This is a genomic window from Parafrankia sp. Ea1.12 (genome assembly GCF_900465275.1).
GTDB classification, from domain to species: domain Bacteria; phylum Actinomycetota; class Actinomycetes; order Frankiales; family Frankiaceae; genus Parafrankia; species Parafrankia soli.
On the sequence record NZ_UBIZ01000206.1, the window covers coordinates 1 to 57671 of the forward strand.

Sequence of the window (57671 nt, forward strand, 5' to 3'; positions counted from 1 at the left end):
TCGTCCTCGATGCCGCGGGAGAGGACCGAGTACTCGATCTGCAGGTCGCAGATCGGGTGCACGGCCGCCGCCCGCCGGATCGTCTCCGGGCCGACCTCCGACAGGCCGATGTGCCGGACCAGACCGGTCAGCCGGATCAGCCGCGCAGCTCCCAGCCGTTGCCGGCGGGATCGCGGCAGATCACGATCCGCCGGCCGTCGAAGTCACCCGCGGTGAACGGGATGCCGGCCGCGGTCAGGCGGGCCTCGATCGCGGCGCAGTCGGCACCGACCTCGATCGCCGTGTGCGCCTTGGCCGCGGGAACATGGTCGGGGTCGAGGCTCAGGTGGACCTGGGTGCCGTCGTCGGCCTCGAACCACCGCGCACCGCGGCCGAGGGCCACCGACGACGGCTCGAGCCGCCGGTAGCCGAGCACCCCCACCAGGAACTCCGCCTCGGCGTCGGCGGCATCCGGCGGGACCCCGAGGTTGGCATGGTGAAATCTCGGCACACGCCGGAGTGTGACACAGAAGCCACCTCCGGCGGAACGTCCTCGCCCCCGGTCAGCCGGCCTCAGCCTCCAAGCGGGCGGCCGACGAGCCCGGCCCGCTCGGCGACGAACTCCTCGACGCTGCGCGCCGGACGTCCCGCCCGCAGTCGGGAAATGTTTGGATTCTGTCGCCTTCGTACGTGACAGGCGCCGGTGCCCGACGGGTGCCGACGATCATCCCCGGAGGGGCAGATGGCCAGCGAGACGACCTGTCCGGCACCGCCGTTCGACCGGGAGCTCACCCCGCTGCTGGCATCGGGCCAGCTGCCGTCCACCGTGGACGCCGCGCGCATGGTCGCGCTGCGCACGCCGACACCGCTGGCGGTGGTCGACGAGGCGCTGGCCGCGCAGGACCTCGTCCGTGAGGACCGGCTCGTTCCCGGACTGGACGGGGACCCGGACGTCACCGTCGCCGTCATCAGGAAGCGCGCGGGCGCGCCGGGCGGGCCGGGCGTCTACTTCGCCCACGGCGGCGGGATGGTCATGGGTGACCGGTTCAGCGGCATGGACCGGTACCTGGACTGGATCACCCTTTTCGACGCCGTCGTGGTGTCCGTGGACTACCGGCTTGCGCCGGAGCATCCCGACCCGGCGCCGCTGCGCGACTGCTACGCCGGTCTGGTCTGGACGGCGGAGCACGCCGCGGAGCTCGGGTTCGACCCGGGCCGGCTGATCGCTGTGGGCCTGAGCGCCGGCGGCGGGCTCGTCGCGGGGGCGACGCTGATGGCCCGGGACCGCGGCGGGCCCGCGCTCGCCGGGCAGATCCTGCTCTGCCCGATGCTCGACGACCGCGACGCCACGGTCTCCACGCAACAGATCGACGGCATCGGCGTGTGGGACAGGTCCAGCAACATCGCCGGCTGGGGCGCCCGGCTCGGCGACCGGCGCGGCACGGACGACGTCTCGGAGTACTCGGCCCCGGCCCGGGCCACCGACCTCTCCCGACTGCCGCCGACCTACCTCGACTGCGGATCGGCGGAGGTCTTCCGGGACGAGGTGGTCGCCTATGCCTCGGGAATCTGGGCGGCCGGCGGGTCCGCGGAACTGCACGTGTGGTCCGGCGGCTTCCACGGTTTCGACGGAGTGGCGCCGGACGCCGCGATCTCCGTTGCCGCGCGGAAGACCCGGGACGATTTCATCCGGCGCCTTCCCGGGTCCCGCACACAGTGAGGAGCGATGAATAATCGCTCACTCCGAGCCTGCCGACCCGCACCCACCCGCATCCAGGCACACACGAAGGTCGACCCTCCGCACAGGGAGACATACGAACGCGTAACGGTGACTCCCGCCGCGGCACGCACGCACCCCCTAGATCACATTCCACATCGTGGAATAGTAAGCGCTCACTTGTCCAAGTCGGTTCGGGCGGTTAGCCTTTCCTCGGCGCCAGGAAACCGGCCCGGGGAGAGCGGCGGCGGACCGTCCAGAGCGCCGCACGGCGAGGGCGGCGGCACGTTCGGTCATCGATTCGCGTGATCGCCGCTTCGTGCGTCCCCTCGTATCGGCGGAAGTGAGAGCACTCGACATGGATCGCGAGTCGGAGTCCCCACGTGCGGAATTACTCGCGGCTACCGATGAACAGATCGAAGACGCGGCTGACCACGCCGATCCGATGGCACTGCGGGGATTGCTGTATCAGCTGACCGGCGACGAGAGCGTCGCCGCCACGAAGGTCGGGCCCGTACCGGGCTACGTGGGCGGGAACCTCTCGGTCGGCCTCACCGATCCGGCCGACATCGCCCTGCTGCGAGCGAAGGCCGCGGATTTCCTGAAGGCCTGTCGCGACTCCGGCGCGGGGCAGATCGATCCCGGGCCGCGCGAACGACTGCCGCGCAGCCTCGCGCTCGCCGGCGGCCTGGACGAGCTCCCCGCGGAGGACGTCGACCTCTGGGTGGAGGAGCTCGGCCTCGACCCCTGGGTCCGCGGGCTGACCTGGAAGGAGCCCACCCCGCCGGAGCGGCTCGCGGACTTCTCCGTCATCGTCATCGGTACCGGCATGGGCGGCCTGAACGCGGCCGTCCAGCTCCAGCACGCCGGCATCAGATTCACGGTGATCGAGAAGAACTCCGGCGTCGGTGGGACGTGGCACGAGAACCGCTACCCGGGCGCGCGGGTCGACTCGCCGAGCCGCGCCTACATGCACATGATCGGCGTCGAGTTCGACTGCCCGTCACCGTGGTGCTCACAGTCCGAGAACCAGCGCTACTTCGACTGGGTCGCCGACACCTTCAACCTCCGCGAGCACATCGTGTTCGACACCGAGGTGACGACGGTGGTCTGGCAGGAGGGCACCTCCACCTGGGAGGTCACGGCGAAGGGGCCGGAGGGCGAGCGGGTCTTCCGGGCGAACGCGGTCATCAGCGCCGTCGGGCTGCTCTCGCGGCCCAGCGTCCCGACCATCGCGGGCGCGCAGGACTTCCAGGGCCCGTCGTTCCACACCGCGCGCTGGCCGGACGGCCTCGAGCTGGGCGACAAGCGGGTCGGCGTGATCGGCACCGGCTGCTCGGGCGTCCAGATGGTTCCGGAGCTGGCGAAGCTCGCCTCCCACGTCACGGTGTTCCAGCGGACGCCGCAGTGGCTGTTCGAGCACGCCGGCTACCTGTCACCGTTCCCGGACCAGGTGACCTGGCTGGACCGCAACTTCCCGTACCACCCGCACTTCATGCGGTTCCGGACCAACTGGCTGCTCGGCCCGTACCAGTCGGGGCCGTTGCGTGAGATCGACCCGGAGTTCGACGACCCGTTCGCGCGCAGCGCCGTCAACAAGGAGATCCGCGACGAGCGGGTCGCCTTCATCCGGCAGAAGCTCGCCAGCCGGCCCGACCTCGTCGAGAAGATGATCCCGCCGCATCCGCCGTTCTCGGCGCGGCCGGTGCAGGTCGACGCGAACTACAACATGTACGACGCGATCATGCGGGACAACGTCGCCCTGGTCACCGAGGGGATCGACCGGATCACCCCGACCGGCATCCGCACGGCGGACGGCACCGAGCACGAGCTGGACGTCATCGTCTACGCGACCGGGTTCAAGGCGAACGAGTGCCTGTGGCCGATGGAGGTGCTGGGGCGCAATGGGCGCTCCGTGCACGAGCTGTGGGCGAAGGACGGCCCGCGCGCCTACCTCGGCGCGATGCTGCCGGGCTTCCCGAACCTGTTCCTCATCTACGGGCCGAACATGAACCCGTACGGCGGCCTGGGCGTCGTCAACCACCAGGAGATGGTCACCCGCTGGCTCCTCGAGTGCATCGAAAAGGTCATCGTCGAGGAGAAGGCCTCCATCGACGTCACCGAGAAAGCCTACTGGCGCTACAACGACCAGCTCGACGAGCGCGAGAAGTACAAGATCTACAAGGATGCGCGGGCGAACAGCTACTACCGCAACGAGCACGGCCGCTCGGTCACGAACTGCCCGTTCCCCGGGAACGAGATGTGGCACCGGCTACGCCACCCGGGCTTCGACGACCTGATCCTGCGTTGATCCCGCCGGCCCGCCTGCCCGTGGTCGGGGCGCCGGCGGGCCCGGTCAGGGCACGGGCGCCCTCGCGTTGGCGGGAGCCCCCGGTCAGGCCGGGTGCGGGGGCCATTCCAGGCCGGACAGCGAAGCCAGCGCGTGCACCAGTGCCTGGGCGCCGTCACGGCCACGGTCCTGCGCCTGCAGGGCCACGTAGAGCTGGTTGGCGAGCGCCAGCCCCGGCAGGGCGAGCCTGGCCCGCCGTGCCTCGGCGAGCGCGATGCCGAGATCCTTGACCATGTGGTCGACGAAGAACCCGGGCGCGAAGTCGCCGCCCACCACCCGCGGCGCGAGGTTCGACAGCGACCAGCTGCCGGCGGCGCCGCTGGCCACCGACTCCAGCACGCCGGCGACGTCCAGTCCGACGCGGCTGGCGTACAGCAGTCCCTCCGACATCGCGACCATGGTGCTGGCGATGAGGATCTGGTTCACCATCTTCGTGTGCTGACCGGCGCCGTGATCACCCTGCCGGACGATCGTGGCGCCCATCGCCTCGAAACCGGGGCGGACCGCCTCGAACACGCCGGGCGGGCCGCCGACCATGATCGAGAGTGTGGCGTTGCGGGCGCCGACGTCGCCGCCCGACACCGGCGCGTCCAGCGCGTGCATCCCGATCTCCCCGGCGGCCCGGCCGATCTCGACCGCGAGCGCGGGCTCGCTCGTCGTCATGTCGACGAGAACCGTCCCGGGCTCAGCACCGGCGAGCGCGCCGGCGGGGCCGAGCAGCACCTCGCGGACGTCCGCGGGCAGGCCCACCATCGAGAACACGACGTCGCTGCCGGCCGCCACCTCGGCGGGCGAGTCGGCCCAGGTCGCCCCCGCGGCGAGCAGGCCGTCCGCGCTGTCCCGGCTGCGGGTCGTGACCGTCACCCGGTAGCCGCGGCGCAGCAGGTGCCCGCACATGGACGCCCCCATCACCCCGGTGCCGATCCACCCGACCCGGGTCGACTCGGGCGACATCGACTCGGGCGACACCGGCGAGGAACCTGCGACGGACAAGACGACCCGCTTCCTGTGCGACCACGCACGACTGCGTCCCACTGCCACCTCGTACGACCCCGTACGACCCAGGAGTTCGTACCACCCGGCCCCACCGCCGGTGGCGGCCGGCTCAGTTCACCGCGGCGCGGCGCAGCGCGCGGTACAACAGCTGGGGATCGCCCATCCGGCGGCGCAGTGCCCGTTCCAGGCCGGCGATCGGGTAGAGGTTCTGGGGGGCGCGGGCGTCCTTGAACTCGGCGGAGGCGAAACGGCGCAGCGTCACCTGGCTCTGGTCGGCCAGCGCGATCGCCTCGGCGGCGGACATGTCCGCGCCGCACTCGACCCGCACCACCCCGGCCCACGGCGCGCCCGGCCCGCCCGGCAGCCGCAGGTACCAGCTGTGCCGGTCCCAGCTGGAACCCATCAGGAAGACCGGGGTCCGCTGGCCCGGACCGAGGGTGCCGACCATCGCGTGCTGGCGCGGCGGAAGGTAGGCCGACTGGTGGGTCTTGACGAAGCCCAGGGTCCGCGGCAGGTGCTGGCGCCCGCGCAGCGGGCCGTCGACGACCAGCAGGTCGGTGCCGGCGTGGTGGCCGGTGCCGGTCGTGTGGTCGCCGAGCCGGGCGCGGGCCGCGGCGGCCGACTCCACCTCGAGCTCACCGAGGGCCCGCTGCAACGCCAGGCTCAGCCCGACCGGGTCGGTCGCGCGCGTCCGGCGGACGGGATAGTCGCCGGCGGTCGTCCGGACGTCCGCGGCGTGCGCGGCGGCGGTGAACGTCCCCCGGCTCACCGTCGCGACGGCCAGGTGGGCCCCGGCCTCACAGCAGCAGACGACGCCACTGGCATAGGAGGCGCACAGGGCCGGCAGCGCCGACGTCGCCTGCTCGCCGGCGGGCACGCTGTCGTGGATCCAGGCGCGTGCCTCGACGCGGCGCACCCCGTCGACGAACAGCACCGCGCCCGGCGGGGCCGTGCCGGGAGCGGGGTCACGCGGCGCCCACGCCGACTCGGGCACCTCGACGTCCAGCACGACCGGGGCGCTGGACTCGACGAGCTCCTCCTCGCCGAGGCTCGTCCCGTAGCCGGGATCCCAGGCGTCGACGCTGAACCGCATCCCGCCCGCCGGCGCCGCAGGTGCCGCGGATCCGGGAGGTGCGGGAGGTGCGGGAGGTGCGGGGGATCCGTCGGGTCCGGCCGGCGCGGCCGGCCGCGGGATTGGTGGTGCCTCGGTCACGTGCGCTCCCTGACGACGGTCGACGTCCGCTGGTCCCGGTTCACCGCGAAGCGTACGGGGACCCGCTCGGCCAGCGCCTGGACGTGGGTGACCAGGCCGACCATCCGGCCGCCGCCGCTCGCGAGGCTCTCCAGGGTGCTCGCGACGACGTCCAGGGTGGCCTCGTCGAGGGTGCCGAAGCCCTCGTCGAGGAACAGCGAGTCGAGCGTGGCCGCCCCGCCGGCCGCCATCGCCCGCAGCTGGGAGGACAACGCGAGAGCCAACGCCAGGCTGGCCTGGAACGTCTCACCGCCGGAGAGGGTCCGCACCGGCCGGCGCGAGTCGGCGTCGGCATGGTCGACGACCACGAACTCGCCGTCCTCGTGGGTCAGCTCGAACTGGCCGCCGGACAGCTCCGACAGCGTCACCGACGCCTCCTCGACGAGGATGTCGAGGGCGGCGGCCACCATCCAGCGCGGGAACCGGTCGGAGCGCAGCAGCTGGCCGAGCTGGCGGGCGACCTGGTCCGCCTCACGCGCCGTCGCGACCTCGGCGGTGAGCCGGGCGGCCTCGGCACGGCGCTCGACGACCCGGGCAAGCTCCGCGCGGGCCCGTGCCAGCCCTTCCGCCACGGCGGCGGACGCACCGGCCGAGGCCGGCCCCCCGGCGGGGTCAGGCTCGGGGCCGTCGGGGCGAAGGTCGTGGGCGGCGAGCAGCTCGCCCAGCGCGGTGTCGGCGTCGTCACGGCGCCGGCGGGTGGCCTCGGCCTCGGCGGTGGCCGCGGTGAGCAGGTGGTCGCGGGCCGTCGCCTGCGCGCGGGACCAGTCGGTCAGCTCCGTCCAACCAGCCAAAACGTCCTCGCCGTCGACCGCGGGGGCGCCGAGCGGGACGAGGCCGTCGCGGGCCGCGGCCAGCGCGGCGCCGGCCGCGCCGAGCGCGTCCCGGGCCTGCTCGAACGCCCGCTCGGCGGCGTCGACTTCCGCCCGGGCGCCGCGTAGCCGCTGGTCGGCCTGGCCGGCCGCGGCGGTGAGCCGGTCGAGCTCGGCGAGCGCGGCCGCGACCTCGACGGCGCTCGGCGCGCCGGCGAGCGCGGCACGCAGCGCCTCGGTCTGGTCGTCGAGGGTCGCGACGCGGGTGGCGGCCCGCTGCTGGGCCCGGGCCGCGGCGATCCGCTCCTCGTCCGCCCGGGCCTGCCCGGCGGTGGCGAGCGCCAGTGCCTGCCGCGCGGCGGCGAGGGACGCCGCGGCGGCGGCCGACCGCTCGGCGGCGGCGTCACGCTGACCGGCCCGGTCACGGGCGAGGCCGGCGGCCCAGGTGACGAGCGCGGCCCAGTCGGCCTCCAGGTCGGTGCCCGCCAGGCCGGGAGCGCCGAGGGAGACCAGCGGGTCCCGGGCGGTGTCGAGCGCCCGCCGTGCCCCGGCCGCCTCGTCCCGGCAACGGGTGACGACCGTCTCGGCGGCCGCCGCGGCGTCGCGGGCCTGGCGCAGGGCCAGGTCGGCGCCGGTGACGGCGCCGTCGAGCCGCTCGACGTCCGCGAGGAGGTCGGCGGCGCGGCGGGCGTCCGGCGCGTCGGCGAGCGCGCGGCGCAGCTCCTCGACCCGTTTGGTCAGCTCCGCGAGCCGGGCCTCGGATTCCAGTGCCGCCCGGGTGGCGGCGGTCGCCTCGGCGGTACGGGCGGCGACCTCACCCTCGGCGGCGGTGACCGCCTCGTCGGCCGCACCGATGCCGAGGGCCGGCAGCGGCGGCGGCAGGGTCGCGACGGGCCGCGCGCAGACCGGGCAGTCCTCCCCCACGGCCAGGTGCGGCCGCAACGCGGCGGCCAGATCGGCGCGGGCGGCGGTGTCCCGGGCGGCGGCCGCGCGGTGCCGGGCGTGGCGGGCCGTGTCCAGGGCGGTCTCGGCCCGGCCGAGCGCGTCCCGGGCTGCGGCGTGCGCGGCTGCCGCGCCAGCCTGGCCGGTCAGCAGCTCGGCGAGCAGCTCGTGATCGCGCAGGGCCCGTTCCAGCGGACCGCGCGGCGGTGCGGCGGCCCGCTCCTCGCGGACGGCGGTGTCGGCCCGCTCGGCCGCCTCCCGGCGCTCGACGGCCTCGGCCCGCGCCGCCTCTGCGCCGCGCAGCCGATCGGTCAGCGCCGCCAGCCCGACCGGCGGGCGCACACCGGCGAGCAGCCCCAGCTCGGCTTCGAGCCGGCTCATCTCGGCGGCGGCGGCCTCGGCGGTCTGCTCGGCCGCGCGTTCGGTGGTGGTCGCCGACGCCAGCCCGCCGCGCGCCTGCGCGAGCGCGGCGTCCGCGGCGGCGAGGGCCGCCCCGGCCGCGGTCTGCTCGGTGACGGCTTCCGGTCGGGCCGCGAGCAGGCCGGCGAGTGCCTCGTGGTCGTGGGCGTACCGGTCGAGCGGGCCGCGGGACGGCGCCGCGGCGAGCCGTTCCCGGGCGGTGCTGTCCGCCCGCTCGGCCTCCTCGCGGTGCCGGCGGGCGTCCGCCGCGGCGGCCCGGGCGGCGTGCAGCCGGCCGGTGAGATCCGCCAGCCCGTCCGGCGGTCGGACGGCGGCGAGCCGGTCACGCTCAGCGGCCAGCCGGGTGACCTGGGCGGCGGCGTCGGCGGCGGCGGTGTCCAGCCAGGCCAGCTCCGCCAGCGCGGCGGCCACCTCGGCGGCGAGCCGGGTGAGCGCGCCGACCTGGTCGGCCGCGGTGGCCTCGGCGGCGGCGGTCGCGTCCGAGTACCCGGCGAGCTGCTCGGCGAGGACGTCCGCGCGCTGGCGCTGGTCGCTCGCGCGGGCGTTCGCCGCCGCGCGGATCGTGTCGTAGACGCCCAGCCCGAGCAGCCGGGTGAGGATCGCCTGCCGCTCGCTCGGCTTCGCCCGCAGGAACTCCGCGAACTCGCCCTGCGGGAGCACCACGCAGGTGCAGAAGTGCTCGAAGGTGAGCCCGAGCAGCTCCTCGACCGCCGCCGTGACGGCGGGCGCGCCCGCGGCGAGGACCTCCGTCGGCTCCCCCGGCCCGCCGACGCCGGCCGGGTCGACCAGCCGCTCGAACCGGGCGTTGCGCACGGTCACGTTCCCGCGGGCGGAGCGGCGCAGCTCCCGCGCCACCACGTAGCGGGCGCCGGCCGCGTCGAAGACGAGACGCACCGTGCCGCGGGCCGCGGTCGGCGCGAGCGCCAGGTGCACCGTCGCGCGGTTGTTCCAGCGCGGCACCGAACCGAACAGCGCGAACGTCAGCGCGTCGATCAGCGTCGACTTGCCGGCGCCGGTCGGGCCCACCAGCGCGAAGTAGTCGGCGTCGGTGAGGTCCAGCACCGCCGGTTCCCGGAACGACCCGAAACCGGCGAGGTCCAGCTGTACCGGGCGCATTCAGTCCCCTCCCAGATCCCTCGGCCGGCGCCGGCTCGGACGTCCCATCAGTCGCTTGGTCACTCGGTCACTCGGCCACTTATTCGCCGCTGGAGACGTCGTCGTGCAGCCGGGCGAACAGCGCCTCGACCCGGGGGTCGTCGAACTGCTCGGCGGCGCAGTACTCCCGGAACAGGTCCACGGGGCTGCGCCGCGCCAGCGCCGCGGTGCTCGGGCGCGACCCGCCGAGGGCCACCCGGAACTCCGGGTCGATGCCGACCTCGAGCGCGTTCGGCAGCAGCTCCTGGACGTCGTCGCGCAGCCCCGCGCGGGCCGGTTCGCGCACGACCACCCGCAGCAGGTCCTCTGCGAGCTCCGGGGCCTGCGCGGCGAGCTCCGCGACGGTGCCCCGGACCGTCCGCAGCCGGCGGCCGGCCGTCAGCGCGACGTCGGTGACCCGGGCGGGAACGCCGGGGCTCGCCTCGACGAGGCACACCACGTTCGTGTTCTCCTGCTCCCCGAAGTCGACCGCGAGCGGCGCGCCGGAGTACACCACCGGGCACGGCGCGGCGAGGGTCTGCCGCCGGTGCAGGTGCCCCAGCGCCACGTAGTGGGCGTCCGCGGGGAACGCCGCCGCGGACACGTGATACTCGAAAATCGACTGGGCCAGCCGCTCCCCGCCGCCGAACAGGCCGTTGGTCACCGTCAGGTGAGCCAGGACGAGGTTCACCGCGTCGTCGTCGAAGCCGGAGCGCAACTGCTCCACCAGGGCGCGCACCACCTGGTCGTAGCGGGCCGCGGTCTGGTCGGGCGTCTGGGTGACCAGGTCGGCGGCGCGGACGGCGTACCGCTGGGAGACGAACGGCAGCGCCGCCACGGTCACCGGTTCACCGGTGCCGGGGGCGCGGAAGGTCACCACCCCGCCGTCGGCGGCGGTGCGCGGCGTCCCGACCAGGGTGATCCCGGCGGCGGACATCAGCGGCCGGTAGGCGTCGAAGGTCGGCTGGTGGTCGTGGTTGCCGGCGATCACGACCACCTCGGCCCCCGTGCCGCGCAACGCGACGAGCGCCTGCACGGCGAGTTGCTGGGCCGCCGCCGGCGGGGCCGCGCTGTCATAGACGTCCCCGGCGACGAGCACCGCGTCGACCTCGTGCTCCCGGGCGATCCCGATGATCTCCCCGAGCACCGCGCGCTGCTCGTCGAGCCGGTTACGTCCCTTGAGCGTCTTGCCGAGATGCCAGTCCGAGGTGTGCAGGAACTTCATGGCGGTCCCTAAAGGCCGGAGGTCAGAACGGCGGAACCTCGTCGGAGGGGTTGGGTAGGAGGTCGAACGGATTGCGGGGAATCGTGCCGGGCGCCGGTTTCCCGGGCTGGCCGGGAACCGAGCCGGACGGCGGGCCGGTGGTTTCGGGGGGCGGGCCCGCGGTCTCGGAGTGCCGGGTCGCCCAGGCGGGGAACGGGAACTCGACGGCGAGCGGCACCGGGATCTCCGGCTGGGAGATGAACATCGTGCCCGGTTTGGCCAGTGTGGCCCGGGCGCGCTGCCCCGGCGGCAGGAACCCGTACTCCGGCCGGCCCGCCTCGGCCGAGTCGAGGCGGCCGACCACCTTGATCGAGCTGTTGGCGATGATCCGCCGCTCGACCTCACTCGCCGTCTGCTGCGCGCCGATCAGGATGATGCCCAGCGAGCGGCCGCGCTCGGCGATGTCGAGCAGCACCTCCTTGATGGGGCTCGCGCCCTCCCGCGGGGCGTACTTGTTCAACTCGTCGATCATCGTGAACAGCAGCCCGCCGGCGCCGGCCTCCTCCTTGCGCCGCGTCTCCGCGGCGAGCACCACCCCGACGACGAACCGCTGCGCCCGCTCCGGCAGGTTGTGCAGGTCGACCACGGTCACCTGCTGGTCGGCCGTGGACACCCGCCGGCGCGGGCTGTCCGCCAGATCCGCCCGGATCAGTGACCGCAGTGAACGCAACGACGAGCGGAGCCGGCGGACGAAGGCGTTGACCGTCCCGGCGCCCGTCACCGGCCCGGCCCAGTCCCGGCGTGTCTCCTCGTCGGTCAGCCGGTCGACGATCAGGTCGACCAGTTCGGAGTAGGTCCGCACCAGCTGGCCGTCGATGCTGACGGCCCCGTCGGCGCCGGCGGGAACCGCGTCCGTGCGCAGCCGCAGGGCCACCTGGTGGACGACGATCGTGTACTGGTTGCGGTCGTCCTCGGCGTCGGCGAACACGTACGGCAGCAGCTCGCCCGCGCAGAACTCCTGGATCGTCCACCAGAACGCGGCTACCCCGGTCGGCCGGGAGGCGACGTGCGGACGTCCCGAGGTGTCGTCGGGCAGCGGCGGGGCGAAGAAGCCGACCGAGCGGAACGGCTCGGCGGGCAGCCCGAGCAGGCTGTAGGCGGCGCGCATACCCTCGTCGAGCCGGGAGTTGGCGTGGTCGAGGAACAGCAGGTCCTCGCCCTTCACCGAGAACACCAGCGCCTTGGTGTTCACCGCTTCGCGCCTGAGCACCCCGCAGCGGAAGATCGAGTGCAGCAGGAACAGCGCGAAGCTGGTCTTGGTGGCCACTCCCGAGATGCCGCTGATCGAGACGTGAGCGCCCCGGGTCCCGTCGAGGAACTCCAGGTTGACGTAGATCGGGTTGCCGTCCCGCCCGATGCCGACCGGGATCCGCTTGTCCATCATGTCGAAGTACAGCGCCGTCGCCCGCTCGTCGCCGGTCGCCCGCCGCACCTGCTCGCCGGGCAGCGGCGGGACGTAGACCTCCGGCTCCACCCGGGTCGTGGTGATCTCGGCGATCTCCTGCACCTGGGCGGGCAGGACGCCGTCGGCGATCAGGAAGACGTCCGAGCCGAACGACGCGCCCTCGTGCCGGGCCCGCACCTGGGTGACGATGCCGGCGGTCATCACCGGCCCGACGCCGGGCACCGCGCGGACGGTGACGACGACATCGTCGAGCTGCAGATAGCTGCCCTCGAGCAGGGCGACGTGGAACAGCAGCGGGGTGTTCTCCTCGGTGCCGAGCACCCGACCGACCGGCGCCACGGCCGCCGCCTCCCGCGCCGGGCCGGCGGTACGCCTGCCGTTGGACCCGCCGACCTCAACCGTCATGCACGAACCCCCAACCGACTGCCCCTACCAACCTGCTCCTGCCGGCCTGCGACTGCCGGCCTGCCAATGCCAATGCCATGGCCATGGCCATGCAGCGCCCGACACCCGACACCCTCCGCCACAGGCGATCGCCCGGCGCATCCGGCGACCGGCCGCCACCAGGCTAGCCGTGAGGTCCGACACCCAGCCGGTGCCACCTCGACCAGCGACCTCCAACGCGTTCGCCGCCCGGCCGGGAGATAGCCGAGCCATAGTCGTCGGATGGCCCGTCTCATGCTCGTGCTGGGTGCCGTGCTCGTCTCCTGCATGGCGACGACGTCCTGCGGGCCGGCCTCGGACGGGTCGGGGTCGGGGCCGGTACCGCCCTGCAGCCTGCTGACAGTGCCGGAGATTCGAGCCGCGATCGACGCGGCCTGGAGCCCGGGCAGGCAGCAGGTCTCTGAAGGGGACACGGATGCGATCGGATGCGCCTTCAGTTCACCGAAAGGGTTCGTCATCCTCTGGAGTTCCGCGCAGGACGCCGAGGCAGGCTATCGGTCATCGCGCGCGGCTCCGGCCCAACAGCCGCAGGAGGATCTGAGCGGTGTCGGCTACGAGGGTTACGCATACACCAGCCCCGGCAACGTCCAGGAAGTCCACCTGCTGAAGGGTGACGCGTACGTCTCGGTCGCCGTCGGGGCAGGAGCCCCGCCGGGCACCGCCCGCCATTTCGGTGATCTTGTCGTTGCCAGACTCCCCTGACCGCCCGGTGCCTGCCGAGACGACCTGCACCTCCGATCAAGATCGCCAACGGACGGGGTGTCGTCAACGCGGTTGATTATCTTGAGGATAATTCGAGACTAAGAAGATCAAACCCCCGGCACGTCACGGCGATCCGGACACGGCAGGGGCAACCAGGGCGCCTACCGGCGCGAAGGCGCGCGACGGGTGATCCGCTGCCGTAGGCGCGCGCCGAGCGGGAAACCGGCCGACCCGCCCAGGAAGATCACCGCGTGGACCAGAGCCTCAACCCACGAGACCCCGAACGCGATCCGGCCCACGCCGAGCAGAAGCATCACGATCATGACCGCGAGCGCGGCGAGAGACAGGAACCACCGACGTCGTCCGCGTCGACGTCGGTCTGGCTCCTGAGACGTCGGGGTGGTGCCGTGGCTGCCCGCGGGTTGGACCGGGCGGCTCAACTGGTGTGGGTCGGGACGTGGCGGTCCAAGGCGTCGGCGAGGTCGGTGAGCTTCCGTTCGTAGGAGTCGTGGATCCGCGGGGTGACGTAGCCGAAGTACAGGTTGCTGCGCAGGATGGCGGTGAGCTGGTCGCCGTGGGCGGTGAGGGTGACCTCGGTCGGCCAGGCGCCCGGGCGCCTGGTGATGGTGCGGGGCCAGCGCCGCCCGCCCTGACAGCGGACGGTGTTCGGGGTCGGGGGGGATCGTTCCCGTGCGGAAGCGGGCGGATCCCCTGCGGCGCTAGGGTGATCGCACTATGACGAGAGCGATCAGAGGCGATCAGAACGAGGCGTCCGAACCTCAGCACAGCATGATCACCGAGTGGCTCGAAGTCGACGCCGAGCCTCGGCCGTGGCGGAAGCCGAGGCGACGGAAGGTCCTGTTCGCGCTGACCACGGTCCTGCTGATCTCGCTGACCGCGCTGCTCTGGCCCGGCGGTGAAGCGGATGCCCCCCTGCCCAGTGCGACCCCCGAGGAGTGGTCCCACGCCGCCCCGCTCGAAAAGACCCTCTACGGCCATACCGGCTGGGTGCGGTCGGTGGTGTTCTCCCCGGACGGACGCACGCTGGCCAGCGGCTCCGACGATGCCACGGTGCGGTTCTGGGACATGTCCGACCGCACCGACCCCACCCCCCTCGGCAAGCCCCTCACCGGCCACACCGACCCGATAGCGGCGGTCGCGTACTCCCCCGACGGACGCACCCTCGCGACCAGCTCCACCGACCGCACGGTGCGCTTCTGGGACGTCACCGACCGCACCGATCCCACCCCCCTCGGCGAGCCCCTGACCCGCCACTCCACGGACCCCACGAGCTATGTGGCCGCGATGGCGTACTCGCCTGATGGCCGCACCCTCGCCACCGGCGGCCTCGACAACACGCTGCGGCTGTGGGATGTCACCGACCGCACCAACCCCACCCTCCTCAACCAAACCCTCACCGGCCACACCAGAACAGTGGCGTTCCTGGCGTACTCCCCGGACGGGCGCACCCTCGCCACCGGCTCCTACGACCGCACGGTGCGGTTCTGGGACGTCACCGACCGCACCAGACCCGCACCCCTCGGCCCACCCCTCACCGGCCACACCGACCCGCTGATGTCGCTCGCGTACTCCCCCGACGGGCGCACCCTGGCCACCAGCGCCTCCGACTACTCGACACGGTTCTGGGACGTCACCAACCGCACCCGACCCACTCCCCTGGGCGAACCGATCGTCCTAGGCGACAGCCCGTCCGTCTGGTGGGTGCTAGATCTGGACTACTCCCCTGATGGGCACACCCTCGCCACCATCTCCGGCGACCGACTGGTGCGCTTCTGGGACGTCACCGACCGCACCAGACCCACCCTCCTCGGCCAAACCCTCACCGACCACACCGACCGGCTGGAGTCCGTGGCGTTCTCCCCGGACGGGCGCACCCTCGCCGTCAGCTCCGATGACCGCACGGTGCGGCTGTTGGCGCCGTGAGCAGTCCCCTCGCCCTTGGCCGGCAGCACGGGTCCAAGGGTGTTCTGACGCGCCGTTAAGGCTTGTTTAGGACGGCGGCGCTTCGATGGTCGGAGTCGGCTGGAGCCGGGTCCTTCGGGAGGGCGTCTGATGAGTTGGCGGGACCGGTTGTTGCTGCGCCGGTATGGCCAGGGCCGTTCGAAGAGCCGGGCCACACTGCTCGATCGGGAGGCCAGCCCCACGGACCTCGCCGACCTGCGCGCCTTCGTCGCGGAGCGGATCGGTGTGGAGTTCTACGTCGAGCCGGAGACGACCGCGACCGACACGACGGTTGTCGCGGTGGACCGGGACGGCGACTGGATCCGCCGGCGAGTCGGGACCCCGACCGTCGCCGCCAAGCTGGCGAGGTCGGTGGGCGTGCCCGTGTACGACGCCGCGGTGCTCGGGTATCCGCGACGGATGCGGGAACGGAACCGAAACCACCGGAGGTGACCCCGTGGCCGGTCGGTCCCCGGCCCCCGGCTGTGCCGGGTGCGTCGGATGGTGGTGGTGAGTGCCACCTATGCCAGGCTGGCCCGTCTCCCGGGCGGAGGAATCGGCCGGTTGGTGCGGTAATGAGTCGAACGGCTGGTGGGGGGCCTGCGGATCACCCACCGTGACCAGCCGTGTCGGATCGCACCGCGCGGAAGGTGTCCTCAATAGTGATCTTTATTGTGCTGGCGTTTCCCTTCGCACTCATGTTGATGATGTTGGCGATGCACGCGATCGAGCTTCACCTCGACGCGCCGTCGACGCCGGCGCTCAGCCCGGCACGCCGCCGGTCGGCGGTCGCCGCGGCGAGGCCGGCACCACTGCCACTGCCCGCCCTGTCCCCCGCGCGCCCGTCGCTCCCCGCGCCGATCGCCACGACGATCCCCGGTCTGCACGCACTGCCCCCGTTGCCGGTGCTGCCCGCGCTGCCAGCCCCGCGCTCGGCGACCTCGGTGACCGCGCCGATCGTGCCGGCGACCACCGTGGCCGCGACGATCGTGCCACCAACCGCAGCAGCAGCGGCGACAGCGGCGAACACCGCGACCGTCCCGATGGTCATCACGACCGTGGCGGCCGCGGCACCCGTCACGGTGTAGGACGGCGGCCAGCGGGTCGCAGCCGCCGCCGATGCCGGCGGACCCGCCCCTCCCCCGTCACACCAGGCTCCCCATGGTTCGCTCCGCGTCCCGGACACGGACCTCCCCGGACATCAGCTTCGGCGACAGCGCGTCCCGCAGCCGAGCCAGCGCCGCCGACTCCGCGTGCGCCGCCTCGCCACGCGCGTCCAGCGCCGCCAACTCGGCGCCGATCCCGGCACACCGCTCGGCCGCCGGCACCGCGATCACCAGGTCGTTCAGCTTGGCCCTGCTCAACTCGGTCTGGCCGGTGCTGCCCTCGCCCATCAAGGTGATCCTCGGCTGCGCGGCCAGCATGGAGAATGCCCCGCACACCGGATCCAACCGGTCCGGTACGAACCGGACGACGGTGACATGCGAGTCGACGGTCGCCCGCGTCGCATGCACCCACCTCGCCACCCGACCCAGGGTGCCGATGCCCGTCGAGTTGACCAGGACGTCGTCCGCCCGCAGCCGTTTCGCGGCGGGGACCGCGGCCGGTTCCGTCCCGCGGGCCGGTGCGAGGTCGACCCGGCCGGCGCGTACACACTTCTGGTTGAGTACGACGAGCGCGGAGTCGTCCGCCGTGTACCGGGGCGTGATCCCCCGGGTCAGCGTCTCGACCAGGTCACCGAGCCTGAGCTCCCGGCGGCCCGGCCCGCGCGTCGCCGCCGCGTACCGTGCCTCGGCGAGCTCCCGGGCAGTCGAGGCAAGCCGATGGTTCAGCGCGATCTTGTCGTCGAGGGCGCCCAGCACCGCCGCGATCGCCCGCTGTTCGGGATACTCCGGCGCACGCAGCTCGACGGCGGCGATGTGGTTGCGGTTGAGCGAGGGCTGCGCGCTCCCCGAGTTGAACCGGGTGAAGTCGATCGTCCGCAGCAGGAAGTAGAGAAAACGCGGATCGTTGCCCTGGAAGTCCTCGACGAACAGCACGGTGTTCAACGGCCAGTAGTCAGACGGCACGTACGTCACCGTGCCGATTGACGAACCGCTGCGCCCGAGAGTGATCCCCGGCCCGGCGAGCGGCCCCCGGTCATGCCACCCGCTGACCCCGGCGGAGCCGACCACCGGAAAACGACCAGCCCGGCGTTCCGGCGCCGGCAGGTCGAATCCCCGCCGCAGCCGAACCAGGTCAGCGAGCGAGATGCGCCGCCATTCAGGCATCGAGACGCTCCAGTTGGCTGCGAACTTCCTTTTCCAGGCGAGCGGACTCTTCGAAGTGGATGAAGAGTTCCTTGGCGAGACGCTCGATCTTCTCGGCCACCGGCTCGTCGTTGGAAATGTCGGCTTCGGCGGCGCCTACGTAGCGGCCCGGGGTCAGGACGTGGTCGTGGGTGCGGATCTCCTCGGTGGAGGCCGAATAGCAGAAGCCGGGAATGTTCTCGTAGGCCAGGCCCTTGTCGCGGGCCGACTTCGCGCCACGCCAGGCGCGGTAAGTGTCGGTGATCTTCTCGAGGTCACCGTCGGTGAGGATGCGCTCGGTGCGGTCGATCACCGTGCCCATGTTGCGGGCGTCGATGAACAGCGTCTCGCCGCGCCGTCCGGCGAGCCCGCGGGCGCCCGGCTGGCCCTTGTCCTTCGCGAAGAACCACAGGCAGGCCGGGATCTGGGTGGTGCGGAACAGCTGCGGCGGCAGCGCGATCATGCAGGCCACCAGGTCGGCCTCGACCAGCGCGGCACGGATCTCACCCTCGCCGGACTGTTTCGACGACATCGAGCCGTTCGCCATCACCACGCCGGCGGTCCCGCGGGAGCCCAGCTTGGCGATGATGTGCTGCAGCCAGGCGAAGTTCGCGTTGCCGGTCGGTGGGGTCCCGTACCGCCAGCGCTGGTCGTCGACGGTGCGCGCCCAGTCGGACATGTTGAAGGGCGGGTTCGCCAGGATGAAGTCGGCCCGCAGGTCCGGATGCCGGTCGTTGCGGAAGGTGTCGTCCCACCGGGCGCTCAGATCGCCGGTGATCCCGTGGATGGCGAGGTTCATCTTCGCCAGCCGCCAGGTCCGTTCGTTCGACTCCTGGCCGTAGACGGCGATGTCGCCGGAGTGGGTGAGCCCTCGGTGCGCGACGACGAACTTCTCCGCCTGGACGAACATGCCGCCCGAACCGCAGCAGGGATCGTAGACCCGGCCCTCGTAGGGCTCCAGCATCTCGACGAGCAGCCGGACCACGCTGGCCGGGGTGTAGAACTCACCACCGCGCCTGCCCTCGGTGCGAGCGAAGCGCTCCAGGAAGTACTCGTACACCTCCCCCAGCACGTCCCGCGCCGGCCGGGTCGCCGCTTCCGTCGGAACTCCGGCGGCGGATTCGCCGAAAAGCGCACCGTCCTCGCCAGTAGGCGTGGACGCGGGCCGCTCGGTCGCCCGGTGGCCGGTGAAGCGGGCGTCACCGAGCAGGTCGACGAGCTCGCCGAGCCGGTGCTGGTCGACGCCCTCGCCGTTGAAGATCCGCGGGAGGACGCCGGTGAGCGCCGGGTTCGTCCTCATCACGGCGTCCATCGCCGCGTTCAGCAGTTCCCCGATGCCGGCGCTTCTCGCGTTCGCCGCGATGTGCTCCCATCGGGCCTGCCCCGGCACCCAGAACACGCCCTGCCCGGCGTACTCGTCGACGTCGTCGAGGAACTCCTCGGCCCGGGACTCGTCGATCCCGTCGGCGAGCACGTCCTGCCGGATCTGCTCGCGCCGCTCGGCGAACGCGTCCGAGACGTACTTGAGGAAGATCAGGCCGAGGACGAAGTCCTTGTACTGGGCGGCGTCCATCGAGCCGCGCAGCTTGTCGGCCGTCTTCCACAGCGTCTCGCGCAACTGGGCCATGGTGGGCGGTCCGGCCTGAGCGGACTTCCTCCGCGGGGGCATGGATCTCCTTGCGATCGTGGAACCGGCTGGTCAGGGGGTCGGGTTCGGGGCGTCGATCAGGGTAAGCGTGCCGTCGGTCAGCCCATCGACGGCGGTGCGGCATGGTTCGCCGTCTCGGCATGAACCGCGGCGGTCACCGTCCGGGCGGCCGCGGCGACGTCCGGGTCGAGGCCTTCGCCGGCGGAGAAGTCGCGGCCGCAGATCGCGTAGATCACGACGTGCTTCGGGAGCCGGCCGAGTTTCCGTCCGATCTCGACGGTGTCCGCGAGCCCGAGCGCGTGGGTCGACGCGGCGCCCACGTCCCGTGGCAGCGCGTGGTCGTCGGCCTCGACGCGGTGCACGGTTCCGGGCGGGGCGGCCGAGTCGGCGGCGTCGACGATCCAGACCGCGTCGGCCCCCTCCCACGCGAGGAGCAGGCTCGTCGGTTCGCCCTCGGACTCGAGCACGTCCACGCCCGGCGGGGGCCGGCGGCGGAGCAGGCGGGCGACCTCCAGGCCGACGGCGTCGTCGTGCCGGTAGGGATTGCCGATCCCGATGACCGTCAGTCGCATTCGAGGTGGAGGGTCAGGAAGTGGGTCGCGCAGGAGATGCAGGGATCGTAGTTGCGGACGACCTGTTCGCAGCGCCGGACGAGTTCGGCTTCGGGCAGGTCCAGGCCGCGTTCGACGACTCCGCGCAGGTCCTCCTCGATCGAGCGCTGGTTCTGGGAGGTCGGCGGAACGATCTTGGCGTCGAGAACGGTGCCGTCCTGATCGGTCGTGTAGCGGTGGTAGAGCAGGCCGCGGGGCGCCTCGGTGGCGCCGTACCCGGTTCCCGCCCGGGGCCGGGATTCCAGTGCGGGGAGGTCGGGCTCGGTGTAGTCACCGATGATCCGCAGTGCCTCGTCGGCCGCGTGGACCATCTCGACGCAGCGGACGATGATGGCGCGGTACGGGTTGCGCTCGGGTGGGCGCAGGCCGATGTCGGCGGCCGTCTCGCGCGCCGCGGGTGCCAGCCACCGTGCGTTCAGCGCGAAGCGGGCCAGCGGTCCGACGAGGTAGGAGCCGCCCGTGGCGAGGGTGGAGTGCAACGCGTTCGACCAGGGGACCTGCTCTTCGGTGAAGTGCCGGTCGTAGTCGGCGGCGGCGATGTCGAGCCCGTCGGTCGAGACGATCCGGCCACGTTCGACGGGATACTCACCGGGTTGGTGAAGGGCGACGAAGGTCTGGGGGATCTCGTCGTCGGGGAAGTCCAGGCCGGCGGTGAACCGGGCGGCGTCCCGGGCGATGTCCCGGGCCCGTTCGAGCTGGGGGACGAGGCCGGTCAGCTCGCGCCGGCGGGGTGCCCGGTACCAGCCGCCGACCCGCGCGTTGACGGGGTGGACCGACCGGCCCCCGATGACCGTCATGAGGCTGTTGCCGGCCTTCTTCAGTGCGAGCGCGTTCTCCACCAGGGCGGGGTCGTCCTGGGCGAGGTGGATCGCGCTGTCGTAGCCGAGGAAGTCCGGCAGGTGCAGGAGGAAGACGTGCAGGGCGTGGCTCTCGATCCACTCGCCGCAGTAGATGAGCCGTCGCAGCGCGGCTGCCGGGCCCTCGACGTCGAGGCCGCAGATCTGTTCGATGGCCGCGAGCGCGCTCATCTGGTAGGCGACGGGGCAGATGCCGCAGATGCGGGCGGTGATGTCGGGGGGCTCGGTGTAGGCGCGGCCGCGCAGCAGTGCCTCGAAGAACCGCGGCGGCTCGAAGATCTTGAGGCGGACCTCGGTGGCACGCCCGTCGACGATCCTGATCAGCAGCCTTCCCTCGCCCTCCACCCGAGCCAGCGGCGGGGGCGTAATGGTCCTAGTCGTCATGATCGGACCTCCCGCCGCCCTCGCTGCCGCCGCCCTCGCTGCCGCCGGACGCGGCGCGGAACGCGGGCGCCGCGGCGTTGAACGTCTGGAACACCCGGTCGACGTCGTCGTCGTCCATGCCGAGGACCTTCAGCTGCCGGGTCAGCGCGGGGGCGTTCGGGCTCTCCATGGGGCCGAAGCAGCCGTAGCAGCCGCGGTGGTAGGCGGGGCAGATCGCGCCGCAGCCGGCATGCGTGACCGGGCCGAGGCAGGGGGTGCCGTGCGCGACCATGACGCAGACCGTCCCGCGTCGCTTGCACTCGGTGCAGACGGAGGACGAGGAGATGGCCGGACGCCGGCCGGCGAGGAACGCGCTGATCACCTCGAGGAGCTGGCGGCCGTCGATCGGGCAGCCCTGCAGCTCGAAGTCCACCCGGACGTGCGCGGAGATCGGGGTGGACGTCGACAGCGTGGAGACGTACTCGGGAGTGGCGTAGACGGCGGCGAGGAAGCCGCGGACGTCCGCGAAGTTGCGCAGCGCCTGGATGCCCCCGGCGGTGGCGCACGCCCCGATCGTGACCAGGCGCCGGGACGCGGCCCTGATCTGCCGGATCCGCTCCGCGTCCTGCCCGGTGGTCACCGAGCCCTCGACGAGCGACAGGTCGTAGGGCCCGGCGACCGTCGCGCTGGACGCCTCGAGGAAGTAGGAGATCTCGACCTGGCCGGCGAGCGGGAGCAGCTCGTCCTCGCGGTTGAGCAGGGTGAGCTGGCAGCCGTCGCAGGAGGCGAACTTCCAGACGGCGAGCCGGGGCCTGGCCACCCGGCCCGGCACGGCCCCCGGCGCCGGCACTGCCGCCGGGGCCGAGGTCCGCATCGGGTCCGGGGTCGCCATCAGAGCTCCCGCACGGCCAGCAGCGGGCCGAGGCGGTCGTAGTCGTGGACCGGCCCGTCGAGGCAGAGGATCAGCGGACCGAGCTGGCAGCGACCGCAGTGACCGAGGCCGCAGTGCATGTTGCGCTCCACGGACAGGTGGACGCGGTCGGCCGGCACGCCGACGTCGACCAGTGCCCGCGCGGTCAGCCGCATCATGATCTCGGGGCCGCAGGTGAACGCGACGGCCCGGGCCGGGTCGAAGCGCACGTCACGCAGGAGGGCGGTGACGAGCCCGACCCGGCCGCGCCATCCGGGCTCGCCGCCGTCGACGGTGACCAGGGCCTGCAGGTCGGCCCGCTCCTGCCAACCGGCCAGCTCCCGCCGGTGGAGGAGGTCCGCGGGGGTGCGGCTGCCGACCAGGACGGCCACCTCGCCGTAGTCGTCCCGCCGGCGCAGGATCGCCCGGATCAGCGGGCGCAGCGGCGCCAGTCCGAGCCCGCCCGCGACGACGACGACGTCCGAGCCGGCGGCCGCGCTCAGCGGCCAGCCGCGCCCGAACGGACCACGCACCCCGAGGACGTCACCCGGGCGGGCGGCGCAGATCGCCTCCGTCACCGCCCCGACCGCCCGGACGGTGTGCACCAGCGGCCCGTCGTCGCCCGCCGGCCCGTCACCGCCGGCCGGCCCGGGACAGCCCGCCACGGACAGCGGCACCTCGCCGACACCGAAGGCGTAGACCATCGTGAACTGGCCGGGCTCCGCGCCGAGCGGGGCACCGCGGAGCGGTTCGAGCTCCAGGGTCCAGGTGTCCCGTGTCTCCTGGCGGCGGCGCGTGACGCGGAACGGCCGCGGGGTCATCTCCCCGGCCACGCCGTCAGCCCCGGTCCGGGCTTCCGTAGACATCGAGCAGTCGAAGACGGGTCGCCTGCAGGCGCTCGACGAGCACCTGCGCGAGATGGGACAGCACGTCGTAGCCCAGCGCCGGGTCCTGCTCGAACCTGTGTCGCAGGCAGGAGCCGTCGACGGCGCTCGCCCGGACGAGGGAGAGCGCGCGGGCGTCGAAGTGCAGCCGGTACGGCGGGAACAGCCATGACCAGCCGACCACGTCGCCGGCCGTGACCGTCTCGATGGGGACCAGCCCACGGGTCGGGACGAATGTCTCGATCACGACCGTGCCCTGCCGGATGACGTAGAAGGTGTCCGCCGGGTCGCCCTCCCGCAGGATCACCGCACCGGCGTCGAACGCCGCGTCGCGGGCGCATCGAGCGAGCAGCGCGAGGTGATCCGGGCGCATGCCGGCGAACACGCCTGCCTCGCCCAGGGGTGTCTCAACGGATGTCATCGCCGGCCTCCCCCGCCGGACCACGGATCAGCGTCTCCGGGTCGCCGGCCGCCGAGTTCGCGCGGATGGCGGTCAGTTCCTCGGTCACGTCGATGCCGACCGGGCACCAGGTGACGCACCGGCCGCAGCCGACGCACCCGGATGTGCCGAACTGGTCATGCCAGGTGCCGAACTTGTGTGTCAGCCACTGGCGGTAGCGGGAGCGTCCGGAGGCGCGGACGTCGCCGCCGTGGGTGTGGGAGTGGTCCAGTGAGAAGCACGACTCCCAGCTGCGCCAGCGCTCCGCCGTGCCGCCGGTGAGGTCGCTGACGTCCTCCACCGAGGTGCAGTAGCAGGTCGGGCACACCATGGTGCAGTTGCCGCAGCTCAGGCACCGCTGCGCCACCTCGTCCCAGCGCGGGTGTTCGAGGTTGTCCGCGAGCAGGTCGCGCAGGTCGGCCGCGTCGACGGTGCGCCCCATCCGGTCGGCGGCGCCGTCCACCGCCGACCGGGCCGCGGCCCGGTCGGACGCCTCGGCCGCCCGTCCGCCCAGCTCTTCCAGCACCTCGACGCCCCGCGGGGTGCCAGCCTCGAGGAGGATCCGGTGCTCACCGTCCAGGATCTCGCTGAGGACCAGGTCGTAGCCCTCCCGCACCGCGGGGCCGGTGTTCATCGACACGCAGAAGCAGGTGCCGCCCGGCTCGTGGCAGTTCACCGCGACGACGAACACCTCGCCGCGCCGGGCGGCGTAGTCACGGTCGGTGTGACGTCCACCGAGCAGCACCCGGTCCTGGATCGCGATCGCGTGCAGCTCACACGAACGCACGCCGAGGAACGCCACCGCGCCGCGCGGCACCGGCTCCTCCTCCACCTCGAACCCGCCGTCGCCGTCCCGTCGGGTCGTGAGCAGGCGCAGCCGGGGCGGCAGCAGGTGCTGCTTCCACGAGTGCGGCCCGACCGCGTAGCCGAACAGCGCCGCGTCACGACGGCGCTCGAGCCGGTAGCGGCCGGCGTCCTGGACGTCTGTCCAGCCCACCGGCAGCTCCCCGGCACCGCGGATCTCGTCGTAGACGATGGCGCCGTCGCGCACGGTGGGGCCGACGACCTGGTAGCCACGCGCCCGCAGCACGTCGATCAGGGTCCCGACCGTCGCCGGCCCGACGACGGCGTCGGTCACACCTGCGTGCGTCACCCTGCCCCCTCATCCACCCGGACAGCGACAACCTTCTGTAGCAGGTTCCATACCCTTCGCTTTCGCCAGGGAACATCGACGTCAGGCGGAGATCTCCGACGCGACGACCCGAGCCGAGAAGGCCGTGCCGACGACGGCGAGCGGTGCGTGATCAGAAACGTTCGGACGGCCGGAAGCCGGGCAGGAAGAAAGCGTGAGGAACCGGCTACCAGACGCTTACGGGGGCGGGCACCGCTCCGCGGGCGGAAGGGCGGTGTGACGTGCTTTTCCGTGATCGTATGGACGCGGGCCGGCAGCTCGGCCGGAGGCTGGCGCATCTCCGTGGGCTGGACGTCGTGGTTGTCGGGCTCACCCGCGGCGGGATTCCGGTCGCCTACCAGGTCGCGCGGGCGCTGGGCGCCCCGCTGGACGTCATCCTGGTCCGCAAGCTCGGCGTCCCCTTCCAGCCGGAGCTCGCGATGGGCGCAATCGCCGAAGGGGACGTTCGGGTCATCAACCCCGAGACGCGGCTGATGGCCGACATCGGCCCGGACGAGCTGGCCGCGGTCGAAGCCCGCGAGCGGCTGGAGCTGGACCGCCGGATCCGCCGGTTCCGGGGCGCCCGGCCGCGTGTTCCACTGGCCGGTCGCACCGTGGTCGTGGTGGACGACGGGATCGCCACCGGGGCGACGGCGTCCGCCGCCTGCCAGGCGGCCCGCGCCGCCGGCGCCACCCGGATCGTGTTGGCGGCTCCCGTCGCACCGCCGGACCGGATCGGATGGCTGCGCCGGGACGCCGACGAGGTCGTGTGCCTGCACACTCCGGACCGGTTCTTCGCCATCGGCACGTTCTACACCGACTTCACCCAGACGTCCGACGACGAGGTGACGGACCTGCTGCGCAGGGCGGCGGTCCTGGCACCGCAGGCACCTACGGCCGCACCGGCCGCACCGGCCGGGACGCACGAGACGCACGAGACGCACGAGACGCACGAGACGCATGGAGCGGCCACGCCGGGCGCGACGCCCAACCCGCCGGGGCGCGAGGTCGAGGTCGACATCCCTGCCGTCCCGGTCCGGCTGACCGGGCAGCTCACGGTTCCGGAGAAGGCCGGCGGTCTGGTCGTGTTCGCCCACGGCAGCGGCAGCAGCCGACACAGTCCCCGTAACCGGTACGTGGCCGACGTCCTGGGCGCCGCCGGACTCGCCACCCTGCTGTTCGATCTGCTCACCCCCGCCGAGGAGATCGACCGGGCCAACGTGTTCGACATCGGGCTGCTCGCCCACCGCCTGGTGGACGTCACCGGCTGGCTGCGCGGCCAGCCGGGCGTGTCGCACCTCCCGGTCGGCTACTTCGGGGCCAGCACCGGAGCCGCCGCCGCGCTGTGGGCCGCGGCCGAACCCGGCTCCCGCATCGCCGCCGTCGTCTCCCGCGGCGGCCGGCCGGACCTGGCCGCCTCGAAACTGGCCGCGGTGGCGGCCCCGACCCTGCTCGTCGTGGGCGAGCACGATGACCTCGTCATCGACCTCAACCGGCAGGCCCAGGCCCGGCTGCGGTGCGAGAACCGGCTCACGGTGGTCCCGCGGGCCACCCACCTGTTCGCCGAGCCCGGCGCGCTGGAGACGGTGGCCGCGCTCGCCCGTGACTGGTTCGTCCACCACCTGACCCTGGTCACGCACCGCGGTTGACCCCGTCGCGCACCGGCCGGCGGCGGGCCGGGCTCTAACGGCGGCCCGCCGCCGCGGCATGACGTTCGGCGGCGGCCGCCGGCGTGGTGACCGGTGTGGCCGCCGTGGGCAGGGGCTGCCAGCGGTCCGAGAGACGGTCCTCCAGAGCGGGCATGGTGGTGTACTCGAGTTCGTCGAGGCCGAGCCGGTGCGGTTCGAAGGGGCCGTGCCGGCGCAGGTAGTCCATCACCTCGTTGGCCTGCGCCCGGGCGCGGTCGAACGCCGGGTCGTCGAACATGTCGCGGGGGCCGATGAGCCGTCCGCCGGAGATCTGGAAGCCGAGGCACACCACCCGGGGTGGGCCGTCGAACCGGGACGGGTGCGCCTGCCCGGCGGCGACCGGCATGAGCGGCGCGTGGTGCGAGCCGCGCATGCTGCCGGCGACCGTGTAGGCCAGGGCGAACGGTTCGAGGGCCTCGCCGACCGCGGGCAGGCCGGACTGGCAGCGCACGATCATCACCGGGTCGTCCTTGCCGACATACCTGCCGGCGATCAGGGACAGCCGCTGGGTGCTGGTCGCCACCGCCTGCTCGGCCGAGGTCTTCGAGGTGACGCTGTGCAGGACGTAGCGGGCCGGCGCGCCGATGTACATCAGCAGGTCGTACATGTCGGCCGGGCAGTCGAAGACGATCCGCTTCTCCTGGTACAGGTCGTACACCTCGAACTGGAAACCGGCGTGCATCTTCGCGTCGATCACCAGCCCGGCGGTGGTGAACGGGTCGGCGAACATCCGGAACAGCGGGAGGTTCCAGGCTCCCGGCTCGGTCTTGTCCGCCAGGAAGCACAGCACCGTCTCGGACGGCCGTTCGGTGAACTCCAGCTCGGCGTAGCCGGGACCCATGCCCCGCAGGTTCCCGGAGAAGGCGTCGGAGAGCAGGTCCTGCCCGGCCCCGTAGAGCCCCAGATCCCGGGCGATCCGGGTGGTCGCGTGGAAGACGTCCCAGGCGAACGAGTGCACCGCCGCGGCGTCCGGGCCGTGCTCGTGCGTCATGATCAGAGCGAGGTCGTCACCGCAGGCCGCGACCTTCCCGTCGAGCAGCAGATCGCCGCGGGCCGCCTCGACCCGCCGGGTCGCCTCCTCGACCATGTCCGGGTGGACGGCGCAGTGGCCCACGAACCCCCCGGTGTCGGCCTTGATGATGCTCAGGGTCGGCATGACCGCTACCTCCTGACTCGGCGGGCGTGTTCACCAGACGTTCGAAGCCCTACCCGGGCGGGTGGACGGCAGTCCCGCCGCGGGCGGCGGACAGCAGCAACCGCCGCTCGGCCGAGGCGATGACCCGCCGGGCGGCGTCGACCGCGTCCGGGTTGACCGACACCGAGGTGATCCCGAGGCGCACCAGGTGTTCGGCGAAGTCGGGCCGGGTCGACGGCGCCTGCCCGCACAGCGACGAGGTGATCCCGGCGTCCCGGCAGGCCGCGATGATCCGTGCGATGGCGTCCAGCACCGCCGGGTCGGACTCGTCGAACAGCTCCGCGCAGGTCCGCGAGTCGCGGTCGACGCCGAGGACGAGCTGGGTGAGGTCGTTGGAGCCGATGGACACCCCGTCGACGCCGAGCCGGGCGTAGGCCGGGATCCAGTAGGCCACCGACGGGACCTCGGCCATGACCCAGCGGTGCAGGCCGCGGTGGTCGCCGAGCGGGCTGGCGTCGACGGCTTCCAGGCAGGCTTCCAGCTCCCAGCGGGTCCGCACGAACGGGATCATGAGGTGCAGGTTCGGCGTCCGCTCACGGACGTGGGCCAGCACCTCCAGTTCGAGGGCGAAGATCTCGGGTTCGCGGACATAGCGGTAACAGCCGCGGTAGCCGATCATCGGGTTCGCCTCGGCCGCCTCGAACCGCTCACCGCCGGTGAGCCCGCGGAACTCGTTGGTACGGAAGTCCGTCGTGCGGTAGATCACCGGGCGGGGGGCGAACGGGCGGGTGATGCGCAGCAGCGAGGCGCTCATCCTCTCGACGAACTCCGCCCGCCCGCCGCGCGCGAGCAGCTCCTTGGGGTGCACTCCACCGAGCGCCTCGGTGAGCAGGAACTCCGCGCGCAGCAGGCCGACACCGTCCACCGGCAGTGCGGCGACCTCCTCCGCCCGTTCGGCGATCGCAAGGTTGACCAGCAGTTTCGTGCCGGTGGGCTCGGCTTCGGCCCGGCCGGGCCGAAGCGCGGCGACGGTGGTCGCCGGCGCGCCCGCGATGGCCGCGGCCCCTTCGTAGACGGTTCCCCTGGTGCCCTCGACGGTGACCAGCTCGCCGGTGCGCAGCGTCGTGGTGGCCGTGCGGGTGCCGACCACACAGGGCACCCCGAGCTCGCGGCTGACGATCGCGGCGTGGCAGGTCATGCCGCCGCCGTCGGTCACCAGGGCCGCCGACCGGCGGATGGCGGGCACCCAGTCCGGCGAGGTCATGGGCGCCACCAGCACCTCGCCGGGCCGCAACAGGGAGCACTGGTCGGGTGAGGCGAGGATGCGCACCGTGCCGCTGGCCCGGCCCGGCGCGGCCGGAAGGCCGCTGACCAGCGTCTTCCGCGCAGCCGAAAGCACGGATGGTTCGGGTGCCCGCTCGCCGCTCGGCGCCGTGCCGAGGGTGGTGATCGGGCGGGACTGGACGAGGAAGGTGCGGCCGTCATCGCGTGCCCACTCGATGTCCTGCGGGCTGCCGTAGTGGTCTTCGACCCGGATCGCCAGCCGCGCCAGGTCCACGGCCTCGTCGTCGCTCAGTACCCGCTGGGCCCCCTGGTCGGGGGCGAGCTCGACCCGGCGGTCGGAGCCGTCGGATCCCCGCACGATCTGGTGGCTCTTGTTGCCGACCCGGACTTCGAGCAGACGGGGTCCCCGCTTGCTCAGCGTGTAGGTGTCCGGCAGGAGCTGTCCGCCGACGACGACCTCACCGAGACCGAAGGCTGCTTCGATCACGACCCGGGACCGGTCGCCGGTCGCGGGGTCGGCGGAGAAGATGACGCCGGAGCGCGCCGCGTCGACCATCTGCTGCACGACGACGGCGATCGCCGGCTCGCCGCTGATCCGCCTGCTCGCCCGGTAGGCGAGGACCCGCGCTCCGAAGAGGGAGGCCCAGCAGTCCCGGACCCGGTCGAGCAGGTCGCCGCCCGAGGTGTTGGTGAAGGTCCGGTTCATACCGGCGAACGAGGCCCCGGCGGTGTCCTCCTCCGTGGCCGACGAGCGGACCGCCACCCACTCGGCGCCGAGCCGCTCGTAGGCGTCCAGGACGGCCCGGCGAACCGTGTCGGACAGTTCGACGGCACCGACCCGCTTCGCCAACTCGTCCGCCACGGCCGCGCACGCCGCCGGATCATCCGGGTCGAGGCCCGCGGTGCGCGCCGCGAGCTCGGCACGCAGACCCGCCCGTTCCACCGTCTGCAGGTAGGCCGATGCCGTGATGACAAATCCCGGCGGGACCGGCAGACCAGCCCGGACCAGTTCTCCCAGGTTTGCGCCTTTTCCCCCGGCCAGCGCCGTATCGCGCACGGACAACTCGTCGAACCAGGCCACCAGCGGTGTATCAGCCTCCATCAACGTCACCTCACCAGAGCTGCGCAACAAACCTGACCGTGCTACTCCAGACCTTTCTCTCAGCCATACCCATGACCGGATCGGCTGACCGCCTGCCGCTGTCAGGCCATCCCGGTTCGCAGCCGATACACTTCTCAGCCGGCGGCCAAATCGGGCCGAGGCCGGATTGATACCTGGCGCAATCGTAATTTCTGACCCATTGCGACCTTGGCTGACATCTCTGACGTCACCAAAAATGGTGGTAGTTCCGGTCGAAGGACGTTCGACGGGAGGAACCGATGCCCGCATCCGGCGTCACGATGATCGAACGAAGCGTCGACAAGACCTACGAGTGGCTCAACCAGCTCGCTGACGCGCTTGGTAGTCCCGGTGACCGCCACTATGCGTACCGGGTGTTGCGGGCGGTCCTGCACACGCTGCGTAACCGGCTGCCGGTGGACGCGGCGGCGCATCTCGGCGCTCAGCTGCCCGAGCTGATCCGCGGGATCTACTACGAGGCCTGGCGGCCATCGGCCACCCCGCAGCCGTATCACCACGCGGCGCAGTTCCTCGACCGGGTCGCCGCCGAAGCAGGTCTGACCGGGGAGACCCAGGCCGGCTATGCCGTGGCGGCAGCCGCCCGGGTGCTACGTCAGCACATCACCGCCGGCGAGCTGGATCATGTGTGCGCCGCGCTACCGACCGAGATCTCCGCTCTGCTGACCGACGCGAAGTCCTGAGCGAGCTGCTGGATGATCTCCTTCGGCCAACGCCGGCGCCGGCGGCGGGCCAGCACGTCCGGCCCGTAGACAACCAGCCGCCGGGCCGCCTTCCGCCGATCACGACGGCGTCGCCGGCGCCCAGCCGAGGTGGGGGGCGACGGTTTCGGCGATGTCCTCGAGCAGGCTCAGGTTGTCGCGCAGCCCGAAGGCGGGCGGCAGGAACGCGATGAGCTCGTCGCTGACCGCCAGGCTCGGGTCGGCGAGCAGCTGGTCGACGACGGCGGACGGGGCGCCGTGGTGCACGGGACTCATCGTGAACCGGGCGGGCGGGGCCGCCGCGGGGGTCAGGGCGCCCTCCGGGCGCGAGGCCGCCGGCCCGTGGGTGCGCCGCTGTTCGTCGTAGGCCGCGTAGCCGCGGGCGAGCTCCGGCGACGTGGCGGGCAGCACGGAGCGTGCGATGGCGACGCGCGAGGGCGAGGTTCCGGTGTAGGCGGCGCGGTAGGCCTCGACGGCGCGGGCCAGTTCGGCGCCGTAGTCGTCGATCTGGCCGTGCAGGATGGTGCTGAGCAGCAGTCGCAGCCCCTGGCGGCCGACCCGTTCGGCGGAGGCCACCGAGCCGCCGCCGTACCAGACCCGGTCCGGCAGCGTGGGGCTGGTCGGGCGGACGAACAGCCCGGTGCCCGCGGCGACGAGCCCGGCGGGGTCGGTCACCTCGCCCAGCTTCTCGCCGCGGATGCCACGCAGGAACGTGGCGAGCCGGGCCTGGGACTGGTCCCGCCCGTCGTTCGGCTCCTGGCCGAAGATGTGGTCGTAGCCGCCCTGGCCGGTGCCGAGGCCGAGCTGCAGACGTCCGCCGCTGAGCAGGTCGGCCGTGCCGGCGGCCTCGGCGAGCAGCACAGGATCCTCGTAGCGGGCGCCGATGATGGCGGTGCCGAGGCCGATGCGCTCGGTGTGCTGCGCGACAGCCGCGTGGAACACCAGCGGCGACGCGAGGTAGTTGTCGAAGTGACGCTGGTAGACCCAGCCGGTGTCGTAGCCGAGCTGCTCGGCCACCCGGAACAGCTCGATGCCGTCCCGCAGCCCTTCGGCGGCGTGCCCGGCGGGGAAGGCGATGCGGGAGTTGAAGCCGAGCCGGAGCCGGCGCGCCTCCCCCGCGGCCGTGGCCGTGGTGGCGGTGGCCGTGGCGGCGGTGTCGTTGACTGCAACGGTCGTCACGGGGTGCTCCCGTCGTTGTGGTGGAGGAGGGTCTGGTGGCGCTCGTCGGCGCCGGCGGTGTGCTCGACCCAGGCCGCGTGCAGTCGGGCGTAGTGGCCGGGGACGCCGACGAGCTCGTCGTGCCGCCCGCTCTGGACGAGACGCCCGTGGTCGAAGACGAGGACGCGGTCGGCGCGCTCGGCCGTCACCATGCGGTGGGCGATCGAGACCGTGGTACGCCCGACCGTGAGCGCGCCGAGCGCGTGCTGCACGCGGACGTCGGTCGCGGGGTCGACGCCGCTGGTCGCCTCGTCGAGCACGAGCAGGTCGGGGTCGACCAGGGCGGTGCGGGCGAGGGCGACGAGCTGGCGCTCGCCGGCGGAGAGCCGGTCGCCGCGTGTGCCGACGCGGGTGTCGAGGCCCTCGGGCAGGGTGTCGATCCACGGCCGCAGGCCGAGCGAGTCGACGATCTCGTCGAGCGCCCCGGCGTCGCCGCGGACCCCGGCGAGGATGTTGTCGGCGATCGTGGCGTCGAACAGGAACGGGTCCTGCGGGACGACCGCGACACGGCGCTGGAAGGACAGGTCCGACACCTGGCCGGCCGGGAGGCCGCCGAGCAGGACACGGCCGTGGCGTGGCGCGATCTGCCTGGTCAGCAGCCGGGCGAACGTGCTCTTGCCCGAGCCGGTCTCGCCGACGACGGCGACGTGCTCGCCCGCGGCGATGCCGACGGTCAGCTCCCGCAGCACGGGCGGGCCGTCCCCGTAGGCGGCGGCGACGTCGTGCAGGTCGACGGCGACCGGCCCGGCGGGCAGCTCGCGGGCGTCCCCGCCTTCGACGACACCCGACGGCGTGGCGAGGATCTCCAGCGCGCGGCGCCAGCCGACGACGGCGTTCTGGGCCTCGCCGAGCATCTGGACCAGCATCTGCAGGGGCCGGACGAAGAAGGTGACGAGCAGGAGCATCGCCACCAGCTCACCGGCCGACAGGTGCAGCGTCGGCTCCCACCGGGTGTGGGCGGTCGACCAGCGGACGCCCGCGACGATCACCACCACGGTGACGAACGAGATCGCGATCTCACCGAAGGCGGTGTTGAAGTGCAACGGGACGAGGGTGCGGCGCTGCGCCGACGCCGTGTGCTCGACGGCCTCCTCGACCATGGCGCGGCTGCGTGCCTCGGTGCCGGTCGAGCGGATGACGCTGATGCCGGTGACGGCCTCACCCACGGTGGACTGCAGCGCTGACACGCTCTCCCGGACCACGCTGAACCGGCGCGCCACCAGCGCCTGCACGCGACGCATCGCGACGAACAGCAGCACCGCCGTCGCCAGCACGGGCACCGCCAGCTGCCAGGAGTACACCGCGATCAGCACGCCGGCGATGATCATCTGGGTGACGTTGACGAGCAGCATGACGCCGCCGTTCTGCACGAAGGTCGTGACGGCGTCGACGTCGCCGGTGAGCCGGCTGACGAGGTCGGCGCTGCCGGTGCGCGCGAACGTCTCCGCGGCCATCTCGTGGATGCGCGCGACGCCGGCCGCGCGCAGCTCGGCGAGCGCGGCCTCCGTACGCCGGTAGACACGCCGGTTCAGCCACCAGGAGGCGAGCACCGCCGTGACGGTCGCCGCGGCACCGACACCGGCGGCGCGCGCGACCACGCCGGCGGTTCCCTTGTGCGGCTCGAGCAGGCCGTGGTCCAGGGCGTACTGGACGGTCAGCGGCGTCACGATCCGGCCGGCACCGGCGACGAACGCCAGCAGCAGGGTGAGCGGCAGGCCGACGGTGAGGACGGGCGTGGTGGAGGCGATCAGCCGGCCCAGCTCGCGCGCCCGGGCCCGCCCGAGATCGGCGAGGCCGCGCTCACTCATCGGCCGTGTCCGATCCCGCCATGTCTGATCCCGCCGCGTCAAAGCCCGCCGCGGCCGGGCCCGCCCCGTGGGTGCCGTACGCGCCGAGAATCCGGCGGTAGTCGGGCTCGGCGCCGAGCAGCTCCGTGTGGGTGCCGACGGCGACGAGCCGCCCCGCGCGCAGGAAGGCGACCCGGTCGGCGACCGCGACCGAGCTGGGACGTCCGCCGACGATCAGCACGGTCGTCCGCCCGCGCAGGCCGGCCAGCCCGCCGAGCACCCGGCGTTCCACGGCGGGATCGAGGGCCGAGGTGGCGTCGTCCAGCAGCAGCACGCCGGGCTCGCGCAGCAGCGCGCGGGCCAGGCACAGCCGCTGCCGCTGGCCGCCGGAGAGCCGGGCGCCGCGCTCGCCGACCCGGGTGTCGAGGCCGTTGGGCAGGTCACGGACGACGTCATCGGCGCCGGCGGCGGCCAGCGCCCGCCAGATCTCACCGGCGGTGTAGGGACGCCGTTCGCGGGGATGGCCGTCGAGCTGAAGGTTGGCGTGGACGCTGCCGCCGAACAGCCACGAGGTCTGCCCGACGACGGCCAGCCGGGACGAGATCTCCCCGCGGGCGAGGTCGTTGGCGCGGACTCCGCCGATCTCGACGACGCCGTCGGTGGGGTCGTCCTGGCGGCTGAGGAGCTCGGCCAGGGTGGTCTTGCCCGAACCGGTCGGCCCGACGAGGGCGACGATCTCGCCGGGGCGCACCTCGATGTCGACGTCCGCGAGAAGGCTCGTACCGCCACGGATGAGCCCGACGCCCCGCGCCCGCAGCCCCAGCGCGGGGGCGGGCACGGGCACGGGCACGGGCGGATCGCTCACCTGCCGTCCCGGCGCCCGCGGAGCAGGCGCCCGCGGGCCGGGAGCGGCGGCGCCGGGCAGGACGCGGTCTCCGTGGGCGGTGGTCTCGGCGGCGTCGAGCACGGCGGCGACGCGGGTGCGGCCGGCCACCGAGACCGGCAGCATCCCCAGGAAGCGGCTGATCACGTTGAGCGGGATGGAGATGGTCAGCAGCAGGTAGACGACCTCGACGAGGACGCCGACGCTGAGGTCGCCGGTCTCGACCCGGCGCGAGCCGACGACGAGGACGGCCAGGACCGCGGCGGTCGGCAGCACCTCCAGGAGCGGGTCGAACACCGAGCTGAGGTCGCCCGCCGCGGTGGTGGCCGCGCGCAGCCGGAGCGCCGCGGCACCGACCCGGGCCCGCTCGCGGTCGGCGATGCCGAGGGTCCGGACGACCTGGCCGCCCTCGATGCTCTCCAGCGCGAGCGCGCCGAACTCGCCGCGGCTGTCCTGCACCGCCCGGGCGCGCGGGCTGAGCAGGCGCTGGTAGAGCAGGTTCACGCCGAGGACGGAGCCGACGAGGCCGACCCCGACCAGCCCGAGCGCGGTGTCGTGCCCGAAAAGCTGGACGATCGCGACGACCAGCATGACGATCATCCCGAGCGCGAAGTAGAAGAACGTCATCGGGAACCACAGGGCGTCCACATCGGACACCGCGGTGGACAGCAGACGCCCGGGCGGATGCCGGCGGTGCCAGGCCAGGTCGAGCTCGAGATACCGGCCGACGACGGACCGCCGGACCCGCGCCTGCGAGCCGTGCTGCACGTACCCGGTCGCGATGCCGCGGATGACGATGGTCACCCAGCGCACCGTGGAGACGCCGAGGATCGCGCCGACCGCGATCCACCAGGTGGCGCGGGCGATGTGGCCGCCGGCGAGGGCCGGGACGATCAGATGGTCGGTGGCCCAGCCGATGGCGGCGGCACCGAGGATCATGGTGGTCCCGTTGACGATGCCGGCGAGGGTGGCGATCAGGGCCGGCCGCGGGTGGGCGAGGGAGCCGTCCAGCATCGTCCGCAGCCCTGGCCACAGGGTCGCGCCGCCGCGCGCTTCCCCATCCAGGTTCCTTCTTATGTTCACCAGAATGGTAGGAAATACTGGTCTCGTCCAACGCGTTCGCGCGATTGCACCGATCGCGGCCCGCGATAGATCCTTGGCTGTCGCCGATCCCGCCCGGATCCTCGGAGGCGGGCGGCGCCCGCGACCCGGCCGGCGGGATGGGTCACCATGGCGGCATGCGAGTCACGGCGCCGCCCAGCCAGCCCCGAGCCGGGAGCGCATGATGCCGGCCGGGCTCCCCCTGTCCGGTCGCGCGATCGGCCGTGAGGTGACCGCGGCTGTCACGGCCGTCGCCGCGCGGGACGCGGACGCGCTGCGCGAGGCACGCACCCGGCTGCGGGCCGTCGACGAGCTGCAGGTCCGGGACGTCCTGCACGGGCTGACCCTGGGGCTGATCGAGCAGGCGTTCCCCGACGGTCTCGACGCGGCCGACCTGCGCGCGCTGCTGGGGGACGTCCTGCGCTCGGCGGCGGCCTGGCTGCCGGAGCTGGACGCCTACCCGGTCGCCGTCGTGCTCACCGGCGTGCTGTCGGTGCACGAGGCGGACGCGCCACCGCTCGACCCCGAGGTGCTTCCGATCGCCTGCGCGGCGGTGGTCAGCCACCTGGTCCAGCGGCTCGGCGTCCCACTCGACGCCGAGCTGGCCCGCGTCTTCGACGAGCTCCGCCAGGCGCAGACGATGGAGATGCCCTGAGGGTCACCCGAGGCGCAGGACAGGCTGGTCGCCCAGGCGTTCCGGCGGGGCCCCGCGACCGAGGGCGCCCCGTTCACTCCCGGCCTGGGCCTGCAGCCGGCTCCGCCGAGAACCCTGCTGCCGGCGACCGGCGGCCACGTCCTGGAAAGCCTCGCCGCGGGCTGGAACGCGCTGGCGCCAGCCGCGTAGCGGCGGGGGGCTGTTTCGCGACGCGGGTACCGGCGGCTGGCCGCGTACTTCTCACGACGGCGTCCGCGGTCCCGCACGGTGGGTCAGCGGGCGCCGAACGGCGGGTGCCGGCCGCGTCGAGACGTGGCGGGCCCGAGGCGATACGTGCCGAGCCGCGGGTGGGTTCACGCCCGGCCAGGCGCGTGGGCGCCGGCCGCCGGCCGGGTGGGCAGGCGCGTCGGTGAGGGGGGCGCGCCTGCTCCCTCCGGCGCGTCGGCCGGGTCGGCCGCGGGCACGGCGGCCGGGTCGGTGGCCCGGTCCGAGGCGCTGGCCCGGGGGGCCGTGGCCCAGCGGATACTCGAGACCACGCCGTGCCCGGCGATCCGTCCCCAGGTGGCTTCGGTCGCCGGGAGGTAGGGCAGGCGCAGCGGCCAGCGGGTCCAGGCGGGCATCAGCCCGACGGCCGCGGCGGCGAGCGCGCTGTAGGGAACCCGGGCGGCGAGGGGCAGCGGGGCCCGCAGCAACAGGTAGCGGGCCGCGCCGCGGGCCTGCGGCGTCCCCCGCAGCTCGGGCCGGAAGGCGGCGAGCTGGTCGGCGAGCTCGGGCCGGGTGCGCGGCGGGTCGGGCACGCCGAGCCGGCTGGCGATCAGGCTGGCGTCGGCGATGTAGTCGTCGCATTCGGACGGGCTCAGCGGCGCCGCCCCGTAGCGTTGGTGGGCGGCCAGGAAGCTGTCGATCTCGGCGAGGTGAACCCATCGCAGCAGGTGCGGGTCGCCCGCCGAGTAGGGCCGGCCGTCCGCGGCGACGCCCCGGACCCGCCGGTGCACCCCGCGCACCCGGTCCACCGCCCGCTCCGCCTCACTCACCGGGCCGAACGTCGTCACCGCCAGGAAGAAACTCGTCCGCTGGAGACGGCCCCACGGGTCCTCTCGGTAGTCCGAGTGCTCGGCGACCCCGGCCATCGCGAGCGGGTGCAGCGACTGGAAGAGCAGGGCGCGCAGGCCGCCGACGAACATGGCCGCGTCGGCGTGCACCCGGCGGATGGGCCGGTCCTCGCCGAACCAACGCTCGCCGGGGGCCTCGAAGATCTGCTCCCGCCGCTGCGGCCCGCTCGTGCCCGCCACCCGGGAGAACACCTCCCCGGCGAGACGGGTGCGCAGGGCTTCCGCGTCGATCCGGATCCTGGGCAGCGTCACCGTTCCATCATGCGCCGGGCAACCGCGGACGGACCAACCGGCCGGAATCGGCCTCCGGCCCGGGGACGGCCCGGGGACGTGCCGGGTGCCGGGTGCCGCCTTCCCGCATGGTTCAGTGATGGCCATGGAGGTTGCCGGACCTGCGACGATCGCCGGCCACGTGATCGTGTGTGGCCTGAACGACCTGGGCCTGAGCATCGTCGAGCAGCTTGACGCGGCCGGGGTGCGCGCCGTGGTGGTGGACGAGCGCGACGCGCCGGGCCTGCGCCGCCGGCTCGAGCGGTGGGGCGTCACCCTGATCCGGGAGAGCGTCCGGACGCCGGAGTCCCTGCGCGAGGCCGGCCTCGACACCGCGCTGGCTGTGGTGGCCTGCCACGAGACCGACCTGGAGAACCTGCAGATCGCGCTGGTGGCGGTCAACGCCGCGCCGCGGATCCGGATCATCGCCGGCATCGGCAACCGCCAGCTCGGCGACCAGCTCCGGGACGCGCTCACCCAGGTCCGGGTACGCAGCGTCGGTGAGCTGGCGGGGCCGGGCTTCGTCGAGGCGTGCGTCCGCTCCGCCGTGATCCACGCCTTTCCTTTGGACGAACCAGCCGGGGACAGGGAGATCTTCGCCGTCGTCGACGAGCCGGTCACCGGCCGGGCGCCGTTCCGGGCGCTCTACGGCGACCTGACACCCATCTCGCTGCGCCGGGCGGGCGAGCGGCTGGCCGAGGTGTGCCCGCCGCGGGACGTCCCGCTGGCCCCCGGTGACCGTCTCACCGTGCTGGGCCGTCTCGGCGAGCTCCGCGCACGCGGGATGGCGGTCGACGAGGTGCACGACGCCCGCGTCTTCGCCTCCCTGGCCGCCGGCGCCAGGGAGGACGCCGGCGACAACAGCCGCGGCCACGGCGGCGGGGGCGCCGGGGGCGATGACCGCGACCGCGGTGGACTCGGTGACAGAGACGGCCGCGGTGGCAGGGATGGCCGTGCGAGGGCGCCGGACGTCCCCGGCCGCACACGGCACGCGCCGGCCCGGAACACGACGCGGGCCGCCCGGATGCGGACGCTGCTGGCGACGGTGCGCGGCGAGCTCGACCGGCCGTTCCGCCGGGCCCTGACGGTCGTCGGGGCCCTCATGGTGATCAGCACTGTCGTGCTGGCGTTGACCTACGAGGACAACAACCCCGGGGCGCCCGCGGACTTCGACACGCTCGACGCGCTGTACCTGACGGTCGAGACCATGGTCACGGTCGGCTACGGCGACTACAACTTCGGCGCCGCGGACAGCTGGCTGCAGGCCTTCGGCATCGGCCTGATGCTGCTCGGCGCCCTGTCCATCGCCGTCGTCTACGCGTTCATCACCAACGTCATCATCAGCCGCCGGCTGGAACGGGCGCTTGGGCGCGGCCGAGCGAACGCCGTCCGCGGGCATGTGATCCTCTGCGGGCTCGGCTCGGTGGGCGTGGCGACGATGGAGGGCCTGCTGCGGGCCGGCCGGCGGATCGTGGTCATCGAACGGGACGAGAACAACCGGTTCCTGCCGGTGGCCCGCGAGCGCGGCGTCCCCGTGGTGATCGGCGACGCGACGGTACGCGCGACGCTGTTGGAGGCCGGGCTCGCACACGCGACCACGATCGCGGCGGTGACCAGCGACGGCCTGGCCAACCTGGAGACCATCCTGTCGGCCCGTGAGACGCACGCGGAGCTGCGCCGGGCCCACGCCGCCCGGTGGGCCGCGCGGGCCGCCGCCCAACGCGCCGGCGGCCGGGCCCACCACGGCGCACGCCACGACCCCGCCCGACCCGCCGACAGGAGCCCCGAAGCGGAGCTGCGCGTCGTCCTGCGGGTCTTCGACGCCACCATGGCGGACGAGTTCGAGCGCCGCTTCGGGATCCACACCGCCCGCAGCGCTTCCACGCTGGCGACGCCGTACTTCGTCGCCGCCGCGCTCGGCCACGAGGTGATCAGCGCCTTCTACGTGGAGCGGACGCCGTTCCTGGTCGCGCGGATGACGGTGCGCCCCGGAGGCGGGCTGGCCGGGCCCACCCTCGGCGAGCTCGCGACCGGAACCCGGGTCCTGGCCATGACCAGGCACGACGACCCCCACAGCGGCCCCCGTATCGGGCCCGACGACGACTCCCGGGGCAACACCGAGGACGGCATGGCCCACGGCTCGGGCGCGAGCTCCCCGGACTACCGACCCGGCCGGCACACAAAGCTGCGGCCCGGGGACGAACTGCTCGTGGTCGGCCCCGTCACCCAGATCGTGGACATGGTCCGGCGCAACCAGCTGACCCGGCACACGTCGTCACAGAGCTGACGCCGCCAGCCGGCACCGCGGGCGGCTGCTGGTCAGGAGCGGCTGTTCAGGCCAGGGGGATGCCGGCGCCGAGCAGGCCGGTGCGGACACGCTCGGCCACCGCCTCGACCTGCGTCGAGAGGTAGAAGTGCCCGCCGGGCAGCACAGCCAGGTCGAACGCGCCTGTCGTGTGCTCGGCCCAGGCCGCCGCCTCCGCCTCGGTCACGGCCGCGTCGCTGTCACCGATCGTCACCCGCAGCTCCGCGGCCACCGTGACACCGGGCGCGCAACGGTAGGTCTCGATGGCCTGGTAGTCGGCCCGCGTCGCGGGCAGGATCAGGTCGACCAGCTCCGGGTCCGCGAGGATCCGCCGGTCGGTGCCGCCCAGCTTCGCGATCGACTCCAGGACGGACGCGTCATCACCGTGGTGGACGGTGCCGGGCCGACTCCTGGACGGGGCGGGACGGCCGGACGGGAACACGATCGACGGAACAGGTGCCCCCGGCGTGGCCTCCAGCCGGCGGGTCACCTCGAACGCGACGATCGAGCCCATACTGTGCCCGAACAGGGCAAGCGGGCGGTCGGTCAGCGGGCCCAGCGCCGCCGCGATCTCGTCGGCGAGCGCGTCGATGCTGGTGTGCGGGGCCTCGGCCAGCCGGTCCTGCCGGCCCGGGTACTGCACGGCGCAGACCTCGGCGACCTCCGCCAGCGCCGCGGACAGCGGGTGAAAGAAGGTGGACGCGCCGCCGGCGTGCGGGAAGCACACGAGCCGGGGGCCCGTCTCACTGCCGCGGTGGAACCGCCGCAGCCAGCGGTCGATGTCGCTGGTCAAGGTCACCACCGTCAGGCCGGGACAAGGACGGGAACAGAGCGGTCCGTGTCCGGACCCACCACCACCATCAGACCATGCCCGCCCGCTCCCCGGCCACCGGCCCGTCGACGTCCCGGTCGAGCATCGTTCGCACGCCGGTCCGCACTGGACTCCCGGGGCCGCCGCCACGGCACCGGGTACGCCGACGAACGCGCCTAATAGCTTTGCGGTTCGAGCAGGCTCCGAGGAAGATCCCCGCATGCCGGTCGAGAGCTCTGACGGGGTCCGTATCGGCTACGAGATCCTTGGGCAGGGGAAGCCGCTGGTACTTCTGCACGGCTTCTTCGGGGACCGCGAAGCCGAGCTCTTCCGCACCCGTGGCGTCGCACCGTTCATCGACCACCTCGAACGGCAGGGAGCGCTGCCCGACTGGATGCGGACAGCCGACCGACTGGCCAGAGCCGTCGTCGTTGAGCTGCCGGGCTGCGGCCACTTCGACGCATTCGTCCGTAGCGATCTTTCCGTCCCACCCGCCAGGACCTTCCTCTCCACAGCCTCGATACCCGTCAGCCGGACCTGACCCAAGGGAGCACACCAGTGGCCGCCGGAGTACTGATCGCGGAGAGCCTGCGCGTCGGGACCGTCCTGGACGACCTGTCGCTCGTCGTCCGGAAACTCCAACGGTCGGCACCGGGAAATGCCACCGCCGAGCAGCCACCTGTCTGGACGCTGGTCTTCTTCGACGTCGCCGACACCGCAGCCGAGGCACTGGCCACTCAACTGAGCGACGCCCTGGATACGCCTGGATGGTACGTGGACCTACACACCGCTCAGGACAGCTTCATCGTGTTCCCCGGCCGAGTCATACGCTACCGACGGGGGGACCCGCAGGGACGCGCCGAAGCCCAGGAACACGGCCGTGCTCACGGCATCCCCGACTCACAACTCGACTGGCCGATCTGACTCTCCGACCGGCGAGGATCTCGATGGTGCGGTCAGGCTCGTCTCCTGCTGGTCGGAGGAACGGCGCGGCGGGTCTCCGACGAGCCACGTGGCCCACGACGCTCGGCCCGCGTGGCCAGGCTGCCCCGCATGGCGCTGGATGACTGTTTCCCAGGCTGGCGCGGTACTGGTGGTGCGTCCTGATCTGACGGACGTGGAGCTCAACGAGCTGTTCGACGCGTCGTGGCCGGACCGCGGCCGACGTCCTTTGCGCCGTCAAAGGGCCGCCAAATGGCGGGGGCCGCTCACCATCGTGTTTCGCCGCGGCCACCCTGAAAGCACAAAGAACCCAGAGAGTCAACACACAACCCTTCCCCAACACGGATGGCCGACCTATCATCTCTTTACGGTGATCGGCTAAGGTTGCATGCCGTCGTCCATCTCGAGGCCCGCGGTAGTCGTGTGCGCCGGGCGCTTCGTTTATTTCCATGTCGGGGGTTCACATGGGTACGGGTGCCGACCAGGCCATCGAAGACGCCACCCAGGGGTCTCCCAGCGATCCGCGGCCGGTTACCGATACCTGGCGTGATTTTTTCCCGCGCCCGTGACCATGCTTCTGTGATTCCGTTCTCCTTCGCCGCCGGAGATTTTCGGCGGCGACCGGCGGCGATTCCACAAAAGCCGACCCAGGGCGCTGGACACGCCTGCCTTCAGACAGGCGTCCCGGAGAGGACGGCACCAGCAATGCTCGACCACCCCGTACTTCCCGTACCCGACGTTGTTCCCCTACCCGAATCCGCGGTCCCGGGTCGCGTTCCCTCTCGTCGCGGGCTGTTCCTGGCCGCGACCGGTGCCGTCCCCGCGGCGGTCCTGACGAGCGGCGTGGCCGCGGCCGCGGTGCGTCCGGGAGGGCCCGGCCAGCCCGCTGGGGACCTGCCGCCGCGCGTCGACGTGCACCACCACGCCATGCCGGCACCCGTCCGGTCCTGGCTGGTGGAGCACGGCATGCTCCCACCGGCGGGCGGCCCGCTGTTCGCGCGGTGGGATCTCGGCACCACCCTCGCCACCATGGACCAGCACGGCATCCAGCTCGCCGTCCTGTCCGCGCCGGTGCCGACCGCGTTCACCCCAGTGCCCTCGCAGGCCGCGGAGCTGGCGACCATCGCGAACGACAGCCTGGGCACGCTTGCCCGCGAGCAGCCGTCCCGCTTCGGCTGGCTGGCCAGCGTCCCGTACCTCGAGCCGAACGACGCCGTGGCCGAGATCGAGCGGGTGTACGGCGGCCAGGCGCCCGACGGGGTGCTGCTCACCGCGCACGCCGGCACCCAATACCTCGGTGACCCGGCCCTGGATCCGGTCATGGCGGCCCTGAACGACCGGGACGCGGTTGTCCTGGTGCATCCGTTCGACCTGCCCGGCGCGTCCCCGATCGCGGTGCCGTCCTTCGTCGTGGACTTCATGGCGGACACCACCCGCGCTGCCGTGCAACTCACCGTGTCCGGTGCTCTCGACCGTTTCCCGCGGATCCGGTGGATCCTCGCGCACGGCGGCGGCGCCTTCCCGTACCTGGCGGGCCGCCTGGCGCTGGGCCGCGGCCTCGGCTACGGCGCGGACCCGGGAGCGATCAGGGCCGCGGTGCGGCGGTTCTGGTACGACACCGCTGGGCCGATGTCCCCGTACGCCACGCCCAGCCTGCTCGCGGCCGCCGGTGCCGGGAGGATCCTCTACGGCTCCGACTACAACGCCATCCCCGCGGCGACCGTCGGCGAGAGCCTCGCGGCCCTACGCGCCGACCCGGCGCTGGACGCCCCGGCGCGCGCGGCGATCGCCCGCGGCAACGCCCTGCGCCTGTTCCCCGCCCTGGCACAGCGACTGGGCTGAGGGAACGCCGCACCGGACCGCGGCCGGCACTCGCCCGCATGGTCGGACGGCGGGCGTCCACGTCTCCCTCGTCGTGGACGCCCGCCGTCCGCGCCTCAGTCGCTCAGGACCAGTCCGGCCAGGTCACCGGCGTCGCGCCACTCCTGCAACAGCTCCTCGAACGCGTAGAAGCCGGGCCCGTAGGGCTCCCCGAGGAACCACCGGGCGTTCGACTCGCCCTCGCTGTTGTAGTAGCCGGGGGTGCACTCGGTGACGAACCTGGTGTTGTCGATCTTGTTGTCGCGGATGGTCCGGACCCAGCCCTCCTCGGCCTCGGCGGTGGGCTCCACGACCTTCGCCCCGCGCGCGATCGCCTCGCCGAGGATGTAGGCGATGTGGTCGGCCTGCTGCTCGAACATCTTGGTCGTGGACGCGGTGACCCCGCCCTGGATGAAGCCGGTGGCGAAGTAGTTGGGGAAACCGTGCGCCATGATGCCGTGCAGCGTGCGGAAGCCCTTGCCCCAGTGGTCGTAGAGCGATCTGCCGTCACGGCCCGCGAGCGGCCTGATGTCCAGCTGCCGGTCGAGAGCTCCGGTGATCTCGAAGCCGCTGGCGAACACGATGCAGTCAACCTCGTGTTCGATGCCGTTGGCGACAACCCCACGCTCGGTGATCCGCTCGACGCCCTTGGAGTCCGACACGTCGACGAGGGTGACGTTCGGCAGGTTGAAGGTCGGCAGGTAGTCGTCGTTGAACACCGGACGCTTGCACAGAATGCGGAAGTACGGCTTCAGGAGCTCCGCGGTCTTCGGGTCCTCGACGACCTGGTCGACCCGCTGCCGGATCCGCTCCGCGACCCGGTAGTCCTCGGCCTCGTGCAGCTCCATGAACTTCACGGGGTCGGCCAGCGCGCCCCAGCCGTTCGTGGAGTTGAGGTGCGCCGCGAGGTTACGGGCGACCTCGGTCCAGGCGTCGCAGATGTTGTCCGGCTCACCCGGCGAGTAGAACGCGAAGGTCGCGTTGTGGAAGTTGCGCTGGCGCTCCTCCCGCCACCCGGGCTTCAGACTCGCCACCCATTCCGGATCGGTCGGGTAGTTGGAACGCTCGAAGACGTAGGACGGCGTCCGCTGGAACACCGTCAGGTGCTTCGCGCCGCGCGCCAGGTGCGGGATCGCCTGGACGCCGCTGGAGCCGGTACCGATCACGGCGATCCGCTTGTCGCCGATCTTGTCCAGCCCGCCGTGCAGGTCACCGCCGGTGTAGTCGAAGTCCCAGCGGGCGGTGTGGAAGGTGTGCCCCTTGAAATCGGTGATGCCGGGGATGCCGGGTAGCTTCGGCCGGTTGTAGGGCCCCTGGCACATGATGATGAACCTGGTCCGGATGTCGTCACCGCGGTTGGTGACTATCCGCCAGCGCCCGATCTCCTCGTCCCACTCCAGCGACTGGACCATGGTGTGGAACAGCGTCTTGTCGTAGACGCCCAGGTGGCGCCCGATCCGCTGGGCGTGCTCGTAGCACTCGTCGCCGTGGGAGAACTTCTCCTTCGGGATGAAGCCGGTCTCCTCGAGCAGCGGGAGATAGCAGTAGGCGTCCGAGTCGATCTGGATGCCTGGATAGCGGTTCCAGTACCAGACGCCACCGAAGTCGCCGCCCAGTTCCAGGATTTTGAAGTCGGAGATCCCCTTCTTCTGTAACCGGTCCGCGGCGATCAGTCCCGAGAAGCCGCCACCGAGGATCACCACCTCGATCTCAAGGTCGATCGGCGTGCGGGGCGTGAGCGGCGTGTGCGGATCGGCTTCGTAGAACTCGGCGAACTCGTCACCGGACTCGACGTACTGCTTCTGGCCGTCAGTGCGCAGCCGCCGGTCCCGCTCGGCGAGATACTTCTCGCGAAGCGCCTCCTGATCGACCTCGGGGGTGATCGTCGGCGCACAGTGATCCAGGGGCGATCGGTACATGAGAGATCCTCGGTCCTGCTCGTGGTCACGGTCGGGAACGGCGGGTCCGGTCATGGCCGGCTCCGCGGGATTTCGATCGGCCGGGTCGGTATGTCCACGGCGCGGCTGCTCAGCGTTCCGGCCGGAGGGCCAGGACGCTGCCCTCGGCGTCCGCCGAGACGTACAGGGTGCCGTCCGGGCCGGCGGCGATACCGGCGAACGGGCCCTGCGGCCCCGAGAACGGCGGCTGCCCGCGCAGCGGCTTGGGGGTGACGCCGGGCGGGGCACCCACGGGGAGGTCACGCGCGATCGTGGTGCGCGCCCCGGTGCCCGGGTCGACGTCTAGCAGCGTCTTGGCGCCGGCGTCGACGATCAGCAACCGCCCGCCCCGGGCCAGGATGCCCTGCGGCGTGTCCAGACCGTCGACGACGGTCTCCGCGCGTGGGCCGCCGACCGAGACGATCCGCCCGGCGCCGGCCTCGGACACCAGGCAGGCCCCGTCGGAGCCGAAGGTCACGCCGACCGGCTTGTCCAGTCCGGTGGCGAGGACCTCGATCTCGCCGGCTCGGACAGCCAGCACCCGGCCGCGGCCGAACTCGGCCGCCACCACCGCGCCGTCCGGCGCGATCGCGACACCGTAGGGCTGGTCCAAGCCCTCCGCCAGCACCTCGCTCACGAATTCCGCGGGCCGGAAGCGCGCGATCGTGCCATTGCCCGTGGTGACGATAAATTCGCCAGGCCCGGTGGTGGTCACCCCGCGGACGAAGCCGGGGCTGCCGGGGCTGAACAGCATGCCGACGGTTCGCGGGGAGCCGCCCGGGCTCAGCGCGTAGAAGAACGGACCGTCGGCGATGTAAAGGGTGCCGTCCGTGTCGAGGGTCAGGTCCAGCGGCCAGTTCAGGCCCCCGGGCAGCGTGGTCCGGGTCTCGCCGCCGCCCAGCACCTCCGTGATCTCTCCGGTGAAGTTCGAGACGAACAGCCGGCCGTCGAGAAAGGTGCAGTTGTCGAGGCCGGGCTGGAGTTTGGCGAGCACCTCCCGATCGCCCGAGCGCGGGTCGATGCGCAGCACCTCGCCGGTGTGTACCTGGGTGGACACGATGAATCCGGCGTCGTCGAACTTCACCGAGTCCGGCACACCCAGGTCGCCGGCGACCCGCTGCGGCTCGCCGCCGTCGGGGTGAATACGCCAGATGTCGTTGGTGGCCATGGCCGGGTAGTAAAGAAAGCCGTCCGGGCCGACCTCCATGGCGTTCGGCATGCCCAGGTTGTCCGCGAGCACCCGGGGCGCGCCGCCACCGAGCGGCAGCTCCATCAGCCGGCCGCCGGGGCGGCACTCGTTCACGAACAGGCGGTCCTGGTACACGGTGATGCCGTTGACGGCGGGCATGTCCTCGCCCACGACCCGGACCCGGCCGTCGGTGCCGAGGACGCTCACCCGGTCGTCCATGTACTCGGTCGCGTAGATGTTGCCGGCCGAGTCGAACGCGACGTCGTCCGGGCCGACGATGTCGCCGCCCTTGGGGCTGACGGCCTCCACCGCCCCGGTGTCGACGTCCAGCGCGCTGATCTGACTGCCGGTCACCTGGGCTATGTATATGCGGCCGTCGGGACCGGTGCGCAGCCCGTTCGCACCGAAAAGCCTGCTCGTCGGCGTAAGTCGGTCCAAGGTCCAACCCGCCGCGAGGGTGGTCGGAGCAAGGCTGGTGTAGCGCGCCCCTTGAGCCAAGGTTGAGACCCCCTGTACTGAGGACATCGGTGTCCGCGAGACGTGTCCGCCGCCTGCCGTCGGATGGCAGGCGCGCGGACCACCTCTGTACTGGTTATGTGTCTGGTTTATGACCGTATATCTTTACAAGGATAGCAATGCTGGCCGCCATCCTCAACAGCCATCTCGAGAACAGCGGCGCCTGGTCAGAACGACCCATTGTTTGCTGAAAAGCTAATGGGTGGAAGGCGTCGCCTCCTGTAGCACACCCTCGTCGACCAGGCGCTCGATTTCCCCCTCGTCGAGGCCGAGCAGCTCGCGGGCGATCCGGCGGGTGTGCTCGCCGAGCATCGGCGCGGGGCGCAGCTCGACGTCCGGGATGTTCCGGAAGTGCGCGGGGGTGTTCTCGCTGGGCATCGGCCGCGGGATCAGCGGGTGCCGCGCGGTGCGGAACGCCCCGCGCGCCCGGAGGTGCTCGTCGTCCAGCAGCTCCGTGAGCCGCAGCATCATCCCGGCCGGCACGCCCGCCGCCTGGAGCTCGGACGCCGCGACGCGGGGCGGGCGCAGGCGGGTCCACGCCGCGATCAGCTCGTCGATCTCCTCCGAGCGGGCGAGGCGGTCCTGCGTGGTCGCGAACCGCGGGTCCGCGGCGAGGGACGGGCCACCGATCACCGCGGCGAGCCGGTGCCAGTCCGCGGAGTCCCGCACGTCGACGACGACCCACTCGTCGTCACCGCCGCACGGGTAAACGCCCCGCGGCGCGTGCCGCTGCGAGCCCTCGGCCCGGCCGAGCGACGCCGCGGCGTACAGGTCGGGATTCTGGCCGAGGATGACCTCGGCCTGGGCGACGCTCACGGTCCCGCCACGGCCGGTGCTGCGCCGCCGGACGAGCAGAGCCAGGACGCCGATCGCCGCGACCCGGGCCGCGACGTGGTCCGGGTAGATCGTCGACGCGTCGGCGAAGCCGCCCGAATCACCGGCGAAGCCGCCCGGATCACCGGCGAAACCGTCCGGGTCGTCGGAGGTGTCGTCCCGCCACAGCAGGCTGATACCGGTCGCGGCGCGCACGAGGGGGCCGTAGCCGAGCCAGTCGCCCCACGGGCCGTCCGCCCCGAAGGCGCTGGAATCGGCCACCACCAGCCGCGGGTTGACCCGGTGCAGCTCGGCCACACCGAGCCCCAGCTTCTCCATCGTCCCCGGCTTGAAGTTCGACAGCACGACGTCGGACTGCCGCGCGAGCTCCAGGAACAGCGCCCGGCCACGCGGGTGGCGCAGGTCCAGCCCCAGGCTCGCCTTGTTGCGGTTGCCCCAGGCGAAGACGGGGCTGATCGGCTCCACGGTGAGCGACTGCCGCGAGCCGTCGGGGAACGCCGCGCTCTCGATCTTGATCACCTCGGCCCCCATGTCGGCCAGGAGCCGCCCACTCTCCCCACCCACGACGATCACGCCGAGATCGAGCACCCGGAGTCCGTCGAGCGGCCGGCGCGACGCGGGAGGCGCCTGAGGCGCAGGAGGCGCAGGGGGCTCGGTGGTGCCGGCCGCATCGGGTCCCGCCACCGCCGCCGGACGATCACCGGGGGCCCCGCTGTCCGGCGGCTCACCCGCCGGTTCAGCCGCCGACTCACCGGCCCGCAGTGCCGGTGTGCGCAGGCCGGCCCGGTGGCCGTCGATCCCGAGCAGACAGTCCGGGACGAGCATCTCCCCCTCCGGCGTGGCGACGCCGGTGAACGTGCGGCGGGCGGCGAAGTGGTCCGCGCGCAGGACCCCGGTGAGGTCGAGCACCGCCGCCGCGGGAATCCCCAGCCGCTGGAGCTCGGCCGCGACCTCGTCGCGTTTCCGGTTGGCGAGCAGGCGACCGATCTCGGGATGCAGGACGTCCGCGACGGCGAAGCGCCGGGACATGTCCGCCAGCTCCGGGTCCGCGAACCGGGCGGGACGGCCCATCCACTCGAACACGGCCCGCCACTGCCGGGGCTTGAGGATGCACAGCCGGACGTAGCCGTCCGCGCAGCGGAACACCGGATAGAGATGGCCGGCGGCCGGGCGGCCCCGGGGGCCGTCGGAGGTGGGGATGCCGCTCGTCGCGGAACCCGCCATCCCGTAGCCGGGGTCGATGACCTGGACGGCGGTCTCGAAGACCGACACCTCCACGTCGTCGCCGACACCGGTGACCAGCCGGTTGTGGTGGGCGAGCAGCGCCGACCACGCCGCGACCAGCGCCGAGGACTCCGTGGGCAGGGCGGCCGGTGGGAGCAGCGGTGGCCGGCCGGGCAACCCCGAGCGGGAGAGGAAGCCGGCGAGCGCGGCGTGCACGGCATCGGTGCCGGCCCAGTCCCGGTAGGGCCCGGACCGGCCGAACTCGGTGACGGAGACGACGACGAGCGCGGGAAACCGGCGCCGGAACTCACCCGCGTCGAGGCCCAGACTGTCCGGGAGCGACTCGGTGAGCCCCTCGATGACGATGTCGCTCCTCGCGAGCAGGCCCAGTAACCGCTCGCGGCCGCCGGCCGCCGCGAGATCGAGCGCCAGGGCGCGCTTGTTGAAGTTGTGCGTCTCGTGCCGGACGTCCGTACCGGGCGCCCGACCAGGAGCGTCGAGGGTTCCGGCCGGCTCGACCCGGACGACGTCGGCGCCGAGGTCGCCGAGCACCCGCGAGGCGAGCTCCGCGCCGCCGCGGCACAGGTCGACGACCCGGACGCCGGCCAAGGGCAGCTCGGCGCCGCCGCCCGACAGCCCCGTCACGGTCGCTGCCCCGTCCGGTCGGGCGGGGACCCGGCGCTGCTCTCCGGGGCGAAGCACGGCAGGGCGCCGCCCTCGCAGTCGAGGAACCGCACCCGGACCGGCAGGCCGACGGCCACCTGGTCCGGATCACAGTCCACGATGTTGGTCAGCATCGTCCACTCGCCGTCGACCTCGACGGTGGCGAGGACGAACGGGGTCGCGAAGTCCGGGGACAGCGCCCGGTGCACGACCGTGTGGGCCACGACCCGGCCCGTCCCGGTGCTCTCCACGTAGTGCCAGCCGGGCTCGCCGCATCCCGGGCACAGGCGTTCGGGGGGGAAGTACCGGATCCCGCAACCGCCGCAGTAGGGGACGAGCAGGCGATGCTTCGCTGCGGCGGACCAGAACTCGACGGAGAGCTCGGAGGGCGTGGGTGTCGATCGTGTCATTTCAGGCCTTCCCCAGGACGACGACCTCGTAGTGCCGGGTGCCGGACCCGGCGTTCGCCACGACGGCGACCTCGGCCCCCGGCACCTGGTGGACCGCCGTGCCGCGGATCTGCCGGACCGCCTCGGCCACCTTCAGCGTCATGTGCTGGGTTCCGTTCCAGGAGTAGGACAGGCAGCCACCCTCGGGGTTGGTCGGGTACCGGCCGTCGAGGGCGATGTGCCCGTCGTCGACGAACGCCCCGCCCTCCCCCTCGCCGCACAGCCCGATCACCTCGAGCTGCCTGAGGAGCTCGAACGAGTTGGGGTCGTAGAGGGCGAGCACGTCGGCGTCCCGCGCTGTGACGCCCGCGGCCCCGAACGCCCGCTGCGCCGCGGCGGCGCCCAGCCGGCCCACCGTCCGGTAGTCCAGCGGCGGCATGCCGTGGTTCCCGGCGAACTCCATCCCGGCCCCGAGCACGGCGACCGGCTGGTGGGGCAGATCGCGCGCCCGTTCCAGCGAGGTGAGCACGACGGCTCCGCCGCCCTCACCGGTGATGCACACGTCGAGCAGGTGGAACGGCGTCGCCACCAGGGGCGAGGCCAGGATGTCGTCGACCGTGTACGGGCCCTTCCCGTACATCATCGCCTCGGGATTCGACGAGCCGTTGTTCCGGATCGTGGCGGCGACGGTCGCCAGCTGCTCCGGGGTGGTCCCGAACCGGCGGATGTACCCCTGGGCGACCAGGGCGAACAGGGGAATGGAGTAGGCGCCCCAGACGTCGACGAACTCGACCTCCGCCACCGCCACGCCCACCGGCCCGCGGCCGCCGAACCTGCCCGACAACCCGCCGCCGACGACGGCGACGTCGCACAGGCCCGCGGCGATCGCGGCAGCGGCCTTCATCACGCCGCGGGCACCGGCCGTGTCGAGCATCCCCTCGCCGACCCAGTTGAGTGACCGCCCCAGCGAGCGCGACCACGAGGCGCTCTCGTCGACCGTCCCGCCGGGGCCGGGCCAGTCCGCGGCGACCCCGTCGACGTCCGCGGGCCGCAGGCCGGCGTCGGCGATCGCGCCGAAGACGGCCTCCTGCGCGAGATCGAGTGCGGTGCGGTGCGGCAGCCGACGCGCCTGTTCGGTGGCGTGCAGCCCGACGATCGCGACGTCACGCAGTGCCATCTGAGCCCGCCTCCTCGCGGCCGAGCCACTCCCGGGCCCGCGTGTAATGACTCATCTCGCGTTCGACCAGGAGCGCCGTCGCGTGCGCGAGCTCAGTGCCGCTCGACGCGAGGTGGATGCTGCCCTCGACGGTCCATTTCCCGCCGTCCTTACCGGCGAGCCAGGCCCGCGCGGTCAGCGGCCGGTTGATCGGCACCGGCTTGCGGTAGGTGACGCTCAGCGCCCCCGTCACCGCGAGCTGTTCCATCTGCACGGCGAGGTGGCCCACGATCTCGACGAACACGCCCGAGATCCAGCCCCCGTGCGCCACGCCCGGGCCGCCCTCGTGCTCCGGGCCGCAGCGCAGGCGGTAGTGGGCCGACCCGTCCGCGGCCAGCGTCTCTTCTTCCATCCCCATCCGGCAGCGCCCGAGCTGCCGGCAGGGGGGACACAGGACTGCGAACAGGTCGTCGCCGACCGGTTTCCAGTTCGGTTCGGTTCCGTTCGGCTGCACTGTCAGCTCTTCCGGCTGCTCCGTCAGCTCTTTCGGCTGCTCTGTCAACGTGACCGCCCTACCACTCGACCGGGAGCGACTCCGGGGCCCGCACGAGCAGGCCGGACTTCCATGGCAGTTCCTCGACCGGCACGCCCAGCCGCAGCGAGGGGAACCGGCGCAGCAACGCGGCCAGCGCGACCTGCAGCTCCATCCGGCCCAGCTGGGCTCCGAGGCAGTAGTGCGCGCCGTACCCGAAGGCAAGGTGATGGTTGGGGTGACGAGTGAGATCCAGTTCGTCCGGATGGTCGAAGACGGCCTCGTCACGGTTCGCGGACTGCGCGAACACGATCACGGCCTCGCCGGCCGACACCGTGACGTCGCCCAGCTGGACGTCCTCGGTGGCCACCCGGGGGTTGTTGCCGCCGGTGGACAGCTGGACGTGTCGCAGCAGCTCCTCCACCGCGCCGGGTATCAGCTCCGGCCGCGCACGCAGCGCCTCCCAGTGCCCGGGCTCGGTGAGCAGCACGTAGATGAAGTTGGACAGCTCACTCGCGGTGGTCTCGTGACCGGCGATCAGCAGGGTGATGCCGATGTCGATCAGCTCCTCCTCGCTGAGCCGATCCTCGTCGTCCCGCGCGGCGACCAGAGCACCCAGCAGGTCGTCCGTCGGGTGCGCCCGGCGGAGGGCCACCAGCTCGGCGAGGTAGCCCGCGAGCCTCGCCCGGGCGTCGACGACCTGTTCCTCGGTGTAGGCGGTCGTCGACAGCATGACGTCGGCGAACTCACGGAACCGGTGCTGATCTTCCGGCGGCACGCCGAGCATCTCGCAGATCAGCGTGACCGGCAGCGGCAGGGCGAAGCCCCGAACGAGATCGGCGGGCGGCCCCGATCGCTCGATCTGCTCCAGGTGTGCCTCGACGATCTCCTGGGCACGAGGGCGTAACTGCTCGACCCGGCGGCCGGTGAAGGCTCTGGAGATCAGCAGGCGTAACCGGGTGTGCTCCGGCGGGTCCATGCTCAGCAGCGCGGACGGCTGCGCCGGCCGCGGGGTGGTCCGTGGGACGTCCTCCCGACCGACGGCCGCGGCGCGGCTGAGTCGCGGGTCGGAGAGCGCCTGCTTCATGTCGTCATAGCGGGTGACCAGCCATCCCTCGCCGCCGTAGGGCAGCCGTACCCGGGCGACCGGTTCCTCCCGGCGGATCTTCGCCCACAGGGGATGGACTTCGAGGCCGGCCGATGGACCGAAAGGGAACCGGTGGACCTCGGTGTCGTCGGGCACGGCTTTCCTCCGTTCTCGCCGTCGCAACACAGACAGATCAGGTAAGTGGACAGGGCTCGCGGATCGTCAGGTTCTGGTCCGGGTCAGGACCCACCGGCGGCGCGCGGGAGCCGGCGACCGTCCGACCGCTCCGAGTCGTCGGTCTGCTCCGAGTCGTCGGTCACGAAACCGGAATCCGGGTCAAGGGAGGATTGGGCCGGGTGCACTACGCCCGGACCGGGAAGTTCACCGTGCTGAGCTGTCACCGGCGGCATGGTGCCGAGGAAATCACCCCGGCGTCCTGCCGTGGTTCACCGGCACGCAGCCACGACGCACGGCACCTTACGGAACCAGAATGCCGTTTGCTCTTTGTCAAACTCCGGCGGAAAACACGCAGCCGCCAGCAAACACCGCGCCGGCGCCCGTCAGTTCTGCGCGATCCGGAACTCGCCCACCACTGCGACCGGAGACGGAGTCGCCCTTTCCGACACCGCCTGCCGACTCGCCGAGGGCCGCCCCCTGGATGGCCGCAGCCGCCGACCAGATTATAAACGATCTTCGGACGCTAACATTGACAAGATTAGAAGCCTTATCTCGATGTGTCTACTCCCATCTCGACACCCGGCGCGGATCCCGCGGACAGGAGCTGACCGGATGGAAGGTTGACCAGGCCGCAGGCAACCTCACCCTGGCCGCGCAGCCAGAATCGTTCCAGCAGGTCAGGAGCACTTTCCGACGATTTCACCGAGGACCGCGCGCGAGCTCACCGGCGTCGGGCGAGCGCGCAGCACGAGGGTCTCCGGCCCCGCTCGCAGTTGGCGGCCGGCCGGACTTCGAGCGGGTGAACGGGGCCTGGAACGGCGGAGCCCACCGCCACCCGACAAGCTCCGCGTACGGACCACTTTCGGAGCAACAAACAGGCCCGGGCTGGCCTGAATCTGCTTTGCGACAAGCAATGGAGCGTCCGGACGGATGAGGGCCTGCGCGGCAACTAAATACAAAGACGCAGTTGACAGGCCGTAGGGGCCGGTGGGATATATCGGTACCGACGTGGCGCGACGGGAGGCGGCGCAGATGGCTCGACCGATGGAGGGCGTCCGAGTGCTGGAGGTCGCCCAATACACTTTCGTCCCCGCCTCCGGAGCGGTTCTGGCCGACTGGGGCGCGGACGTGATCAAGGTCGAACACGCCGAGTACGGCGACGCCCAACGCGGGCTGATCCGGCTGCTGGGTCTCGATGTCTCCAGCAACGGAAACGCGTTCTTTCCCATCATGGAGGCCCCCAACCGCGGCAAACGCAGCATCGGGCTCGCGCTCGAAAAGCCCGGCGCGCGCGTCGTTCTGGAGAAGCTCGTCGCGCGGGCCGACGTGTTCGTGACGAACTTCCTGCCCAGGTCACGGTCCCGACTGAAGATCGACCTCGAGGACATCAGGGCAATCAATCCCAACATCATCTATGTGCGGGGCAGCGGTTTCGGCCAGCGTGGCCCGGAGCGTGACAAGGGCGGGTACGACGGCACCGCGTTCTGGGCCCGGGGCGGCAGCGCGTCGGGCGTCACCCCACCCGGAGCCGAGCGGATGACGAAGATGCCAGCCGGCGCCTACGGCGATTCGATGGGCGGGCTGACGATCGCCGGCGGCATCGCCGCGGCCCTCTACCGGCGCGCGGCGACCGGTGAGCCCTCGGTGGTGGACGTGTCCCTGCTCGGCGTCGGAGCATGGACCACCCAGTTCTCGGTGAACCTGGCCCTGCTGGCCGGCGGACCGCTGCCGGACGTCGAGGAGCCCCGGCACGGCGCGCCGACGAACCCGCTGATCGGCGCCTTCCGGACCGCGGACGACCGGTGGCTCCAGCTGTCGATGCTCCAGCCGGGGGTGTACTGGCCGGAGTTCTGCACGGTCGTCGGGCGCCCGGAGCTCGCCGAGGACGAACGGTTCAACTCGACCGAGAAGATCATGGCGAACGCCGCGGAGGCCGCCGATCTGGTGGCCGAGATCATCGCCTCCCTGACCTACTCCGAATGGCTCAAAACCGTCGAGGGGATGAAGGGCCAGTGGGCCGTGGTCCAGGACGCCTGGGGCGTCGGCCAGGACGTTTCGCTGCGCGCCAACGGCAACATAGGAACCCTCGTCGACGCCGAGGGCAGGAACCGTGAACTCGTCGCGAACCCCGTCCAGTTCGACGAGACACCCGCAGACCTCGGCCGCGCGCCGCGCTTCGCCGAGCACACCGACGAGATCCTGCAGGAGCTGGGTTGGTCGGAGGAGGAGATGATCCAGCTGAAGATCGACGGCGTGGCAACCTGACCCGGGCCGCGGGAAAGTCCGAGGTATCACCCACCCGATCAGCACCAGGCCCCCGGCCTGCGCCCGGTCGGCGAACTCCGCGCATTCGCCCACTACTCGCCGCCTGCCGCCGAGAAACCCGCCACGCACCGCACCGTAAGCACCGATCACATGATCGGAAGCACTGCCGTCACCCATCCGACACCGAAAACTCTCCACGGAGAGGCTCACCGCAACCCACACCGGTTCCCGGGCCGTTTCAGAATGTGCCGGCAGACGCCGACGTCGATGTCGCTCCCCGCCGGGCCCTGCCCGCCGTGCGCTGTGTCCTGACCCCGCCGCCAGACAACGGGATCGCATCCAGAACACCCGGATCAGACCGGAACAAACCCATCCCGAATCGCACCACGACTCGGCGGACTCATCGGTGGTTGACTTCCGCCTGGGCCGCGGGCCGGCGTGCCCGTGTACCCAGAACCTGATTCCGGTGTGCCGCCGCGCGCATCACCGAATGTGTGGCGGCAGCGGTCCGCTCGCCTCAGCCCGTCAACTCGGAGCATCGCCACCTGCATATTTCTCCAGATTCCGCTTGTGAAACGGACAGGCGGTCCGTACCGTGGCCGTTCATATCGGACCGGAGGTCCGATTCGACAGATCGACCGGCCGGGGACCCGGCCGCACCGCCAGGCGGGTGCGGCCCGGCGGCCTGCGATCTCGCCACGAACCACACCGTCCCGGCCGACGGAAGTACAGATCACCTATCGCGAGACGAGGGACATCAACATGCGGAATTCGGGGATCCTGCTCGGCAGGTCGGCATGCGGACGGCAACCGCGACAGCCGGTGGGCGTGCGCTTAGCCGCGTTAGGAGCTTTAGGTGCTCTGGCCGCGAGCCTGTTCCTCGCCGGTTGCGGCGACAGCGACGACAACGGGAGCAGCGGGACGGCGGGCGACACCGGGACCGCCGCCGAAGTTCTGGGCCCGGTGGCGCAGGCAAAAGGTGACCCGGTGAAGATCGGAATCATCTCGGACGGCAAGGGCCCCGCCGCGGACCTCTCCTACGAGTTCAAGGTCTCCGAGGCGACCGTCAAATACCTCAACGAACACCGCTCCGGAATCGCGGGCCGGCCCATCGAGCTGGTGGAGTGCGAGGCGCTGGCCGACCCGGCCAAGGCCACCGACTGCGCGAACCGGATGGTCGAGGAGAACGTCGCCGCCGTCGTCGTCGGCTCGGCCGGGGCCGGGGAGCAGATCTGGGAGCCGCTGCACGCCGCGCACGTCCCGGTGATGTTCTACACCGCCAACGGCGCCGGGTCGCTGGGCGACCGCGAGTCGACCTTCGTCCTGGCCGACCAGTTCTTCCCCCTGGTGACCCTGCCGGTCAAGGTCGCCAAGGACGAGGGCGCCAAGAAGGTGACGGCCATCGCGATCGACCTGCCCATCGCCAAAGGCCTCTTCCAGATCATCAGGCCTCAGCTCGAGCAGCAGGGCCTCGCGCTCGACGTCATCCTGATCCCGCCGGGCACCGCCGACATGACGCCGCAGATGCAGAGCATCATCAGCGGCGATCCCGGGATCGTGCACGTGGTCGGCAGCGACGCCTTCTGCATCAGCGCCTTCAACGGACTGCGCGCGGTCGGGTACGACGGGCCGCGCACGGCCATCGCGCACTGCGTCAGCGACGCGACCCGGGAAGCCGTACCCGGCGACTTCCTGGAAGGCATGACGATCACCGCGACCGCCCCGATCGGCTCGGACGACCCGGCGATCCGCCTCTTCAACGCCGTGGTGGAGACCTACGGCAAGGACATCGACGTCACCGAGGCCGGCGCCGCGGCCATGTACCTCACGGTCTCCGCCTTCCACTCCGCGCTCGAGGGGATCACGGGCGACATCACCCCGGCCACCGTCACGGCCAAGATCAAGGCAATGCCGGAGAAGGACCTGCCGGGCGCGACCGGACTGCGGTTCCGGTGCAACGGCAAGGCGTATCCGGCATCCCCGTCGGAATGCTCCCGAGGCGGTCTCCTGACGACCCTGGACGAGAAGGGCCGGCCCACCACGTACGAGGCGGTCGGAGTGACGCCGATCGAGGACTGAGACGACGGCCAGCTCGCTGTCACAGCCCTCGACCGGGACGACGTCGGGAGATCGTCATGGATCATGTCGCCTCGCTCCTCCTCGGGCTCGGCAACGGAGGGGTGTTCGCGGCGTTGGCCGTGGCACTCGTGCTGACCTACCGCAGCTCGGGTGTCATCAACTTCGCGACCGGAGCGATCGCTTCCT

Annotated in this window: 45 protein-coding genes and 1 pseudogene (1 of these 46 running past the window's edge); 16 read left to right on the top strand and 30 right to left on the bottom strand. The window is 72.4% G+C overall.

Translation table 11 applies throughout. From position 1 onward, the window contains the following. Together FMEAI12_RS07330 and FMEAI12_RS07335 are read right to left on the bottom strand one after the other, a co-directional pair. A pseudogene (locus FMEAI12_RS07330) lies at positions 1-125 on the bottom strand (aldo/keto reductase); the annotation flags it as partial. Positions 126-136: 11 nt separating this feature from the next. Then, positions 137-490 carry a VOC family protein gene (locus FMEAI12_RS07335; protein ID WP_112105432.1) on the bottom strand — a complete coding sequence of 118 codons (354 nt, stop codon included), beginning with the start codon at positions 488-490 and terminating at the stop codon, positions 137-139. 231 nt (positions 491-721) lie between these two features. On the opposite strand from FMEAI12_RS07335, the gene FMEAI12_RS07340 reads away from it, so the two are divergent. Together FMEAI12_RS07340 and FMEAI12_RS07345 are read left to right on the top strand one after the other, a co-directional pair. Further along, positions 722-1699 carry an alpha/beta hydrolase gene (locus tag FMEAI12_RS07340; protein WP_112105433.1) on the top strand — a complete coding sequence of 326 codons (978 nt, stop codon included), beginning with the start codon at positions 722-724 and terminating at the stop codon, positions 1697-1699. 355 nt (positions 1700-2054) lie between these two features. Further along, the gene (locus FMEAI12_RS07345) at positions 2055-4007 is read left to right on the top strand and encodes an NAD(P)/FAD-dependent oxidoreductase (RefSeq protein WP_112105434.1); all 1953 of its coding nucleotides are present in this window, start codon (positions 2055-2057) and stop codon (positions 4005-4007) included. Positions 4008-4091: 84 nt separating this feature from the next. On the opposite strand, the gene FMEAI12_RS07350 is transcribed toward FMEAI12_RS07345, so the two are convergent. The 5 genes from FMEAI12_RS07350 to FMEAI12_RS07370 form a co-directional block, all read right to left on the bottom strand. After that, positions 4092-5015, bottom strand: a complete 924-nt coding sequence (locus FMEAI12_RS07350; protein WP_112105435.1) for an NAD(P)-dependent oxidoreductase — start codon at positions 5013-5015, stop codon at positions 4092-4094. A 136-nt stretch (positions 5016-5151) separates the two neighbouring features. After that, complete coding sequence (locus tag FMEAI12_RS07355; RefSeq protein ID WP_112105436.1) at positions 5152-6135, bottom strand: hypothetical protein; 984 nt, start codon at positions 6133-6135, stop codon at positions 5152-5154. 116 nt (positions 6136-6251) lie between these two features. Beyond that, on the bottom strand, positions 6252-9581 hold the full coding sequence (locus tag FMEAI12_RS39465) for an AAA family ATPase (protein WP_112105437.1): 3330 nt from the start codon (positions 9579-9581) through the stop codon (positions 6252-6254). A gap of 79 nt (positions 9582-9660) precedes the next feature. Beyond that, positions 9661-10824: an exonuclease SbcCD subunit D gene (locus tag FMEAI12_RS07365; protein ID WP_112105438.1), complete on the bottom strand. Its 1164-nt coding sequence runs from the start codon at positions 10822-10824 to the stop codon at positions 9661-9663. A 22-nt stretch (positions 10825-10846) separates the two neighbouring features. Further along, on the bottom strand, positions 10847-12673 hold the full coding sequence (locus tag FMEAI12_RS07370) for an ATP-binding protein (RefSeq protein ID WP_200835211.1): 1827 nt from the start codon (positions 12671-12673) through the stop codon (positions 10847-10849). Between the two features lie 273 nt (positions 12674-12946). On the opposite strand from FMEAI12_RS07370, the gene FMEAI12_RS07375 reads away from it, so the two are divergent. Next, entirely contained in the window at positions 12947-13414 is a 468-nt protein-coding gene (locus FMEAI12_RS07375; protein WP_235013789.1) for a hypothetical protein, read from the top strand. 161 nt (positions 13415-13575) lie between these two features. Here FMEAI12_RS07375 and FMEAI12_RS36525 read toward each other — a convergent pair whose 3' ends face one another. Continuing rightward, a complete protein-coding gene (locus FMEAI12_RS36525; protein ID WP_160144242.1) occupies positions 13576-13737 on the bottom strand; it encodes a hypothetical protein in 162 nt (53 codons plus the stop codon). Positions 13738-14149: 412 nt separating this feature from the next. Here FMEAI12_RS36525 and FMEAI12_RS07380 point away from each other — a divergent pair, with 412 nt between their 5' ends. The 3 genes from FMEAI12_RS07380 to FMEAI12_RS36140 all read left to right on the top strand — a co-directional run bounded on the left by FMEAI12_RS07380 (position 14150) and on the right by FMEAI12_RS36140 (position 16464). Then, positions 14150-15358, top strand: coding sequence for a WD40 repeat domain-containing protein (locus FMEAI12_RS07380; RefSeq protein WP_112105440.1), 1209 nt, complete (start codon positions 14150-14152; stop codon positions 15356-15358). Positions 15359-15487: 129 nt separating this feature from the next. Continuing rightward, positions 15488-15829, top strand: coding sequence for a hypothetical protein (locus FMEAI12_RS07385; protein WP_200835212.1), 342 nt, complete (start codon positions 15488-15490; stop codon positions 15827-15829). Positions 15830-16038: 209 nt separating this feature from the next. Beyond that, on the top strand, positions 16039-16464 hold the full coding sequence (locus FMEAI12_RS36140; RefSeq protein WP_131627142.1) for a hypothetical protein: 426 nt from the start codon (positions 16039-16041) through the stop codon (positions 16462-16464). A gap of 57 nt (positions 16465-16521) precedes the next feature. Here the strand turns inward: FMEAI12_RS36140 and FMEAI12_RS07395 are convergent, their stop codons facing one another. From FMEAI12_RS07395 to FMEAI12_RS07430, 8 genes are all read right to left on the bottom strand, one after another. After that, entirely contained in the window at positions 16522-17646 is a 1125-nt protein-coding gene (locus FMEAI12_RS07395) for a restriction endonuclease subunit S (RefSeq protein WP_112105443.1), read from the bottom strand. After that, entirely contained in the window at positions 17639-19333 is a 1695-nt protein-coding gene (locus FMEAI12_RS07400; protein WP_112105444.1) for a class I SAM-dependent DNA methyltransferase, read from the bottom strand. The genes FMEAI12_RS07395 and FMEAI12_RS07400 overlap by 8 nt, the downstream gene beginning before the upstream one ends. Positions 19334-19410: 77 nt before the next feature. Beyond that, on the bottom strand, positions 19411-19884 hold the full coding sequence (locus FMEAI12_RS07405) for a hydrogenase maturation protease (RefSeq protein WP_112105445.1): 474 nt from the start codon (positions 19882-19884) through the stop codon (positions 19411-19413). Further along, positions 19875-21164 carry a Ni/Fe hydrogenase subunit alpha gene (locus FMEAI12_RS07410; protein WP_112105446.1) on the bottom strand — a complete coding sequence of 430 codons (1290 nt, stop codon included), beginning with the start codon at positions 21162-21164 and terminating at the stop codon, positions 19875-19877. Before FMEAI12_RS07410 ends, FMEAI12_RS07405 begins: the two co-directional genes overlap by 10 nt. Beyond that, positions 21154-22017 (bottom strand): oxidoreductase, encoded by an 864-nt coding sequence (locus FMEAI12_RS07415; RefSeq protein WP_112105481.1) that lies wholly within the window; start codon positions 22015-22017, stop codon positions 21154-21156. The genes FMEAI12_RS07410 and FMEAI12_RS07415 overlap by 11 nt, the downstream gene beginning before the upstream one ends. Positions 22018-22034: 17 nt before the next feature. Further along, on the bottom strand, positions 22035-22874 hold the full coding sequence (locus tag FMEAI12_RS07420) for an FAD/NAD(P)-binding protein (protein ID WP_112105482.1): 840 nt from the start codon (positions 22872-22874) through the stop codon (positions 22035-22037). A gap of 16 nt (positions 22875-22890) precedes the next feature. Continuing rightward, the gene (locus FMEAI12_RS07425; protein ID WP_112105483.1) at positions 22891-23358 is read right to left on the bottom strand and encodes a cyclic nucleotide-binding domain-containing protein; all 468 of its coding nucleotides are present in this window, start codon (positions 23356-23358) and stop codon (positions 22891-22893) included. After that, positions 23345-24529, bottom strand: coding sequence for a 4Fe-4S dicluster domain-containing protein (locus tag FMEAI12_RS07430; protein ID WP_112105447.1), 1185 nt, complete (start codon positions 24527-24529; stop codon positions 23345-23347). The genes FMEAI12_RS07425 and FMEAI12_RS07430 overlap by 14 nt, the downstream gene beginning before the upstream one ends. A 260-nt stretch (positions 24530-24789) precedes the next feature. Between FMEAI12_RS07430 and FMEAI12_RS07435 the strand changes: the two genes are divergently transcribed. After that, positions 24790-26196, top strand: a complete 1407-nt coding sequence (locus FMEAI12_RS07435; RefSeq protein ID WP_112105448.1) for a phosphoribosyltransferase family protein — start codon at positions 24790-24792, stop codon at positions 26194-26196. A gap of 34 nt (positions 26197-26230) precedes the next feature. Here FMEAI12_RS07435 and fbp read toward each other — a convergent pair whose 3' ends face one another. Further along, the gene (fbp, locus tag FMEAI12_RS07440) at positions 26231-27391 is read right to left on the bottom strand and encodes a fructose-1,6-bisphosphate aldolase/phosphatase (RefSeq protein WP_112105449.1); all 1161 of its coding nucleotides are present in this window, start codon (positions 27389-27391) and stop codon (positions 26231-26233) included. A 49-nt stretch (positions 27392-27440) separates the two neighbouring features. After that, positions 27441-29756, bottom strand: coding sequence for a phosphoenolpyruvate synthase (gene ppsA, locus FMEAI12_RS07445; RefSeq protein WP_112105450.1), 2316 nt, complete (start codon positions 29754-29756; stop codon positions 27441-27443). A 278-nt stretch (positions 29757-30034) separates the two neighbouring features. Here ppsA and FMEAI12_RS07450 point away from each other — a divergent pair, with 278 nt between their 5' ends. Beyond that, entirely contained in the window at positions 30035-30475 is a 441-nt protein-coding gene (locus FMEAI12_RS07450) for a DUF2267 domain-containing protein (protein ID WP_071066333.1), read from the top strand. A 99-nt stretch (positions 30476-30574) separates the two neighbouring features. Here FMEAI12_RS07450 and FMEAI12_RS07455 read toward each other — a convergent pair whose 3' ends face one another. From FMEAI12_RS07455 to FMEAI12_RS07465, 3 genes are read right to left on the bottom strand one after another with little or no spacing between them, the layout of a single operon-like run. Further along, on the bottom strand, positions 30575-31672 hold the full coding sequence (locus tag FMEAI12_RS07455) for an LLM class flavin-dependent oxidoreductase (RefSeq protein WP_112105451.1): 1098 nt from the start codon (positions 31670-31672) through the stop codon (positions 30575-30577). Then, positions 31669-33519, bottom strand: a complete 1851-nt coding sequence (locus FMEAI12_RS07460) for an ABC transporter ATP-binding protein (protein WP_112105452.1) — start codon at positions 33517-33519, stop codon at positions 31669-31671. The genes FMEAI12_RS07455 and FMEAI12_RS07460 overlap by 4 nt, the downstream gene beginning before the upstream one ends. Next, positions 33512-35464 carry an ABC transporter ATP-binding protein gene (locus tag FMEAI12_RS07465; RefSeq protein WP_235013791.1) on the bottom strand — a complete coding sequence of 651 codons (1953 nt, stop codon included), beginning with the start codon at positions 35462-35464 and terminating at the stop codon, positions 33512-33514. The genes FMEAI12_RS07460 and FMEAI12_RS07465 overlap by 8 nt, the downstream gene beginning before the upstream one ends. Before the next feature lie 247 nt (positions 35465-35711). Here FMEAI12_RS07465 and FMEAI12_RS07470 point away from each other — a divergent pair, with 247 nt between their 5' ends. After that, entirely contained in the window at positions 35712-36137 is a 426-nt protein-coding gene (locus FMEAI12_RS07470; RefSeq protein ID WP_235013792.1) for a hypothetical protein, read from the top strand. A gap of 353 nt (positions 36138-36490) precedes the next feature. Here the strand turns inward: FMEAI12_RS07470 and FMEAI12_RS07475 are convergent, their stop codons facing one another. Next, a complete protein-coding gene (locus FMEAI12_RS07475; protein WP_368672060.1) occupies positions 36491-37486 on the bottom strand; it encodes an oxygenase MpaB family protein in 996 nt (331 codons plus the stop codon). A gap of 133 nt (positions 37487-37619) precedes the next feature. On the opposite strand from FMEAI12_RS07475, the gene FMEAI12_RS07480 reads away from it, so the two are divergent. Next, positions 37620-39806, top strand: a complete 2187-nt coding sequence (locus FMEAI12_RS07480; protein WP_235013794.1) for an NAD-binding protein — start codon at positions 37620-37622, stop codon at positions 39804-39806. 46 nt (positions 39807-39852) lie between these two features. Here FMEAI12_RS07480 and FMEAI12_RS07485 read toward each other — a convergent pair whose 3' ends face one another. Continuing rightward, positions 39853-40623: a thioesterase II family protein gene (locus tag FMEAI12_RS07485; protein ID WP_112105485.1), complete on the bottom strand. Its 771-nt coding sequence runs from the start codon at positions 40621-40623 to the stop codon at positions 39853-39855. Between the two features lie 232 nt (positions 40624-40855). Here FMEAI12_RS07485 and FMEAI12_RS07490 point away from each other — a divergent pair, with 232 nt between their 5' ends. The 3 genes from FMEAI12_RS07490 to FMEAI12_RS07505 all read left to right on the top strand — a co-directional run bounded on the left by FMEAI12_RS07490 (position 40856) and on the right by FMEAI12_RS07505 (position 43419). After that, positions 40856-41176 carry an alpha/beta fold hydrolase gene (locus tag FMEAI12_RS07490; protein WP_112105454.1) on the top strand — a complete coding sequence of 107 codons (321 nt, stop codon included), beginning with the start codon at positions 40856-40858 and terminating at the stop codon, positions 41174-41176. Positions 41177-41193: 17 nt separating this feature from the next. Beyond that, entirely contained in the window at positions 41194-41559 is a 366-nt protein-coding gene (locus FMEAI12_RS07495) for a CHRD domain-containing protein (RefSeq protein WP_112105455.1), read from the top strand. 723 nt (positions 41560-42282) lie between these two features. Then, the gene (locus FMEAI12_RS07505) at positions 42283-43419 is read left to right on the top strand and encodes an amidohydrolase family protein (protein ID WP_235013795.1); all 1137 of its coding nucleotides are present in this window, start codon (positions 42283-42285) and stop codon (positions 43417-43419) included. 95 nt (positions 43420-43514) lie between these two features. Here FMEAI12_RS07505 and FMEAI12_RS07510 read toward each other — a convergent pair whose 3' ends face one another. The 7 genes from FMEAI12_RS07510 to FMEAI12_RS07540 form a co-directional block, all read right to left on the bottom strand. Then, positions 43515-45356, bottom strand: a complete 1842-nt coding sequence (locus tag FMEAI12_RS07510; RefSeq protein WP_112105486.1) for an NAD(P)/FAD-dependent oxidoreductase — start codon at positions 45354-45356, stop codon at positions 43515-43517. 109 nt (positions 45357-45465) lie between these two features. Beyond that, positions 45466-47088, bottom strand: a complete 1623-nt coding sequence (locus FMEAI12_RS07515; protein WP_112105457.1) for an SMP-30/gluconolactonase/LRE family protein — start codon at positions 47086-47088, stop codon at positions 45466-45468. A 186-nt stretch (positions 47089-47274) separates the two neighbouring features. Beyond that, positions 47275-49782 carry a CoA transferase gene (locus tag FMEAI12_RS07520; RefSeq protein WP_235013797.1) on the bottom strand — a complete coding sequence of 836 codons (2508 nt, stop codon included), beginning with the start codon at positions 49780-49782 and terminating at the stop codon, positions 47275-47277. Continuing rightward, positions 49779-50210: a Zn-ribbon domain-containing OB-fold protein gene (locus FMEAI12_RS07525; protein ID WP_071065666.1), complete on the bottom strand. Its 432-nt coding sequence runs from the start codon at positions 50208-50210 to the stop codon at positions 49779-49781. Before FMEAI12_RS07525 ends, FMEAI12_RS07520 begins: the two co-directional genes overlap by 4 nt. Position 50211: 1 nt before the next feature. Beyond that, a complete protein-coding gene (locus tag FMEAI12_RS07530; RefSeq protein ID WP_071065667.1) occupies positions 50212-51366 on the bottom strand; it encodes a thiolase family protein in 1155 nt (384 codons plus the stop codon). After that, entirely contained in the window at positions 51353-51907 is a 555-nt protein-coding gene (locus FMEAI12_RS37895) for a PaaI family thioesterase (protein ID WP_131627132.1), read from the bottom strand. Before FMEAI12_RS37895 ends, FMEAI12_RS07530 begins: the two co-directional genes overlap by 14 nt. 10 nt (positions 51908-51917) lie before the next feature. Beyond that, entirely contained in the window at positions 51918-53120 is a 1203-nt protein-coding gene (locus FMEAI12_RS07540) for a cytochrome P450 (RefSeq protein ID WP_112105459.1), read from the bottom strand. A gap of 1053 nt (positions 53121-54173) precedes the next feature. Here FMEAI12_RS07540 and FMEAI12_RS07545 point away from each other — a divergent pair. The 3 genes from FMEAI12_RS07545 to FMEAI12_RS07555 all read left to right on the top strand — a co-directional run. Continuing rightward, complete coding sequence (locus FMEAI12_RS07545; protein WP_071065669.1) at positions 54174-55406, top strand: CaiB/BaiF CoA-transferase family protein; 1233 nt, start codon at positions 54174-54176, stop codon at positions 55404-55406. Positions 55407-56228: 822 nt separating this feature from the next. Continuing rightward, the gene (locus FMEAI12_RS07550) at positions 56229-57485 is read left to right on the top strand and encodes an ABC transporter substrate-binding protein (RefSeq protein ID WP_112105461.1); all 1257 of its coding nucleotides are present in this window, start codon (positions 56229-56231) and stop codon (positions 57483-57485) included. Between the two features lie 56 nt (positions 57486-57541). Next, positions 57542-57671 carry the 5' end (the start) of a branched-chain amino acid ABC transporter permease/ATP-binding protein gene (locus FMEAI12_RS07555; RefSeq protein ID WP_112105462.1) on the top strand. Its footprint extends 2747 nt past the window's final position, so 130 of the gene's 2877 nt are visible here — the first part of the coding sequence; the start codon lies at positions 57542-57544; its stop codon lies beyond the right edge, outside the window.

Bases quoted from the DNA above. Each gene is read 5' to 3' on its own strand.
- FMEAI12_RS07340 (WP_112105433.1), top strand. From the start codon at position 722: ATGGCCAGCGAGACGACCTGTCCGGCACCGCCGTTCGACCGGGAGCTC.
- FMEAI12_RS07345 (WP_112105434.1), top strand. From the start codon at position 2,055: ATGGATCGCGAGTCGGAGTCCCCACGTGCGGAATTACTCGCGGCTACC.
- FMEAI12_RS07355 (WP_112105436.1), bottom strand. From the start codon at position 6,135: ATGCGGTTCAGCGTCGACGCCTGGGATCCCGGCTACGGGACGAGCCTC.
- FMEAI12_RS39465 (WP_112105437.1), bottom strand. From the start codon at position 9,581: ATGCGCCCGGTACAGCTGGACCTCGCCGGTTTCGGGTCGTTCCGGGAA.
- FMEAI12_RS07365 (WP_112105438.1), bottom strand. From the start codon at position 10,824: ATGAAGTTCCTGCACACCTCGGACTGGCATCTCGGCAAGACGCTCAAG.
- FMEAI12_RS07370 (WP_200835211.1), bottom strand. From the start codon at position 12,673: ATGACGGTTGAGGTCGGCGGGTCCAACGGCAGGCGTACCGCCGGCCCG.
- FMEAI12_RS07375 (WP_235013789.1), top strand. From the start codon at position 12,947: ATGCTCGTGCTGGGTGCCGTGCTCGTCTCCTGCATGGCGACGACGTCC.
- FMEAI12_RS36525 (WP_160144242.1), bottom strand. From the start codon at position 13,737: ATGATCGTGATGCTTCTGCTCGGCGTGGGCCGGATCGCGTTCGGGGTC.
- FMEAI12_RS07380 (WP_112105440.1), top strand. From the start codon at position 14,150: ATGACGAGAGCGATCAGAGGCGATCAGAACGAGGCGTCCGAACCTCAG.
- FMEAI12_RS07385 (WP_200835212.1), top strand. From the start codon at position 15,488: ATGAGTTGGCGGGACCGGTTGTTGCTGCGCCGGTATGGCCAGGGCCGT.
- FMEAI12_RS07395 (WP_112105443.1), bottom strand. From the start codon at position 17,646: ATGCCTGAATGGCGGCGCATCTCGCTCGCTGACCTGGTTCGGCTGCGG.
- FMEAI12_RS07400 (WP_112105444.1), bottom strand. From the start codon at position 19,333: ATGCCCCCGCGGAGGAAGTCCGCTCAGGCCGGACCGCCCACCATGGCC.
- FMEAI12_RS07405 (WP_112105445.1), bottom strand. From the start codon at position 19,884: ATGCGACTGACGGTCATCGGGATCGGCAATCCCTACCGGCACGACGAC.
- FMEAI12_RS07410 (WP_112105446.1), bottom strand. From the start codon at position 21,164: ATGACGACTAGGACCATTACGCCCCCGCCGCTGGCTCGGGTGGAGGGC.
- FMEAI12_RS07415 (WP_112105481.1), bottom strand. From the start codon at position 22,017: ATGCGGACCTCGGCCCCGGCGGCAGTGCCGGCGCCGGGGGCCGTGCCG.
- FMEAI12_RS07420 (WP_112105482.1), bottom strand. From the start codon at position 22,874: ATGACCCCGCGGCCGTTCCGCGTCACGCGCCGCCGCCAGGAGACACGG.
- FMEAI12_RS07425 (WP_112105483.1), bottom strand. From the start codon at position 23,358: ATGACATCCGTTGAGACACCCCTGGGCGAGGCAGGCGTGTTCGCCGGC.
- fbp (WP_112105449.1), bottom strand. From the start codon at position 27,391: ATGCCGACCCTGAGCATCATCAAGGCCGACACCGGGGGGTTCGTGGGC.
- ppsA (WP_112105450.1), bottom strand. From the start codon at position 29,756: ATGGAGGCTGATACACCGCTGGTGGCCTGGTTCGACGAGTTGTCCGTG.
- FMEAI12_RS07450 (WP_071066333.1), top strand. From the start codon at position 30,035: ATGCCCGCATCCGGCGTCACGATGATCGAACGAAGCGTCGACAAGACC.
- FMEAI12_RS07460 (WP_112105452.1), bottom strand. From the start codon at position 33,519: ATGAGTGAGCGCGGCCTCGCCGATCTCGGGCGGGCCCGGGCGCGCGAG.
- FMEAI12_RS07480 (WP_235013794.1), top strand. From the start codon at position 37,620: ATGGCCATGGAGGTTGCCGGACCTGCGACGATCGCCGGCCACGTGATC.
- FMEAI12_RS07490 (WP_112105454.1), top strand. From the start codon at position 40,856: ATGCCGGTCGAGAGCTCTGACGGGGTCCGTATCGGCTACGAGATCCTT.
- FMEAI12_RS07505 (WP_235013795.1), top strand. From the start codon at position 42,283: ATGCTCGACCACCCCGTACTTCCCGTACCCGACGTTGTTCCCCTACCC.
- FMEAI12_RS07510 (WP_112105486.1), bottom strand. From the start codon at position 45,356: ATGTACCGATCGCCCCTGGATCACTGTGCGCCGACGATCACCCCCGAG.
- FMEAI12_RS07515 (WP_112105457.1), bottom strand. From the start codon at position 47,088: ATGTCCTCAGTACAGGGGGTCTCAACCTTGGCTCAAGGGGCGCGCTAC.
- FMEAI12_RS07525 (WP_071065666.1), bottom strand. From the start codon at position 50,210: ATGACACGATCGACACCCACGCCCTCCGAGCTCTCCGTCGAGTTCTGG.
- FMEAI12_RS07530 (WP_071065667.1), bottom strand. From the start codon at position 51,366: ATGGCACTGCGTGACGTCGCGATCGTCGGGCTGCACGCCACCGAACAG.
- FMEAI12_RS07545 (WP_071065669.1), top strand. From the start codon at position 54,174: ATGGCTCGACCGATGGAGGGCGTCCGAGTGCTGGAGGTCGCCCAATAC.